Source organism: Candidatus Saganbacteria bacterium, from assembly GCA_016223245.1.
Lineage (GTDB): Bacteria > Margulisbacteria > WOR-1 > XYC2-FULL-46-14 > XYC2-FULL-37-10 > JACRPL01.
Window position 1 is genome coordinate 1 of the sequence record JACRPL010000012.1, and the last position, 57016, is coordinate 57016.

60 protein-coding genes, 6 tRNA genes and 2 rRNA genes (1 of these 68 cut by a window edge) are annotated in these 57016 nt (G+C 43.5%); 51 read left to right on the forward strand and 17 right to left on the reverse strand.

All coding sequences use genetic code 11. The annotated features are described in order from the left end of the window. A 23S ribosomal RNA gene (locus HZC34_04815) occupies positions 1 to 3314 on the reverse strand; the annotation flags it as partial. An 871-nt stretch (positions 3315 to 4185) separates the two neighbouring features. On the opposite strand from HZC34_04815, the gene HZC34_04820 reads away from it, so the two are divergent. Then, a complete protein-coding gene (locus HZC34_04820) occupies positions 4186 to 4905 on the forward strand; it encodes a hypothetical protein (GenBank protein MBI5701154.1) in 720 nt (239 codons plus the stop codon). Between the two features lie 136 nt (positions 4906 to 5041). On the opposite strand, the gene HZC34_04825 is transcribed toward HZC34_04820, so the two are convergent. The 3 genes from HZC34_04825 to HZC34_04835 form a co-directional block, all read right to left on the reverse strand. Further along, positions 5042 to 5114, reverse strand: a tRNA-Ala gene (locus tag HZC34_04825). 155 nt (positions 5115 to 5269) lie between these two features. Further along, positions 5270 to 5346: transfer RNA gene (locus HZC34_04830), tRNA-Ile, on the reverse strand. Between the two features lie 301 nt (positions 5347 to 5647). After that, a 16S ribosomal RNA gene (locus tag HZC34_04835) occupies positions 5648 to 6990 on the reverse strand. A 259-nt stretch (positions 6991 to 7249) separates the two neighbouring features. On the opposite strand from HZC34_04835, the gene HZC34_04840 reads away from it, so the two are divergent. The 6 genes from HZC34_04840 (at position 7250) to HZC34_04865 (ending at position 12826) form a co-directional block, all read left to right on the forward strand. Further along, on the forward strand, positions 7250 to 8008 hold the full coding sequence (locus HZC34_04840) for an AAA family ATPase (protein MBI5701155.1): 759 nt from the start codon (positions 7250 to 7252) through the stop codon (positions 8006 to 8008). 133 nt (positions 8009 to 8141) lie between these two features. Continuing rightward, the gene (locus HZC34_04845; protein ID MBI5701156.1) at positions 8142 to 8807 is read left to right on the forward strand and encodes a hypothetical protein; all 666 of its coding nucleotides are present in this window, start codon (positions 8142 to 8144) and stop codon (positions 8805 to 8807) included. Between the two features lies 1 nt (position 8808). Further along, complete coding sequence (locus tag HZC34_04850; protein ID MBI5701157.1) at positions 8809 to 9153, forward strand: histidine triad nucleotide-binding protein; 345 nt, start codon at positions 8809 to 8811, stop codon at positions 9151 to 9153. A 54-nt stretch (positions 9154 to 9207) separates the two neighbouring features. After that, a complete protein-coding gene (gene rpsU, locus HZC34_04855) occupies positions 9208 to 9402 on the forward strand; it encodes a 30S ribosomal protein S21 (protein MBI5701158.1) in 195 nt (64 codons plus the stop codon). Beyond that, complete coding sequence (locus HZC34_04860; protein ID MBI5701159.1) at positions 9399 to 10475, forward strand: LptF/LptG family permease; 1077 nt, start codon at positions 9399 to 9401, stop codon at positions 10473 to 10475. Before rpsU ends, HZC34_04860 begins: the two co-directional genes overlap by 4 nt. Continuing rightward, positions 10472 to 12826 carry a tetratricopeptide repeat protein gene (locus HZC34_04865; GenBank protein ID MBI5701160.1) on the forward strand — a complete coding sequence of 785 codons (2355 nt, stop codon included), beginning with the start codon at positions 10472 to 10474 and terminating at the stop codon, positions 12824 to 12826. Before HZC34_04860 ends, HZC34_04865 begins: the two co-directional genes overlap by 4 nt. 78 nt (positions 12827 to 12904) lie before the next feature. Here the strand turns inward: HZC34_04865 and HZC34_04870 are convergent, their stop codons facing one another. Beyond that, positions 12905 to 13966, reverse strand: a complete 1062-nt coding sequence (locus tag HZC34_04870) for a peptidoglycan bridge formation glycyltransferase FemA/FemB family protein (GenBank protein MBI5701161.1) — start codon at positions 13964 to 13966, stop codon at positions 12905 to 12907. Further along, positions 13956 to 14393 (reverse strand): endonuclease domain-containing protein, encoded by a 438-nt coding sequence (locus HZC34_04875; GenBank protein MBI5701162.1) that lies wholly within the window; start codon positions 14391 to 14393, stop codon positions 13956 to 13958. Before HZC34_04875 ends, HZC34_04870 begins: the two co-directional genes overlap by 11 nt. A 227-nt stretch (positions 14394 to 14620) precedes the next feature. On the opposite strand from HZC34_04875, the gene HZC34_04880 reads away from it, so the two are divergent. Next, positions 14621 to 15187 (forward strand): aminodeoxychorismate/anthranilate synthase component II, encoded by a 567-nt coding sequence (locus HZC34_04880; GenBank protein ID MBI5701163.1) that lies wholly within the window; start codon positions 14621 to 14623, stop codon positions 15185 to 15187. Between the two features lie 34 nt (positions 15188 to 15221). On the opposite strand, the gene HZC34_04885 is transcribed toward HZC34_04880, so the two are convergent. Beyond that, the gene (locus HZC34_04885) at positions 15222 to 15494 is read right to left on the reverse strand and encodes a zinc ribbon domain-containing protein (protein MBI5701164.1); all 273 of its coding nucleotides are present in this window, start codon (positions 15492 to 15494) and stop codon (positions 15222 to 15224) included. 36 nt (positions 15495 to 15530) lie between these two features. Next, a complete protein-coding gene (gene serS, locus HZC34_04890; protein MBI5701165.1) occupies positions 15531 to 16802 on the reverse strand; it encodes a serine--tRNA ligase in 1272 nt (423 codons plus the stop codon). Positions 16803 to 16960: 158 nt separating this feature from the next. On the opposite strand from serS, the gene HZC34_04895 reads away from it, so the two are divergent. Further along, positions 16961 to 17416: a hypothetical protein gene (locus HZC34_04895; GenBank protein ID MBI5701166.1), complete on the forward strand. Its 456-nt coding sequence runs from the start codon at positions 16961 to 16963 to the stop codon at positions 17414 to 17416. Positions 17417 to 17469: 53 nt separating this feature from the next. Here the strand turns inward: HZC34_04895 and HZC34_04900 are convergent, their stop codons facing one another. The 4 genes from HZC34_04900 to HZC34_04915 are packed head-to-tail and all read right to left on the reverse strand — an operon-like array spanning position 17470 to position 21170. After that, on the reverse strand, positions 17470 to 18948 hold the full coding sequence (locus HZC34_04900) for a cysteine--tRNA ligase (protein ID MBI5701167.1): 1479 nt from the start codon (positions 18946 to 18948) through the stop codon (positions 17470 to 17472). Continuing rightward, positions 18938 to 19534 (reverse strand): serine O-acetyltransferase, encoded by a 597-nt coding sequence (gene cysE, locus HZC34_04905; GenBank protein MBI5701168.1) that lies wholly within the window; start codon positions 19532 to 19534, stop codon positions 18938 to 18940. The genes HZC34_04900 and cysE overlap by 11 nt, the downstream gene beginning before the upstream one ends. Positions 19535 to 19545: 11 nt before the next feature. Next, positions 19546 to 20541 carry a potassium channel protein gene (locus HZC34_04910; protein ID MBI5701169.1) on the reverse strand — a complete coding sequence of 332 codons (996 nt, stop codon included), beginning with the start codon at positions 20539 to 20541 and terminating at the stop codon, positions 19546 to 19548. Continuing rightward, entirely contained in the window at positions 20538 to 21170 is a 633-nt protein-coding gene (locus HZC34_04915) for a class I SAM-dependent methyltransferase (protein ID MBI5701170.1), read from the reverse strand. The genes HZC34_04910 and HZC34_04915 overlap by 4 nt, the downstream gene beginning before the upstream one ends. A 169-nt stretch (positions 21171 to 21339) precedes the next feature. Between HZC34_04915 and HZC34_04920 the strand changes: the two genes are divergently transcribed. Next, the gene (locus tag HZC34_04920) at positions 21340 to 22434 is read left to right on the forward strand and encodes a hypothetical protein (GenBank protein ID MBI5701171.1); all 1095 of its coding nucleotides are present in this window, start codon (positions 21340 to 21342) and stop codon (positions 22432 to 22434) included. Positions 22435 to 22438: 4 nt separating this feature from the next. On the opposite strand, the gene HZC34_04925 is transcribed toward HZC34_04920, so the two are convergent. Continuing rightward, a complete protein-coding gene (locus HZC34_04925; protein ID MBI5701172.1) occupies positions 22439 to 23461 on the reverse strand; it encodes an aspartate-semialdehyde dehydrogenase in 1023 nt (340 codons plus the stop codon). A 135-nt stretch (positions 23462 to 23596) separates the two neighbouring features. On the opposite strand from HZC34_04925, the gene HZC34_04930 reads away from it, so the two are divergent. Continuing rightward, positions 23597 to 24040, forward strand: a complete 444-nt coding sequence (locus HZC34_04930; GenBank protein MBI5701173.1) for a Mov34/MPN/PAD-1 family protein — start codon at positions 23597 to 23599, stop codon at positions 24038 to 24040. Here HZC34_04930 and HZC34_04935 read toward each other — a convergent pair. Then, positions 24037 to 24324 carry a hypothetical protein gene (locus tag HZC34_04935; GenBank protein MBI5701174.1) on the reverse strand — a complete coding sequence of 96 codons (288 nt, stop codon included), beginning with the start codon at positions 24322 to 24324 and terminating at the stop codon, positions 24037 to 24039. The genes HZC34_04930 and HZC34_04935 overlap by 4 nt on opposite strands. 152 nt (positions 24325 to 24476) lie before the next feature. Between HZC34_04935 and lexA the strand changes: the two genes are divergently transcribed. From lexA to nadA, 16 genes are all read left to right on the forward strand, one after another. Beyond that, positions 24477 to 25055, forward strand: a complete 579-nt coding sequence (gene lexA, locus HZC34_04940) for a transcriptional repressor LexA (protein MBI5701175.1) — start codon at positions 24477 to 24479, stop codon at positions 25053 to 25055. 53 nt (positions 25056 to 25108) lie between these two features. Continuing rightward, positions 25109 to 25981 (forward strand): site-specific DNA-methyltransferase, encoded by an 873-nt coding sequence (locus HZC34_04945; GenBank protein MBI5701176.1) that lies wholly within the window; start codon positions 25109 to 25111, stop codon positions 25979 to 25981. Further along, positions 25981 to 26292 (forward strand): hypothetical protein, encoded by a 312-nt coding sequence (locus HZC34_04950; GenBank protein ID MBI5701177.1) that lies wholly within the window; start codon positions 25981 to 25983, stop codon positions 26290 to 26292. Before HZC34_04945 ends, HZC34_04950 begins: the two co-directional genes overlap by 1 nt. 10 nt (positions 26293 to 26302) lie before the next feature. Continuing rightward, on the forward strand, positions 26303 to 26587 hold the full coding sequence (locus HZC34_04955) for a hypothetical protein (protein ID MBI5701178.1): 285 nt from the start codon (positions 26303 to 26305) through the stop codon (positions 26585 to 26587). A gap of 89 nt (positions 26588 to 26676) precedes the next feature. Then, positions 26677 to 27246, forward strand: a complete 570-nt coding sequence (gene gmhA, locus HZC34_04960; protein MBI5701179.1) for a D-sedoheptulose 7-phosphate isomerase — start codon at positions 26677 to 26679, stop codon at positions 27244 to 27246. After that, on the forward strand, positions 27247 to 28710 hold the full coding sequence (gene rfaE1 / locus HZC34_04965; protein MBI5701180.1) for a D-glycero-beta-D-manno-heptose-7-phosphate kinase: 1464 nt from the start codon (positions 27247 to 27249) through the stop codon (positions 28708 to 28710). Beyond that, positions 28707 to 29423 carry a hypothetical protein gene (locus HZC34_04970; GenBank protein ID MBI5701181.1) on the forward strand — a complete coding sequence of 239 codons (717 nt, stop codon included), beginning with the start codon at positions 28707 to 28709 and terminating at the stop codon, positions 29421 to 29423. Before rfaE1 ends, HZC34_04970 begins: the two co-directional genes overlap by 4 nt. A 1-nt stretch (position 29424) precedes the next feature. Then, positions 29425 to 30444 carry a hypothetical protein gene (locus HZC34_04975; GenBank protein MBI5701182.1) on the forward strand — a complete coding sequence of 340 codons (1020 nt, stop codon included), beginning with the start codon at positions 29425 to 29427 and terminating at the stop codon, positions 30442 to 30444. A gap of 28 nt (positions 30445 to 30472) precedes the next feature. Then, positions 30473 to 31417, forward strand: a complete 945-nt coding sequence (gene trxB, locus HZC34_04980; protein ID MBI5701183.1) for a thioredoxin-disulfide reductase — start codon at positions 30473 to 30475, stop codon at positions 31415 to 31417. Further along, the gene (locus tag HZC34_04985) at positions 31417 to 32316 is read left to right on the forward strand and encodes an AEC family transporter (GenBank protein ID MBI5701184.1); all 900 of its coding nucleotides are present in this window, start codon (positions 31417 to 31419) and stop codon (positions 32314 to 32316) included. Before trxB ends, HZC34_04985 begins: the two co-directional genes overlap by 1 nt. Then, positions 32292 to 33107 carry an ATP-dependent sacrificial sulfur transferase LarE gene (larE, locus tag HZC34_04990; GenBank protein MBI5701185.1) on the forward strand — a complete coding sequence of 272 codons (816 nt, stop codon included), beginning with the start codon at positions 32292 to 32294 and terminating at the stop codon, positions 33105 to 33107. Before HZC34_04985 ends, larE begins: the two co-directional genes overlap by 25 nt. Before the next feature lie 38 nt (positions 33108 to 33145). Then, positions 33146 to 34312: a cysteine desulfurase NifS gene (gene nifS, locus HZC34_04995; protein ID MBI5701186.1), complete on the forward strand. Its 1167-nt coding sequence runs from the start codon at positions 33146 to 33148 to the stop codon at positions 34310 to 34312. A gap of 2 nt (positions 34313 to 34314) precedes the next feature. Then, the gene (gene nifU / locus HZC34_05000; protein MBI5701187.1) at positions 34315 to 34752 is read left to right on the forward strand and encodes a Fe-S cluster assembly scaffold protein NifU; all 438 of its coding nucleotides are present in this window, start codon (positions 34315 to 34317) and stop codon (positions 34750 to 34752) included. Next, positions 34721 to 35860 carry a tRNA 2-thiouridine(34) synthase MnmA gene (mnmA, locus tag HZC34_05005; protein ID MBI5701188.1) on the forward strand — a complete coding sequence of 380 codons (1140 nt, stop codon included), beginning with the start codon at positions 34721 to 34723 and terminating at the stop codon, positions 35858 to 35860. Before nifU ends, mnmA begins: the two co-directional genes overlap by 32 nt. A gap of 12 nt (positions 35861 to 35872) precedes the next feature. After that, positions 35873 to 36100 (forward strand): hypothetical protein, encoded by a 228-nt coding sequence (locus HZC34_05010; protein MBI5701189.1) that lies wholly within the window; start codon positions 35873 to 35875, stop codon positions 36098 to 36100. Continuing rightward, positions 36093 to 37007: a quinolinate synthase NadA gene (nadA, locus tag HZC34_05015; GenBank protein MBI5701190.1), complete on the forward strand. Its 915-nt coding sequence runs from the start codon at positions 36093 to 36095 to the stop codon at positions 37005 to 37007. The genes HZC34_05010 and nadA overlap by 8 nt, the downstream gene beginning before the upstream one ends. 1 nt (position 37008) lies before the next feature. On the opposite strand, the gene HZC34_05020 is transcribed toward nadA, so the two are convergent. After that, positions 37009 to 37434, reverse strand: coding sequence for a response regulator (locus HZC34_05020; protein ID MBI5701191.1), 426 nt, complete (start codon positions 37432 to 37434; stop codon positions 37009 to 37011). Between the two features lie 246 nt (positions 37435 to 37680). Here HZC34_05020 and HZC34_05025 point away from each other — a divergent pair. The 7 genes from HZC34_05025 (at position 37681) to tsaB (ending at position 42495) form a co-directional block, all read left to right on the forward strand. Continuing rightward, positions 37681 to 37754 (forward strand) — tRNA-Met (locus tag HZC34_05025). A 35-nt stretch (positions 37755 to 37789) separates the two neighbouring features. Further along, positions 37790 to 38134 carry a hypothetical protein gene (locus tag HZC34_05030; GenBank protein ID MBI5701192.1) on the forward strand — a complete coding sequence of 115 codons (345 nt, stop codon included), beginning with the start codon at positions 37790 to 37792 and terminating at the stop codon, positions 38132 to 38134. Further along, positions 38131 to 39516, forward strand: coding sequence for a tRNA lysidine(34) synthetase TilS (tilS, locus tag HZC34_05035; GenBank protein MBI5701193.1), 1386 nt, complete (start codon positions 38131 to 38133; stop codon positions 39514 to 39516). The genes HZC34_05030 and tilS overlap by 4 nt, the downstream gene beginning before the upstream one ends. Then, positions 39513 to 40727, forward strand: coding sequence for a dihydropteroate synthase (gene folP / locus HZC34_05040; protein MBI5701194.1), 1215 nt, complete (start codon positions 39513 to 39515; stop codon positions 40725 to 40727). Before tilS ends, folP begins: the two co-directional genes overlap by 4 nt. Further along, positions 40724 to 41374 carry a 2-amino-4-hydroxy-6-hydroxymethyldihydropteridine diphosphokinase gene (folK, locus tag HZC34_05045; protein ID MBI5701195.1) on the forward strand — a complete coding sequence of 217 codons (651 nt, stop codon included), beginning with the start codon at positions 40724 to 40726 and terminating at the stop codon, positions 41372 to 41374. The genes folP and folK overlap by 4 nt, the downstream gene beginning before the upstream one ends. 30 nt (positions 41375 to 41404) lie before the next feature. Beyond that, on the forward strand, positions 41405 to 41821 hold the full coding sequence (tsaE, locus tag HZC34_05050; GenBank protein MBI5701196.1) for a tRNA (adenosine(37)-N6)-threonylcarbamoyltransferase complex ATPase subunit type 1 TsaE: 417 nt from the start codon (positions 41405 to 41407) through the stop codon (positions 41819 to 41821). Then, positions 41809 to 42495, forward strand: a complete 687-nt coding sequence (gene tsaB / locus HZC34_05055; GenBank protein MBI5701197.1) for a tRNA (adenosine(37)-N6)-threonylcarbamoyltransferase complex dimerization subunit type 1 TsaB — start codon at positions 41809 to 41811, stop codon at positions 42493 to 42495. The genes tsaE and tsaB overlap by 13 nt, the downstream gene beginning before the upstream one ends. Before the next feature lie 75 nt (positions 42496 to 42570). Here tsaB and HZC34_05060 read toward each other — a convergent pair whose 3' ends face one another. Beyond that, positions 42571 to 43416: a 4-(cytidine 5'-diphospho)-2-C-methyl-D-erythritol kinase gene (locus HZC34_05060; GenBank protein ID MBI5701198.1), complete on the reverse strand. Its 846-nt coding sequence runs from the start codon at positions 43414 to 43416 to the stop codon at positions 42571 to 42573. Between the two features lie 5 nt (positions 43417 to 43421). Then, positions 43422 to 43661, reverse strand: coding sequence for a 30S ribosomal protein S20 (gene rpsT / locus HZC34_05065; GenBank protein MBI5701199.1), 240 nt, complete (start codon positions 43659 to 43661; stop codon positions 43422 to 43424). Between the two features lie 144 nt (positions 43662 to 43805). On the opposite strand from rpsT, the gene HZC34_05070 reads away from it, so the two are divergent. From HZC34_05070 to HZC34_05150, 17 genes are all read left to right on the forward strand, one after another. Further along, the gene (locus HZC34_05070; GenBank protein ID MBI5701200.1) at positions 43806 to 44678 is read left to right on the forward strand and encodes an acetyl-CoA carboxylase carboxyltransferase subunit beta; all 873 of its coding nucleotides are present in this window, start codon (positions 43806 to 43808) and stop codon (positions 44676 to 44678) included. A gap of 2 nt (positions 44679 to 44680) precedes the next feature. Further along, positions 44681 to 45655 carry an acetyl-CoA carboxylase carboxyltransferase subunit alpha gene (locus HZC34_05075; GenBank protein ID MBI5701201.1) on the forward strand — a complete coding sequence of 325 codons (975 nt, stop codon included), beginning with the start codon at positions 44681 to 44683 and terminating at the stop codon, positions 45653 to 45655. A 71-nt stretch (positions 45656 to 45726) separates the two neighbouring features. Beyond that, positions 45727 to 45811: transfer RNA gene (locus tag HZC34_05080), tRNA-Leu, on the forward strand. Between the two features lie 79 nt (positions 45812 to 45890). Next, positions 45891 to 45972, forward strand: a tRNA-Leu gene (locus HZC34_05085). Positions 45973 to 46003: 31 nt separating this feature from the next. After that, positions 46004 to 47251 carry a transcription termination factor Rho gene (gene rho / locus HZC34_05090; GenBank protein ID MBI5701202.1) on the forward strand — a complete coding sequence of 416 codons (1248 nt, stop codon included), beginning with the start codon at positions 46004 to 46006 and terminating at the stop codon, positions 47249 to 47251. Next, complete coding sequence (locus HZC34_05095; GenBank protein ID MBI5701203.1) at positions 47251 to 48480, forward strand: UDP-N-acetylmuramoyl-tripeptide--D-alanyl-D-alanine ligase; 1230 nt, start codon at positions 47251 to 47253, stop codon at positions 48478 to 48480. Before rho ends, HZC34_05095 begins: the two co-directional genes overlap by 1 nt. Positions 48481 to 48485: 5 nt before the next feature. Further along, positions 48486 to 48567, forward strand: a tRNA-Leu gene (locus HZC34_05100). A gap of 44 nt (positions 48568 to 48611) precedes the next feature. Next, entirely contained in the window at positions 48612 to 49343 is a 732-nt protein-coding gene (locus HZC34_05105) for a hypothetical protein (GenBank protein MBI5701204.1), read from the forward strand. Between the two features lie 52 nt (positions 49344 to 49395). Continuing rightward, the gene (locus HZC34_05110; GenBank protein ID MBI5701205.1) at positions 49396 to 50205 is read left to right on the forward strand and encodes a flagellar hook basal-body protein; all 810 of its coding nucleotides are present in this window, start codon (positions 49396 to 49398) and stop codon (positions 50203 to 50205) included. 10 nt (positions 50206 to 50215) lie between these two features. Next, positions 50216 to 51403: a FliM/FliN family flagellar motor switch protein gene (locus tag HZC34_05115; GenBank protein ID MBI5701206.1), complete on the forward strand. Its 1188-nt coding sequence runs from the start codon at positions 50216 to 50218 to the stop codon at positions 51401 to 51403. 18 nt (positions 51404 to 51421) lie between these two features. After that, positions 51422 to 51712: a flagellar motor switch protein FliN gene (gene fliN, locus HZC34_05120; protein MBI5701207.1), complete on the forward strand. Its 291-nt coding sequence runs from the start codon at positions 51422 to 51424 to the stop codon at positions 51710 to 51712. Beyond that, a complete protein-coding gene (locus HZC34_05125) occupies positions 51709 to 52005 on the forward strand; it encodes a hypothetical protein (GenBank protein MBI5701208.1) in 297 nt (98 codons plus the stop codon). Before fliN ends, HZC34_05125 begins: the two co-directional genes overlap by 4 nt. Next, positions 51981 to 52739, forward strand: coding sequence for a flagellar type III secretion system pore protein FliP (fliP, locus tag HZC34_05130; GenBank protein MBI5701209.1), 759 nt, complete (start codon positions 51981 to 51983; stop codon positions 52737 to 52739). Before HZC34_05125 ends, fliP begins: the two co-directional genes overlap by 25 nt. Before the next feature lie 8 nt (positions 52740 to 52747). After that, the gene (fliQ, locus tag HZC34_05135) at positions 52748 to 53017 is read left to right on the forward strand and encodes a flagellar biosynthesis protein FliQ (protein ID MBI5701210.1); all 270 of its coding nucleotides are present in this window, start codon (positions 52748 to 52750) and stop codon (positions 53015 to 53017) included. A gap of 3 nt (positions 53018 to 53020) precedes the next feature. Continuing rightward, positions 53021 to 53800 carry a flagellar biosynthetic protein FliR gene (gene fliR / locus HZC34_05140; protein MBI5701211.1) on the forward strand — a complete coding sequence of 260 codons (780 nt, stop codon included), beginning with the start codon at positions 53021 to 53023 and terminating at the stop codon, positions 53798 to 53800. A 14-nt stretch (positions 53801 to 53814) separates the two neighbouring features. Further along, positions 53815 to 54921 carry a flagellar biosynthesis protein FlhB gene (gene flhB / locus HZC34_05145; protein MBI5701212.1) on the forward strand — a complete coding sequence of 369 codons (1107 nt, stop codon included), beginning with the start codon at positions 53815 to 53817 and terminating at the stop codon, positions 54919 to 54921. A 12-nt stretch (positions 54922 to 54933) separates the two neighbouring features. Next, positions 54934 to 57016, forward strand: the 5' portion of a protein-coding gene (locus tag HZC34_05150) for an FHIPEP family type III secretion protein (GenBank protein ID MBI5701213.1). Its footprint extends 2 nt past the window's final position; 2083 of the gene's 2085 nt are visible here — the first part of the coding sequence; the start codon lies at positions 54934 to 54936; its stop codon straddles the right edge of the window (only 1 of its three bases is visible, at position 57016).

The following is a 57016-nucleotide window of genomic DNA, read 5'->3' on the forward strand; positions in this document are numbered from 1 at the left end:
CGGATATGGACCGAACTGTCTCACGACGTTCTGAACCCAGCTCACGTACCGCTTTAATGGGCGAACAGCCCAACCCTTGGAACCTGCTCCAGCTCCAGGATGCGACGAGCCGACATCGAGGTGCCAAACCGCATCGTCGATATGAACTCTTGGATGCGATCAGCCTGTTATCCCCGGGGTAACTTTTATCCGTTGAGCGATGGCCCTTCCATCCAGTAGCCACCGGATCACTAAATCCTACTTTCGTACCTGCTCGACATGTACGTCTCGCAGTCAAGCTCCCTTATGCTTTTACACTCTACGCACGATTTCCAACCGTGCTGAGGGAACCTTTGAACGCCTCCGTTATTCTTTAGGAGGCGACCGCCCCAGTCAAACTGCCCACCTAACTCTGTCCCCAAAAATACACTTTCCAGGTTAGAACTCCAACACAATCAGGGTGGTATTTCATATTTTGGCTCCGTCCCGCCCTAAAGCAAGACATCAAAGCCTCCCACCTATGCTACGCAGATAATATCGAAATCCAAAGCTAGGATACAGTAAAGCTCCACGGGGTCTTTCTGTCCTGATGCAGGTAGGCCGTGTCTTCACAGCCATACCAATTTCACCGAGTCTCTCTCCGAGACAGCGCTCCTATCGTTATGCCTTTCGTGCGGGTCGGAACTTCATTTTTGTCAATAAGTTAATTCCTTATTGAATCAGACTATACCTTCATCTTGCAGCTAATTTTAGGAGGAATTCTTTTGTATATTTTCTTTTTCCGGATTCATTCATCTGATAAGCTTCATTGATAAGCCCGATCAAATGTGTAGGGGAAAAATGCAGGTTCTTATAAACCATGGAACAAATCAATTTGAAATGTTCAAAATCTTTTTGCTTGGCCGTTTTCAAAGGATGATCTTCAAAAAAAGGTATTATTTTCAATACCAGATCTTTTATTGACCTAACTTCATACTTATAAGTCCTATCACAATTGCAAAATCTTATGGATCCGCATTTAAAATAAATACGGATATCGTTTAAGATATCAAAATTTCGCATATTTTGACTTATTGAGAAGCTAGGCCTGACTTCAATCCCAGTTTTTAACCTTTTCCGCAAGTTAAATGAAACTGAAAAACAGCCTTCGCCATCAACAAAACCTGTTATATACCAAGAACTCTCCATAACCAGCCTTTTTATCCCGCCAGACCTGCCTGCCGGTAGGCAGGGGCGGGCATGTGCAAGAGCTGACATATTATCCACCATAGGCGGATATCACCTTTCGGATCAGTCGTTACGGGGTTATTCTAACATAATAATTAGAAAACTTCCCACGGTATCTCCCCAATCACATCAGGGTTTCTACCGTTATGAGTCAGTTTGCTTATTCTAAATCACTTCAGAATTCGGACAAGTTTATTTCTGCCCGACAAGGAATTTCGCTACCTTAGGACCGTTATAGTTACGGCCGCCGTTCACTGGCGCTTCGGTTAGGTCCTTGATATAATCTCAAACCACCCCTTAACGTTCCAGCACTGGGCAGGCATCAGCCCCTATACATCCCCTTGCGGGTTTGCAGAGACCTGTGTTTTTGTTAAACAGTCGCAAGAGCCTAGTATCTGCGACCCCGACGTTACGTCGGGGCATCCCATCTTCCGAAGTTACGGGATCACTTTGCCTAGTTCCTTAGAGAGAGTTATCTCGCGCGTCTTGGCTTACTCAGCCTGTCCACCTGTGTCGGTTTGTAGTACGATCGTCTGCAGCAATAATCTAGGCTTTTCTCGTCAGCGTGGAGTCACTCAAAAACCCGGATAAATCCAGGCAACACAATCCAATAAGTGTATGAGCTATCCTTCTGCGTCCCCTAAACTATTAACGCTACAGGCGGTAACGGAATATTAACCGTTTTACCATCGCCTACGCCTCTCGGCCTCAGCTTAGAAATCGACTTACCCTGGGAGGACGAACCTTCCCCAGGAAACCTTGGACTTTCGACGGACGGGATTTACACCCGTCTTTTCGTTACTTATGCCGACATTCTCACTTCTGTTTCGTCCATCCAAGCTCGCGCTTGAACTTCACACTACAACAGAACGCTCCCCTACCACTTAAATGTGACGTATCACAAATAAATCCGTAGATTCGGTATTATGCTTGAGCCCCGGGTGTTTTCGGCGCAAGATTCCTCGACCAGTGAGCTGTTACGCACTCTTTAAAGGGTGGCTGCTTCTAAGCCAACCTCCTGGCTGTTTGTGGAACCTCACTTCCTGAACCACTTAGCATAAATTTAGGGACCTTATCTGACGGGCTGGGCTGTTTCCCTTTAGAGCACGAAGCTTATCCCTCGCACTCTCACTCCCAAGTAATTACTCCATGGTATTCGGAGTTAGCAAGAAGTTGGAACTTCTTTCGAAGCCCTAGTTCAAACTGTACTCTACCCCCACGAAGATACACTTAAGGCTGGCCCTAAAACCATTTCGGGGAGAACCAGCTATCTCCGAGCTCGTTTAGCTTTTCACTACAATCCTCAAGTCATCGAAAGACTTTTCAACGTCTACTCGTTCGGGCCTCCCCCCGATTTTACTCGGGGTTCACCCTGCTCAAGGATAGATCGCTTCGGTTTCGGGTCTACAACTGCAAACTAATCGCCCTATTCAGACTCGCTTTCGCTGCGCCTCGGGTTAAAACGCCCTAAGCTTGCTTGCAACTGTAAGTCGCCGGCTCATTCTTCAATAGGCATGCCATCATCCCGACTTTACGTCGGGACTCTGACTGCTTGTAGGCACACGGTTTCAAGTTCTATTTCACTCCCATTCCTGGGTTCTTTTCACCTTTCCCTCACGGTACTTGTACACTATCGGTCACTGATTAGTATTTAGCCTTGGATGATGGTCCACCCTGATTCCTACGGGATTACACGTGTCCCGTAGTACTTGGGATACCGCTAGGCCCTCCGAATTTTTCGCTTACAGGTCTGTCACCTTCTATGGAATTGCTTTCCAGCAAAATTCAGCTAAATTCTTTGGTACCATATCGCGGTCCCGCAACCCCGCCCGATAAATCGGACGGTTTAGGCTGTTTCGGTTTCGCTCGCCACTACTACCGAAATCTCAATTGATTTATTTTCCTCAAGATAATTAGATGTTTCAGTTCTCCTGGTTTGGCTTCCACAACATAACATCATGGAAATCTGGGCATTATCCCAGATAGGTTCTCCCATTCGGAAATCCCCGGATCAAAGCTATTTTGACAGCTCCCCGAGGCTTATCGCAGCCAATCACGTCCTTCATCGCCTTTCAGTGCCAAGGTATTCTCCATGCGCCCTTATAAATATTCAGGCGAGAATTAATTCTCGCAATTCTTAACTCTTTATATCCTAACAACAATATATATTTCGTCGTAATATATATCTATTCAATTTTCAAAGATCTTAGTTTATCAACAAAAAACGCACATCAAAGTGCGTCTCTCGTGAAACCTTTTTGATGTTACTCGATGTTTATTTATGTGAAAATATTTGTCATCAAGTCGGTATTGGTGATTATATGCAAAAACAATAAGCTTGTCAAGCGCTTTTTATGACCTGTTATTTAAAGTTCAAAAGTGGACTATTTAAAGTTGAAAAGTGGACTCTAGTTGGATGCTAAAATCCTCCTAAAAAGGAGGATTTCTATGCAATTGCACAAGCGTCTCGCACAGGAACAGGTTAGGGCTCTTTTTGATAACTATCTCAAGGGGCTCATCACCGTAAAGGAGGCATTAGAGTTTCTTGGAATCGGAAGAAGCCGTTTCTTTGTGCTTCTGCGGAAATACAAAAAGAACCGGGAATCTTTTTCTGTTGCTTATGCTAGGCAGCCCCACAAACATATTAGTAAGCAGAACGAGCAAAAGATCAAAAAAGAACTAGTCGCCGATCAAAAACTTGTCCAAGATCCCAAAATCCCCATCACAACCTACAATTATTCCGCCATACGCGATAACCTAAAGAAAGAAGGCGTCAGGGTTTCGGTCCCCACCATCATCCAACGTGCCAAGGAATATGGCTGCTATCAGCCAAAGAAGGAACGGCAAGTCCACGATCGGGAAGTCATAACTACTGCTATCGGAGCCTTGATTCAGCATGATGCTTCCTATCATTTGTGGAGCCCCTACGCTGAAAGGAAATGGATACTAATTACATCTTTGGACGACTACTCCCGTTTTCTGCTTTATGCCAATTTGATTGAGGCTGAATCAACCTGGGCGCACATTGAAGCGGCGCGGGAAGTTATGACGACAAATGGCATTCCTTTACAGTATTATGTTGACAGCCTGCGCGTTTTCCGATTTGTCTGTCATGGGGAAAGTATTTGGGTGCCGCAATATCACAAAACCGATGAAGTGAATCCCCAATGGAAACAATGCGTGGAAGCTGCTGGATCAAAAGCAATTTATGCGCTATCACCTCAGGCTAAGGGGAAGATTGAGAGGCCTTACCGCTGGCTGCAAGACCGGATTGTCCGCACCTGCGCCAGAGAGAAGATCACCGCGATTAAAGATGCCAGAGAAGTCCTGCGATATGAAGAGGAAAGATACAACAAACATCAGGTACATTCCACAACAGGGGAAATTCCCGTGATGCGGTTTACGCGGGCCAGAGAATCTGGCCAAACTTTTTTCCGACCCTTTGTTATTCCCCAACCATATACCAGCTTAGATGATGTGTTCTGCCTGCGAGAGGTTCGTCAGACAGATGGGTACCGCAAGATTTCGTTGTGGAACCAAGTTATACAGGTTCCCAAAGTAGATCCGTACGAAGAGGTCAACATTCATATTATCCCGGACAGAAAATCCCAAGCAATTGACATCCGAATCTGGCATGAAAACCGTCTTGTGCTTTCAACTTCGTATCCAAAATCAATGTTCCCTAAAGTCCACTTTTGAACCTTAAATCAGTCCACTTTTCAACTTTAGCTAACAGCGCTTTTTATGATAATTTGATTTGTTATTGTAATTGTCCTTGTTCTATTTTGCGAACCACAATAACAATCACAAGAATAAATTTTGCATGCAAAATTTATGGAGCCGACCGGGATTGAACCGGTGACCTCCTGCTTGCAAAGCAGGCGTTCTCCCAGCTGAACTACGGCCCCATTACCGACTTCGTCGGAATTGACCAATGACCAAATCCCAATAACCAAACAAATTCCAAATCACAATTTTCAAATACCAGAATGGAATATTCGAATTATACCATAATTGGTCATTGGTAATTGGACATTGGCCATTACCCGACGCAACGTCGGGTTGGTGGGCCAAGGAGGAATCGAACCTCCGACCTTACCCTTATCAGGGGTACGCTCTAGCCATCTGAGCTATTGGCCCACATATTCATCAAAAAGATTCCCGTCATTCACTAGCATCTGAGCCCTGCCTGCCGGCAGGCAGGTATTGGCCCAAAAAAACTTCAAACGAAAAACTTCCAACTCAAAACTTCAAAACAAATCGAAATAAAATATTTTATTATTTTATCAGAAATGATGCTCTTATACAATTATAAATTTGTTGAAATAAAAATTGGTCGAGAAAAAATAAGAAAGAAAGCTTTGGAGGATGATAACTAAATAGGTAAGTTTGGGCGAGGTTCTAACGACCTATGAAAAAAATAATTTTTTCAATTTCTCCTTAGAAAGGAGGTGATCCAGCCACACCTTCCGGTACGGCTACCTTGTTACGACTTCACCCCAGTCATCAGTACCACCTTAATCCAGATAAATCGGGACTTTGGGCGTTCCTGACTTCCATGGTGTGACGGGCGGTGTGTACAAGGCCCGAGAACGTATTCACCGCAGCGCGTCTGATCTGCAGTTACTAGCGATTCCAGCTTCATGAAGACGAGTTGCAGCCTTCAATCCGAATTGGGCTGCGCTTTTTGAGATTTGCTCCACCTTGCGGTCTTGCTTCCCTTTGTACGCAGCATTGTAGCACGTGTGTGGCCCTGGGCATAAGGGCCATGATGACTTGACCTCATCCCCACCTTCCTCCCCGTTATCCGAGGCAGTTTCGCTAGAGTGATCGACTTAACGTTATCGCATCGAATTAAACCACATGCTCCACCGCTTGTGCGGGCCCCCGTCAATTCTTTTGAGTTTTAACCTTGCGGTCGTAATCCCCAGGCGGTTCACTTAACGCGTTAGCTGCGGCACTCAAGGGGTCGATACCTCGAACACCTAGTGAACATAGTTTAGGGCTAGGACTACCGGGGTATCTAATCCCGTTTGCTCCCCTAGCTTTCGTGCCTCAGTGTCAGAAGAATCCTAGGAAGCCGCCTTCGCCACTGGTATTCCTTGCGATATCTACGCATTTCACCGCTACACCGCAAGTTCTGCTTCCCTCTGAATCTCTCAAGTTTTGCAGTATCAAGTGCGGGCTCCGGTTGAGCCGGAGGTTTTAACACCTGACTTACAAAACCACCTACGCACGCTTTACGCCCAATAATTCCGGACAACGCTCGCCACCTACGTATTACCGCGGCGTAGTTAGCCGTGGCTTCCTCTGTGGGTACCGTCATTATCGTCCCCACTGACAGTGCTTTACATCCCGAAAGACTTCATCGCACACACGGCGTCGCTCCATCAGGCTTTCGCCCATTGTGGAAAATTCCTCACTGCTGCCTCCCGTAGGAGTATGGACCGTATCTCAGTTCCATTGTGACTGGTCGTCCTCTCAGACCAGCTACCCGTCATAGCCTTGGTAAGCCGTTACCCTACCAACTAGCTGATAGGCCGCAAGCCCATCTCAAAGCCCCTTGCGGGATTTAGTTGAAAAAACATGCGTCTCTTCAACACTATCCGGAATTAGCCCGTCTTTCGACAGGTTATGCCGGTCTTTAAGGTAGGTTACTTACGTGTTACTCACCCGTTCGCCACTATTCTCCATCGCCCTTGCGGACTACGGAGAACCGTTTGACTTGCATGTGTTAGGCACGCCGCCAGCGTTCATCCTGAGCCAAGATCAAACTCTCAATAAGTTTGTCTAGCTCTAAAAAACTAATAAAATAAAAATTAACAAGAACACTCGCTCCAAACATTTACCTATTTAGTTATCAAAGATCTTTAAAGACAAAAAAAACATAAAAACCCGAAACTCTTGTTTTCTTGAGTCTCAAGGCTTTTACTCTTCAAGTTATCAGCGGGAAACTATCCCCTATGAGTGGATTAATTCTATAGGGAAAAGATAACCTTGTCAAGCGCTTTTATAATTTTCTTGGAAATGTTATCATTTTCCCATGGGATCAAGGTCTCAAGCAATTCTCAACGGGATAAAAACCACGAAAAAGATCGCAAACGCATACTTATTTACGAACAGCGACAATGCGTCAAAACTCAATGCGGCGATAGATTTCGCGAGATCGCTCAATTGCTCGTCAATTAAAATCGATGCTCCTTGCGGTGTTTGCACAAGCTGTAGAAAAGCAGTTAAAAATATCAATCCCGACATCATACTTATCGAAAAAGATAAAACAAGCATCAAGATCGATCAAGTCAGGAAATTAAAAGAAATAACAAGATACGGGCCATCCGAAAATCCTTGGCAAATTGTTATTATTAATGAAGTGGACACGATGACACAAGGCTCCGCAAATAGTTTCCTGAAGATACTCGAAGAACCACCGGCGAATGTTGTTTTTATTTTGATCGCCGAACGCGAAGGCACGCTTCCGATGACGATACTTTCAAGATGCCAAAAAATTATTTTTGAAGAACAACAGGTCGCTGAACCAAACGATGAAGCAAAAAAATCATTCTCGAAGATCACCGCGAAGCCTTTCGATTATATAGAAGTTTCCCAAATATTATCGGATTCAAAAGAACCAAAAGAATTATTAAAACAATTCTTTGCATTATTTGCGATCTCAAAAAAAGCGAAAGAAGCAAGAATAGTCCTTGAAACGATAAAAGGATTGGAAAGAAAAGTTAATCCAAAACTGGCACTAGACCTACTTTGTTTGAAATTATGGAAAAAAAATAACAACTTACCAAGTTAGGAACCACGAGGAAACCGCGACGCTTGTCCCGATTCCCACATCGGGATTTAGTCGCTGGTTTCCGAGGCTGAGATTTTCTCACTATTCTCCTTTTTGAAATACCCGCAATAAAATGATATAATCCATAAATAATATGGAAAACAAATTGGCGGTCAAATTAAGGAAATTTAACAGGATCTGCCCTATTACCGGCTACAAAGAAGAATCTATCAAAGTCGGATCGTCCCTTATAGTCCTGACCGACCGTGGAGAAGAGTTTGGAACAATAGTTTCTTATGTAAAAGAACCTCCTAAAACAAATTCGGACGTAAGGCTAAAAAAAGTCTTGAGATATGCGACTGAAAATGACCTTAGGACCGTCGACGGCCTCCCTGAAAAAGAAGACAAGGCCGTAGATATCGCGCAAGCCAAGGCTAAAGAATTCGAAATGCCGATAAAAATAATCGGCGTCGAATATTTGTTCGATACAAGCAAAATAAATGTCTATTACAAACAGGGAAAAGACAACAAGACACCTGACTTGAAGGCCTACAGGAAAGACCTCTCCTCAACACTTAAGGCGGAGATCACTATGAGAGCTGTTACACCAAGGGATGAAGCCCGCTTCGTTGGAGGGCTTGGGCCATGCGGGAGATCGCTTTGCTGCGTTTCATGGCTACAAAAGCCGAAGCACGTAACAGTTAAAATGGTCAAAGACCAAGGTTTGCAGATATCGCCTACAAAAACTTCCGGCGTTTGCGGAAGGCTTATGTGCTGTTTTAGCTATGAAAATGAAGGGCTAGCGAAGGAAGGGCGCTAATATGACTGATTGTCTTTTTTGTAAAATAATTAAAAAAGAGATCCCTTCGGAAATAGTTTTTGAGAGTGAAAATGCGGTAGCTTTTATGGATATTAATCCGCAAGCGCCTGTGCATTTCCTCGTTATCCCAAAGATCCATTTAAGCTCTATAACAAAAGTAGAAAAAGAGCATGGGAGCATAATGGCCGAGATGGCAAGGATAATAAATGAAGTCGCTAAACAAAAAAATATTGAAAAAAGCGGTTTTAGGGTTGTCGTAAACCACGGGAAAGATTCCGGGCAAGCTGTGCCGCATCTGCATTTCCATGTTCTCGGCGGACGAAAATTAAAATGGCCGCCGGGCTAAAAAGGATAAGCATTAAGGATAAGAATTAAGTGAGAAAAAAGGAGGTATGATTTTATGGCGAAAATTGAAATCCGTAAAGGAGAATCAATTGACAAAGCGTTGAGGAAATTTAAAACCCAGATCAGGCGCGAAGGCTTGATCGACGAGATCAAGGACCGCGAGCACTACGAAAAACCCAGCGAGAGAAGGCGCAAACAGCTTGCAAAAGCCGTAAGGCGCGAACAAAAAAGACAGCGCGAAGAAGATTGAGAATAATTGACCGTTATATTACAAAAGAGACTCTGTCGCCATTTTTTTTGGGGATAGTTGGTTTTGTCATGGTCATGACGGTCGACCTGCTTTTTACTTTTGTCGACCTTATCATAAACAAAGGAATACCTTTTTTTGCGGTAATGGAGCTTCTCCTGTATAAGCTCCCGTCAATTTTGATCTTGACCTTCCCGGTCGCCACCCTGTTTGGCGTTGCGATGGCTATCGGCCGATTAAGCAAAGACAACGAAATTTCGGCCCTTAGGACCTCGGGGGTTTCTTTTGGGAGGATAGCGGCTCCCATATTGATTATTTCGGTAATTATTTCTCTTGTCTCATTTTTCACTAACGAAAAGATCGTGCCTTACGCTAACCAGAAATCGCAAAAGATCATAAGGGAGATATTGCTGAAACAGCCCCTTCCCGCGATCCAGGAAAATATTTTTTTCAAAGACGCATATAACAGGCACTTTTATGTGCAAAAAATAAATAACAGGGAAAAAACCATGGAAAACGTCATGGTCTACGAACTGATAAGGGAAAACCTCCCTCGCATAGTAACCGCAAAGTCCGCGAAATTAGAAGGATTAAAGCTCACGCTTAATTCCGGGCTCATCCATAAGTTCGACAATAACGGCCAATTGGCTTATGAAGCATCTTTTGAGGCCATGGAATTTAATTTGAACGAAAATGCGTTCGCGGGCGAGGGCCAAAAAACTACTGAAGAAATGAATACCACTGAACTAGAAAAACAGATAGATTCGCTTAAAAAAAGCGGAGTTTCGGTCAATTCACTGCAGACTGACCTGTTCATGAAATATTCGATCCCGGCAACTTCGATCATCTTTGCGATAATCGGGCTCACGCTTTCGCTAAGCGGCATGAGAAGCTCGAGGACCTGGGGAATGGTATTTACGATCGTTATCATGTTCACATTTTATGTATTTGCGTCGGTCTTCCGGTCTCTCGGGCGCGGAGGGGCGATCGCGCCGTTTTTTGCCGCATTTACACCGCAAATATTTTTTGGTATATTAGGGCTGGTCCTCTTGATAAGAGAGATCAAGCTCAAATGATCACTGAACTTGAAGAATTAACAAAAACACTGCAAAGCAATCCGAGAAACAGTAAACTGCTCCGGCAGTTAGGATACTATTACCTCAAGAACGGTTATTATAAGCAAGCGCGCGACGAATACCATTTGGCCGGACTTTTTTCTCCGCGGATGGTTTCGGAGATCATGCTTGACCACGAAAAAGTAATAAGCGAAAACCCTTCAGACATCCAGGCAAGGTTGACGCTTATAAGTTTTTGCCTTGGCCATATGGACCTCGATTCGGCGACTCTTGAGCTCGAAGAATTGCTCGAGATTAACCCGCGAAACGTTCAAGCTTACAATGTGCTCGGCAAAATACTGATCAAGCTTGAACGTATAGACGAAGCAATGTCCCTTTTAGAAAAAGCGTTCGATCTTGGAGCAAAGGACCTTTCGATATCGGAAATGCTTGCTTCTGTTTATCTCGAAAAAGGCCGTTTTGAAGAAGCCATCCATTTTTTTGAAGCCCTGCCCGTCGACAAAAAAAACCTAAGGACGCTTGCGGAGCTTTATGCGCGCATCGGGAAATTTGAAAATTCGGCCGAAAAATATTTCAAGATGTACGAACTCGATTCGGAAGTGGCGCAGGAAGTCCAGATGAAGCTGGAAGAACTTCTCGTGCGCAACATCGAATCGCTGCGGATCCGGGAACTGCTGTCCGAAATATACGCAAAGACTCTTAAACCCGACCTTGCAGTGCAAAAATTCTCGGAGATTATAAAGATCTCGCCAAAAAAGAATACCGAGGTAATCACAAAATTAAAACAGCTCCTAAAAAGCTATCCGCTTAATCCCGAAGCAACACTAGCCCTTGCCGAAAACCTGTCGAAAACCGGAAGCTACAGCGAGGCCATCGAAGAATATTACAAGCTTGTAAAAGACAAGCCCGACCTGACTGACAAGGCTATCGCTGGCTGTAGATTAATAATCGAGCAATTTCCCGAACAATATCTCGCGCGGCAATTCTTGATTGAAACATATATTAACCAGGGAAGAATAAAAGACGCAGCGGGAGAGATAAAATCACAGCTCCGCTCATACCCTGATTCCGCCGATTGGATAATCGGAAAATTGCGGGACCATGCAAAAAAGCATCCGGAGCTTCGGGAAAGCTTGGGATATGCATACCTTGCAAAGTCCGACTTTACCCTTGCCTCGGCTGAAGCCGAAACCCTGCTCTCGCAAAACAAGCAAAATATCGGGGCTTTGCTGCTTTTGGGCGAAATACTTCTTAAGCAGAAGCAATGCCGCAAAGCCGTCGACACCCTGCATAAAGCCCTGGAACTTTCGCCGTACGACACGGATATCCACGAAAAATTTGAGGAAGCAAAAATGCGCGAATACGAGATCGAAGCGCTCACATTAAAAAAGCGGATATCCGAAGACGAGTGGAAAGTGTCGCTCCACATTGACCTTGGCAAGAACGCGATTTCCCGCGGCGACCGCGATTGCGCAATAAGGGAGCTTCAGGCGTCAAGCAAAGACACGCAAAAAGCGTCATATGTGTTCGGCCTGCTCGGCCAATTCTATAGGAACGAAGGGCTATATGACCAATCGCTCGATGCGTTCAGGAAAGCTTTGCAATTTGCAAACAATGAGTCGTCCGACCAGCTAAAAAAGGCGAAGTTCGGGATGGCGTTGACCTACGAAGCTCAAGGACAGATCAAATATGCGGTCAAGCTGTTGGAGGAGATCGAGCAGGAAGATATTGATTTTTCCGGGCTCCGGGAAAAAATAAGGTATCTAAAGAACACAAGCTTGTCTTCGATCCAAAACAAATCAATTATCCTCGCAATAAAGGATTTTAAGAGCGGCCTCTTGGTCGGCATGTGGGGAAGGGAATCGAAAAAAACAGGGAACCGACCACAACTTTCAGTGTCGTTCGGGCAAAACTACAACAACAGCGGGATCGAATTTTTCCTAAAGGGCATGAACCAGGCGGCGGAAGAAGAATTCAACCTGTCGTCCCAACTCGATCCGCATTACACGGCCGGAGTCAATAATTTGGCCGCCGCCCAGATGCTTGCGCACAAAGGCAATGAAGGATTGAATAATTTCAGGCGCGCTTACGAAGTTGATTCGGCGGCCGCCATTGTCTTGAACAATCTCGGGATCGCCCTGATGCTTAACGGGGATCTTCCGGACGCCAGAATAAAACTTGTAAGGGCGGCCGAACTTGACCCTGAACTATCCGCCGCAAAGTTGAGCCTGGGGGACGTTTATTATAGGACAAACAGGGTCAAAGACGCTCTTGAATTATACAAGCAGATTAATCGAGCAGACCTATTGTACGACATCGCGCAGAAAAGATTGGCTTACAAACTACCTTAGATCCCACTGCATCAGATCCCAATTAATGTTATTAATTATAACTTCATTGTTGGGGCCTGGGATCTGGGAAATTGGGATCTATTCTTCAAGCGAATCAGAAATCTTTCCTTTCAATAATAAGCTTCTTATGTTTTTGTATAGAGATATCCCGTTTTCAAGTAGGAAATACATAAATTTATTATATACAAGATCATAGACGCCGATATATTTCATGAGTTTCCCGTTAAAACCTTTCTTGAAACGATAAACTCCCCAAAGGGGATGGGAAGGGTTCGGCGTCGAGGGAATACCGAACAGATCATAACTGGCATAACCTTTCTCCTTTGCCCACTTGATGATGTGCCAGTGCAATGCATGGTTCGGCATAATATTTCTATATGAAGAAAGAGAGGCTCCGTACATATACCAAACGCGCGATCCGAAAATAAAAGTGAACACTCCGGCAACAGGAATGTCATTATGATATGCAATAAAAATGTTTGCCATTCTCTTATCGACTAAAATTTTTTTGATATTTTTATAATATTTTATCGGATGGATAAGAAAGTTGTCGCGTTTTGCCGTTTCTTTATAAATATTGTAAAAGATTTCGACACCTTGGTCATCGGACATTTCTTTGACAGTAACGCCTTTTTTCAAAGACAAACGGATGTTATAGCGGGTTTTTTCTTCAAAGGTCGACATTAATTGGTCTATCGGCCAATCCAAGCTAACAATAAAAGTTGTACGAGGTTGGACATTTTGTTTTTTGTATTGGAACCCTCGGCTCTTAAGCAGATTCGTAACATGTTGATCGTCTTCTAATATTTGGGGATCGATCTTTAAAGCTATGGCGCTATGTCGCTTTGTTTCTATGTCAATTGCCTTGAGTAGAAAATCAAAGGCTTCGATGTTTTTGTAATCGAGAACGGGACCGCGTGGCGCGTAAAATAAACAGTAAGGCAAGCGAGGGAGTTTGCGTTTCAAAATAGAGATCGCGGCAACTATATTGCCATTATCTTCAACAGCAATTCGGATCGGTGTCCAGCCGTGAAGAGACTTCAACTCGCTCCATTCGTAAGATTGGAGGATATCCGGCTCCGGAAAATCCTTGATAAAATCATTCCATTCGCTTGGAGAAATTTCTTTCTTAATTTGCAGCTAACTCACCCCCTTTTATTCCCCCTCTCTTAAAAATAGAGGAGGATAGGATTCGACTTAATCGACTATTGATCAAATTTATTACAGAGTCTATATTCTTCTCAACCTCAATGTTTTTGATCCTGATAACTTCTAAACCTAATGCGTTTAAGGCGAAATCTCTTACTTGATCATAATTTTTTTGCCTATCGTGAATTTTGCCATCTAATTCAATAATGAGTTTTGCTTCATAACAATAGAAATCGGCAATTAAAAAACGTTTTTGATTATTCCATTTGAAAATTATTGGGAATTGGCGAAGAAATTTACAGTTTAAAAGTTGCCTATTTCTAATATATTCCCAAAGAATGCTTTCACTTTCAGTCTGGTTAATCCTCAACTTCCTAACTGTTTCCTTGATTGTACTCTTAAAATCTTGATTTCTCATATTTTATTAATATTGAGACTAGTTAGGAACCTGCGAGTGAACCCTGCCTGCCGGTAGGCACGGCTCGCGGTTCCTAAAATCTACGAGGAAACCGCGACGCTTGTCCCGATTCCCACATCGGGATTTAGTCGCTGGTTTCCGAGTTGCTAACTGGTCTCATATTATTACATTTATACCCCTCTCTTTTTAAGAGAGGGGATAGGGATGAGTTATGTTATAATTATAACATGATATTAATGATCGATAACTACGACTCGTTCACCTACAATCTCGTCCAATATCTAATGGAATTAGGCGAGGAACTCAAAGTTTACCGCAATGACAAGATCACGATTTCCGAGATCGAAAAACTAAACCCCAAGCAGATAATAATATCACCCGGACCGGGAAGCCCTGAAAATGCGGGCATTTCACCTGAAACGATAAAGCATTTCGCGGGGAAGAAGCCGATCCTAGGCGTTTGTCTTGGCATGCAGGCGATCGGCTATGTTTTTGGCGGAAAGATCGTTAGGGCGAAATCATTGATGCACGGAAAGACCTCAAAAATATATCATGACGGAAAAACTATTTTCAAAGACATCCCCTCCCCTTTCACGGCAACCCGCTATCATTCGCTTGTTGTCGAAAGGGAATCGCTTCCTAAAACTTTGGAAATTTCGGCGTGGACAAAAGAAGACGATGAAATAATGGGATTGAGGCATAAGGAATTAAAAATTGAAGGAGTACAATTCCACCCAGAGTCAATATTAACCGAACATGGAAAACAATTGCTTAAGAACTTTCTTTATTTATAAATCCGAATTCCCTAAATCCTAAATCAAAACAATGTTAGGATTTCGATGTTTCTGATTTCGGATTTTCCGTTTTGGGGCTTTCGGTTTTTGGAGCTTCTACTTTTGGAGGATCAGAAGATTTAGGATCTTTCTTCGCGTAATCAGTCACATGGAACCCTGATCCCTTAAAAACTATCCCAGCGGCAGATATCAATCTCTTAATTATTCCCTTGCATTCCGGGCAGAATTTTAATGGTTCTTCCGTTATTCTTTGGACAATTTCAAATATATGTCCGCACTGTTCGCATTTATAATCGTAGGTAGGCATGTTAGCAATGACAAATGTCAAATGACAAATGTCAAATTATTTTATCGCCCCTTTCCCCATATATGGGATCAACGCTTCTGGGACAATAATTGATCCATCAACTTGCTGATAATTCTCAAGGATCGCCGCAGCAGTCCGTCCTACAGCTAGCCCGGATCCATTCAAAGTATGTACGAATTCAGTCTTTGATTTTGCATCGCGCTTGAATCTTATATTGGCCCGCCTTGCCTGAAAATCTTCGAAATTCGAACATGATGAAATTTCTCTGTAGCAATTTTCGGATGGAAACCAAACTTCAAGATCATAAGTCTTTGCTGACGAGAAGCCCAAGTCTCCGGTGCACAATAAAACCACCCTGTATGGAAGGCCTAGCTTTTGAAGTATCTTTTCGGCATCGGCTGTTAACGCTTCATGCTCTTCATATGACTTTTGAGGATCGACGAACTTCACAAGTTCAACTTTGTTAAATTGGTGCTGTCTCAAAATTCCTTTGACATCTTTCCCATAAGATCCGGCTTCGCGTCTAAAGCAAGGTGAATAACTGCAATATTTGATCGGGAGTTTTTCATAATTTATTATTTCTTCGCGATGAAGGTTTGTGACCGAAACTTCAGCGGTAGGTACTAAATAAAGTGAATCTTCGGGGCATTTGAATATTTCTTCCGAGAATTTCGGAAGCTGACCAGTACCCTCGAAACATTCAGGTTTAACAAGAACAGGCGCTAATACCTCTTCGTAGCCATTTTCTTTGGAATGAGTATCAAGCATTAGATTTATAAGCGCGCGCTCAAGGCTTGCCCCTGCGCCATGGTATACGACAAATCGCGCGCCGGATAGTTTCGCGGCTTCTTCAAAATTCAATAATCCCAGGGATTCGCCGATTTCGTCATGAGATTTAGGTTTAAAATTGAACTTTTTTGGCTCGCCCCATCTCCTTATTTCAACATTGCCGGATGAATCTTTCCCGCCCGGGACGCTATGGTGCGGTAGATTGGGAATTTTTAAGATTATTTGCCTGATTTTTGTTTCAGTTTTTCTTAAGCCTTCTTCGGACTCTTCAATCCCATCTCCAATAAGCTTTGCTTTGGCCAAAAGATCGGAAACATCGTCTCCCATTTTTTTAAATTTCCCAATCTCTTCCGAAATTTCATTGCGTTCTTTCTTGATCTTATCGATCTTAGAAACCATTTCGCGGCGATCTTTATCTATCTCTATGATTTCTTCGATCAATTCCTTATCTATGCCGCGCCGCTGCAGCTTTGTTATTACTTCCTGGGGATTATCTCTTAAAAGTTTTATATCAAGCATGAGTAAAGTATAGCTTATAAAAAAAATTGGGTCAAAGTGAAATTTTCGGTGGGGGCTGTCGATATATATGTGAGGCCAAAGAGAAAAAGACAACCCATGAAAAAATAGGTTGATTTTTCAGAGGTCTCATTAAGAAGTATTACAAGGAGGAATAAAAAATGAGTTTTTTTTACAGATTGTTAGGTGTAGGGACTTTTGATTCGAGCCGATTGGTAAGGTTTTGCGCTAGAACATCTTCCGCAATAGCCTCTTTTCATCGTACTGAGAATATCATCTCTAGGTTAAGCGTTAGTTTTGACCCGATAACCCTTCCAAACGGCAGGAAATTCATGCCGATCACAAGGGACAATATAACTAAATTAAAAAGCTTGATCGCGCGCGAGATAATGGCAAACGGCGCCATTGATCTCACATACGGCAAGCTGCAAGTCACAAATTTTGAAAATGTAATTTACCCTGAAGGTAAAACCATTAGGCCTTCCTTATTGGGAATATTAGGATACACCGATAAAATTACTAAAAGTTTTGCGGTTGGCATTGTCGGATGCACCGTTAACGAGGTACGTGTGAACTTCAACGAGCCGTTCATTGTAAGGGTCAAGACAACCGACTAGCGGGATCCGTTTTTCTCCCAACAGAAGACAAAAAAACAGGAAGTTTTGATCTCCTAACTCTTACTCCACTTCGTCCCATAAGCCGTGTCTTCGAGGATAATGCCTGATCCCAATAGCTGTTTTCGCATTTCATCCGCGCGTTTGAAGTTTTTGCTTGCGCGAGCTTCGTTTCTCTCGGAAATGAGTTTTTCAATGTCAGGATTATCGATACTTGATGCTTGATTCTTGATACTGGATTCTCGATCCTCGATTTTCAAGCCCAATATGCCGCATAATTCAAAAATAAGCTTCTTATATTCCTTAAGTGAGCCGGTATCGATCTTCTCTCGCTTAATATGCTTATTTACAAACCCGATGAATTCAAAAACAATTCCGATAGCTTTAGCTGTATTAAAGTCATCATCCATCGCAGATACGAATTCATTTTTGAATCTCGCAAGCTCATCATCGGTTTCAAGGACTTCGATCTCGGCTTCAGGCTCGCGGACTTTTGATATCAAGAAATCTATTTCGTAAACGATATTTACGATCTTTGAATAAGCGGTTTTTGCTTCATTTAACTGCTCATCTGAAAAGTTTATCGGGCTCCTGTAATGAGTCATCAATAAAAACAAACGAACAATCATTGGATCATATTTTATAAATATATCCGTAAGTGTGAAGAAATTCCCAAGTGATTTCGACATCTTTTGCGAATTAATATTCACAAAACCGTTGTGCATCCAATATTTGACCCATGGAACTTTATTGGTCAAAGCCTCTGTTTGTGCGATCTCGTTCTCATGATGAGGAAATTCAAGATCAAGTCCTCCGCCATGGATATCGAATTGCTCGCCAAGATATTTTGTAGACATTGCGGAACACTCTATATGCCAGCCCGGCCGCCCAGCGCCCCATGGCGACTCCCATGATGGCTCGCCTTCTTTAACTAGCTTCCACAGGGCGAAATCTAAAGGATTTCGTTTCTTTTGGTTAACATCTACTCGCGCACCCGATTCCATCTCGTCCAATTTTCTTCCCGAAAGTTTTCCATAATCTTTGAATTTCGAAACTTCAAAATATACCCCGTCATCCAATAGATAAGCAAATCCTCGATCGATCAAACCTTTTATCCACGAGACCATTTCAGGTATATGTTCAGTGGCTTTTGGGTAAATATTAGCTCTTTTAATATTTAGCTTATCCATCACTTCAAAATACGAAGCAATATATTTCTCTGAAACTTCCCTGCATTTTTGTTTTGGATTTTGTAATTCTGATTTTGAGTTTGTTTCGGATTTCGGATTTCGGATTTCGGATTTTTTAATGATCTTATCATCAACGTCCGTAAAGTTCTGAACATGTTTGACTTCATAATTTAGAAATTCGAAATAGCGCCTCACAATATCGAAAGTTATATATGCGCGCGCATGGCCCAAATGCGTTTCGTCATAAGGGGTTATTCCGCAGACATACATCGAAACTTTGTCAGGGTTCAATGGAGAAAACTCGTCGAACTTGCGGGTCAGGTCGTTGTAGATCTTAAGAGCCAATTTTTTCTTCCAGCTTCTTTATTCTTTTTTCGAGATCTTCGATAATATCGGGAAGGTCCGCATGCGCAAGGGTTTCTATCCTCTTCCCGTCGCGGACAACGAATCGAGCGGGATTTCCGACAACGGTCGAATTTTGCGGAACAGATTTTGTAACAATAGATGCCGCGCCAATTCTCGAGTTATCGCCGATCGTAATATTCCCAAGCACGATTGCTTCGGCGCCAATAACAACGTTATCGCCGATCGTTGGGTGGCGCTTGCCTCTTTCTTTTCCTGTACCGCCAAGAGTAACGCCTTGATAAATAGTCACATCGTCGCCTATTATTGCCGTTTCACCTATCACAACCCCGTTGCCATGGTCGATAAAAAATCTTCTTCCTATCTTAGCTCCAGGATGTATCTCTATCAGTGTAAGCAGCCTGGATATCTGTGATATCAAGCGCGGAATGACAGGTATGCCCATTAAATATAATATATGCGCGATCCTGTAAAAAAACATAGCCCACAATCCCTGGTACAGCAATACTTCAAAAATATTGGCCGCAGCCGGGTCTCTTTCAAATATCGTCCTAAATCCGTCAAACATTTTATTCCACCTTACTTTATTAATTTATCAAGAATATCCAACTGCTTCGGGGTCCCGATCGCGACCAATATATCATCTGTTTCGATTTTTGATTCCGCGACAGGCTGATAATTAAATGTGCCGCTGCTTCCTCTGATCGCGACAATATACGCCCCGGACTTCTGCCTGAGCTGCAATTCTCCCAAGGTTTTTCCGGTTAAATGGCTTTTACCGTCAACATCAAATTCCCGCATTTCCATTTCCAAATGCTCGCTATGCAAAACAGTATCCAAAAAGTCCATACCGATCGGTTTTGTGACCATAGCCGCCAGACGTTTTCCGGCAATGAAATAAGGGGAAATAACCCTGTTCGCTCCGGCTTTTTTTAATTTTTCTTCCACATCAATACTGCCGGCTCGGGCTAATATTGTCATGGAGGGATTTGCAACTCGAGCCGAAAGCGTGACATAAACATTTGCGGTATCGGAATCATTCGCCGCGATCATTCCTTTCGCCCTTTTGATCCCGGCATTTTCAAGAACAGCATCATTGGCTCCATCGCCGATTATATATGGTATGAATTTAGCATCCAATTCGGTGGCGGTTTCCGGCTTATTGTCGATTACCATGTACGGAATCTTTGCCGCGTCAAATTCTGCCGCGACTTGATGCCCAACGCGCCCAAATCCGCAAATAATATAATGATCCTTCATCCCGTTTATTTTTTTCTCCATTTTTTTTCTCCTTCTATACCCAATAATTTCCCCTTCAACTATCATTTCGACGATCTGGCTTAAAGTATAAACCGCCGCGCCAACGCCTGTCACGATAATACCCATGGTGAATATTTTTCCAAGGGTATTTAAAGGATGGACCTCGCGGAATCCAACAGTCGACAAGGTAATTACGACCATATAGATCGAGTCTATAAGCGGCCATTTTTCAATATATGAAAAGCCAAAAATCCCAATGCCAATTATCGAAAGAAGCATTAGAACAGGTATTATCAGTCGTCTTAAAGGATTCATTTTATTAAATACACCGTAAAATCTCCCGGATGATAGTCGTGCCTTATTACAAATCGATCGCAAAGCCCTTTTGCCATTGCAGTGATCTCTTCGGGTTTTGAATAAAAATACTGCTTTTGGTTTAGGTCTTCGTCCTTTACATAATATAAGGCTTTGGACGAAAGGAAATTCACTCCTACTGCTATCTTACACAATTCGAACATCCTAATCAACATTGATTTTATGTATTCCATATGGATATCGCGGTCGGTAAAACAGATATTCAGCGCACCGCATAGAAAGATAAAATCGCGCTTTTCAATATTTTTTGTTTGAAGTATATCGCAAACATCGAATTTTGCCTGGGGATATTTTTTGCGCGCCATGTCGATGATCTTGGGAGCAATATCGAAGCCCGTGTATGAATATTTATAATTTTGTTTGCGCAAAAAGTCATATAGATCGCCAAACCCGCAGCCCACATCCAAGACAGAAAAGCTATCCGGCACGAACATATTGATAAGATCGGCAAAGACGTTGAATCTTATACCTTGGCTTTCCGGGCTCTTCCAGTCCAGCGACAAGAAGTGGTCTCCATAGGTCGAAAGCAGGTTTTCGTAGTAGTCCGCTTGTTTTTTGATGTCGGCCATAAAGAGGATTATAACATTATGAAACAATTAATTTAAACGATGAAATTATTTATACGCTTCTAGGCTCGGGCCTTTTGTTATTGACCTTTATTCGTCCATATTGGAACGCGGAGATTCATCAAAATTCCCTCCAAATTTTTGGCGAGGCTGCCAAGGGCTCCAAAATTTATTGATAATAGGACATCATGTCCTTGAAACAGAATGCGAGCTGCAAATGGGAGAGAACGGATCACAGATCGATGCAAGGCTATTCCCGGAGAACCAGACTTCTTTCTTGGCGGGACTGGTAAAAGGCCAAGATGCTACTTGGACAAAACTCTTTGAAGAAAAAAGAATAGTAAGCGGAATAAGGACCCAAAAGATGTCTCAATTGGATTTTTTGAGATCGCTATGGCCAAAAGCTTTTGATACGGCAACTCCCGCCGGAGAACATTTGGACCCTTGGTGGTTCCGGGTGAGGAATGAATGGAACGGTACGCCGCAAAACGAGATCGATCATGCTATTTCACACACTTTGGAAGTCCACTTCGGCATGCATATGGACAGAGCGAAAAGATCGATCGATCCCCGATTATCAAGCGACGGCGCCAAAGATTATCTTGCGGCACAAGGCTGCAAAGACTGGAGCGATCTGGCGGAAAAAGCAAAATTATTCCCAATGGTCAATTGCGTTCCGGCATATAAAATGAGCTTGATACTTGCATTAAGATCAATTTATTCTTGGGCTTTTGATCTTACAACTTCGGAAGGAAAACATCTACACTTTTGGCAGTTATTTCCTCATGGCTCAACACTTTGGAGCGATAAAAAAGATGTGATCGCCGCAGTCAGGCATGAAACCCTTGTTCACGATAATATCGAGATAAAAGATATCCCGCATAAATGCGGCATTAATTGGTTAAGATCAAAAGGGCTGATCGCATTAATGCACCAATATACTCTATTGGAGCTGATCAATTTATGTTTTATTGATGAAATAGCTAAAGGACAAATAAAGATCGAAGACCTCGATTATATTACCGACAATTACAAAACAATGGACCCTAGAGAAAGAGTGATGATCGAAAATATCAGATACTGTTTTCCCAAAGAATTGAATAGCCTCCTCGCAAAACGCATCGATAAAGAAACGATTGGATTATTTGAGGCAAAGGATGATGGAGATTTGAGAGTCTTTGTCTTGAAATATAAGCTCGACCTGGCGAAACTTAATACCGAAAAGAAATGGCACAATCTAGAAATGTCCGATCTCGTCCCCGCTTAGTAATTTAGATCAAGCCGTCTTTTATCATTCGTTCGGCGATCGCAACAGCATTAAAAGCCGCGCCGCGCCTTAAATTATCGGATACGATCCACATCTCGATGCCGTTCTCTTGGGAGATATCTTCACGGATGCGGCCGACTAAAGTATCATTTGACCCCTCACAATCGACTGGCGTTGGATAAAGACTTTTTGACGGATCGTCGACGATCTTTACAGTCGGGAATGCAGCCATTAGTATTTTAGCGTCCGCGATAGATATCTTTTTCTTGGTTTTAATATTTACCGATTCGGAGTGTCCTATTGCGACAGGAACCCTTACGCAAGTTGCTGTCACTTTAATATTTTTGTCCTCGAATATCTTCTGGGTTTCGTTTACCATCTTCAATTCTTCTTTTGTATATCCGTTATCGGCAAATTGGTCGATCTGCGGAATGACATTGAATGCGATCTGTTTCGGCAAATATTTCACATCGACTTTCGCTTTCGGGTTAGCTAGCAAAGTTTTTGTCTGCTCGTACATTTCGGCAATAGCTTCCTTGCCCCACCCTGATGTCGATTGATAAGTGGATACAACTATTCTTTCGATCCCGACCGTGTCATGGATCGGTTTTAATGCCATGAGCATTTGAGCAGTTGAGCAATTTGGATTGGCAATTATTCCTTTGTGATCTTTGATCGCGTGGCCGTTAACTTCAGGAACGATCAGTGGGACATTCGGGTCCATGCGGAATTCGGATGTATTATCAATTACGATGCAGCCTCTTTTTGCGGCTTCGGGAGCGAGAACTTTGGATATTTTTGCCCCCGCGGAAAACAATCCGATATGCATGACTTCGAATGACTTTGGTTCGGCAACCTCTACGGTGTATTCTTTACCTTGAAATTTTACTTTTTGTCCGGCGGTCCGCTCGGAAGCCAAAGGAAGGAATTTGTCGACTGGGAAATTCTGTTCCTCTAGGACCTTTATCATTACTTGGCCGACCATTCCGGTAGCACCCAATACACAAACGTTGTACTTCTTAGACATGTTTTACTCCTATCTTCTTTATTATATCAAAAAAATAACATTACGTCGAAGGGTTGCGCGGCTCGAAACAGCAACCGTAATACGTCGTACGATTCCAGTCGCGCGGCCGCAACCGAATATGTTAAACTAAATCGAATGTACATAATAACAGTCAAGCATTTCCATACAATAGTCCAGCACTGCCTTGATTATCTTCCATATGAAGCGGGAGGATTTTTGGGCGGAAGAGACAATGTGATCCTAGGGATATTCCCTCTAAATAATTTCGCAGGATTCGAAGGCAAGGAAAAATTCGAGGTCGCGTCATTTATGACATCGGCAGTCTATGAATACTTCAAAAAAAATAAAATGAAAGTTATCGGATTCTACCACTCCCACCCTGACCGAAATCTTCCGATACCTTCAAAGCAAGACATGCTCGCATCGCAAACAACACATGGAATAAGATCAAATATGATAGTAAGCATTGATGATAAGCTTGATGTAAGATGCGCGCTTTTTGAAACGATCGGTGGAAAGCCATCAAAACAAGTGATCAAAGTAGTTCGCGACGGCTCGATCGACAAGTATCTGATTTAATCCTCGGGTGGCTTGATCCTTTTTATCTGGTAAGGGTTCGCCATAAGAGTTGAATCGGAGCCTATCAATTTCTTCATAGCATTAATGTCAACGCTACCCCGCTCCGGTTTTTCGTCGATATGTTCGGGGATCGCTTCGATCGTTGATCTTTTTATATTAGGATTTAGAAGCGTTATAAGTTCCCCGTAATACACGATATCCGGCGAATCGCTTTTAATTTCCGACGCAAAAGTAAAATATTCTTTAAACTTTTTTTGCGTCCAATCGGGCTTCATGTTTATCATGAAGAAATTATAGCATAAAGACCACAACTCACCTCCTTCCGCCTGCGGCGGCTTTCCCCCTCTCTTAATAAGAGAGGGGGAATAAAAGGGGGTGAGTTAATACTTGACAATATGTATACGCTTGTATACTATATATCCAAGAGGTGTTTTTTATGGACAAAAAAGAACAGATCCTCCAATTCGTCACAGATCACATATCGAATAAAGGCTTTGCTCCGTCGATAAGAGAAATTGCAAAAGCGTTCAAGTTCGCGTCCCCCCGCTCCGCCCAAAAATATTTGGAAGCGTTGGAAGACGAAGGACATCTGATCCGCGAAAAAGTATCACGCGGGATAAAAGTCGCGTCGCTTTCGATGCAAACAGTTGTGCTCCCTTTTCTGGGATACATCGCCGCAGGCGCGCCTATTGATGTTATAGAACAAAGAGAAATGATGGAAGTACCAAAAGCTCTTTTAGGACGAAAGCCGTGCTACATATTGCAGGTCAAAGGCGAAAGCATGATCGAAGACCATATCTTGAACGGAGATTTCATTGTAGTTGAAAAACGAGAAACTGCCGATGACGGAGAAGTTGTCGTCGCTTTAATAAACAACGAATCGGCAACACTAAAAAAGCTCTACAGAGAAAAGACAAGAGTCCGCCTTGAGCCGTCAAATTCAACAATGAAGCCTATTTATGTAAAAGATGTGGCGGTGCAAGGAGTGGTCAAGGGATTATTTAGAAAATTTTAAGACCAGATAAAAAAGTTGAATAAAATAGCGGATGGGGTATAATTATGGAAGAAATGCAACACAAAACTAATGGCAAAAAAATAGAAAGTGACAAAATTTATTGTGGTGATTGCTTAAAAGTTCTCCCCAAGATACCCGATAATTCCGTTAACTTGATTATAACCTCGCCTCCTTATGCAGATAATCGTAAAATTATTTACGGCGGTATACACCCAGATCAATATGTAGAATGGTTTTTGCCTATTTCCAACGAGCTTAAAAGAGTTTTAAGGCCCGATGGTTCTTTTGTCCTAAACATCAAAGAGAAGGTTGTCGATGGGGAAAGGCATACGTATGTGATAGAACTAATTCTGGCTTTGCGCAAACAGGGGTGGTTATGGACCGAAGAATATTGCTGGCATAAAAAAAATTGCTACCCTGGGAAATGGCCAAACCGTTTTCGAGATGCATGGGAGCGTTGCTTACACTTTACAAAGCAAAAGGATTTTAAAATGTTTCAAGACGCCGTCATGGTTCCAGTGGGAAGCTGGGCCAAAAGCCGTTTATCCAATCTATCTTCCGTTGATCTCGTTCGCGATGAATCGAAAACGCAAAGCGGATTCGGCAAAAAGATAGTGAATTGGATTGGTCGAGATAAGGCATATCCTTCAAATGTTTTGCACATGGCAACAGAATGTTCAAATAAAAATCATTGCGCTCCATTCCCCATTGAACTTCCATCTTGGTTCATCAATCTTTTTACGGAGGGAGATGATATTGTCCTCGATCCATTTCTTGGGTCAGGCACAACAGCCTTAGCGGCGAAGCAGCTAAATAGACATTTTATTGGCATAGAACTTCACAAAGAATATTGCGAACTAGTCAAACAATATCTTTCTCAAACCAATATATCAATTTTCGAAAACTTAGCAGGAGTTGGGAAATAGTGAAAACAACAAACGCAGGATTGCAAAAACTTATTGTTCAATGCCTTAATGACTTCTACAATCGAAGAATGAATAGGCTTAACACTTTAAAACTTAAGCATGTCCTTCGCCGTAAAAATCCTTATCTCTACAAAGCGCTAGGCAATCAAAATGCCACTGAAATCATCGAAGAAATACTATCTGCCTATTTAAGTTCTTCGGATGAAGGAATATTTGGAGACGCTTTTTTTGAACCAATAGCAAAAGCTGTTTCCGGCGGAATAGTTTCTCCCAGCGAAGGAGTAGACATCGCGATAGAAACAAAAAAATAAATATGTTGCCATCTCTGTTAAATCCGGCCCGAATCAATATAATAGCAGCCAAAAAAAGCGTCAAAATGATGAATTTCAAACATTACGCAGTCGTCTAATGAAAATCAAAAAACAATTTGACGCAATTCTTGGACATGGCTATGGCAGACTAAAAACAGAACCATCAAAAAATCGTATCTATAGGGATATTTCTGGCCAAAGATTAGAGAATTCACAAATGAATTCTGTGATTCAAAAGGAGCCATTGTTTGGGAAAAGCTTCTTAAATTTAATAGTGGCGTGGAACAATAATTAAACGCCTCTCCTCCCACGACCTAACCCACTTCTCACATCCCGTTACCTCACATCTACTTTTATGTTATAATTTCAATCTACGGAGGCAAAATGCAAGACACGATCAAGGCTGATCTCAAAGAATCAATTAGCGTTAAAAACGACGTATTAAACGCCCTCGTTCCAAAGATCGAAGAGGCCGTAAAAATGATCCTCGCCGCACTAAAAACCGGCAATAAGATATTGATCTGCGGGAACGGCGGCTCGGCTGCCGACGCCCAGCACTTTTCGGCGGAACTTATTAGTAGGTTCAAAAAAGAACGCCCTTCTATTCCAGCGATAGCACTAACTACCGACACTTCAATAATAACTGCGATCGGCAACGATTATAGTTTCGATGTTGTTTTCTCCCGCCAAGTTGAGGGATTGGGAAATAAGGGAGATATATTTTTTGGGATATCCACATCAGGCAATTCAAAAGATGTAATTGAAGCAATAAAGGCCGCAAAGAAAAAAGAGCTAAAAACCATCGGCTTGCTTGGCTGCGACGGTGGAAAAATAAAAAATGAAATTGATCTATCGATAACGATCCCTTCAAACAATACGCCAAGGGTCCAAGAAGCGCATATTTTGATCATCCATATTTTGTGCAATCTTATAGAACAGGAGCTGTTCGCTTAAATGATCGAAACCATCTTAAAAAAAATCCTCCCGAATTTTTCAGGCAAAAAGATATTGATCGTCGGCGACATCATGCTAGATGAACATATTTGGAGCAAAGTAAATAGGATAAGCCCGGAAGCTCCAGTCGTTATTGCGGATGTTACACGGATATCTCATGTACCAGGAGGCTGCGGGAACGTCGCGGCAAACATCAAGGCGCTTGGTGGGACCCCGCTGCTCGTGGGCCTTGTAGGAAACGATAGCTCCGGCGACAAGCTTCTAGTTTCCTTGAACAATTGCGGCATTCAGACAAATTTAATTATCAAGACCGGCGGACGGCCAACAATCCTAAAATCCAGAGTGATCGCGGGAAGCCAGCAAGTTGTGCGCGTTGACCGCGAAGACAAAGGCCCTCTTCCCGTAAATCTATCAGAGAAAGTATTAAAGGCGGCATTAAAACAAATTAAGAACGCAGATGCGGTAATAATTTCCGATTATGGCAAGGGTATAACATCGGAACATTTGTGCCAATCGATGATCAAGGCCGCAAAACAAAACAAGATCCCGGTTCTTGTTGATCCCAAAGGAACAAATTATTCTAAATATAAAGGGGCGACTATCATCACCCCAAATCTTTCGGAAGCATCCGTTGCAAGCAAAGTAAAAATTGACGACGAGAAAACACTTTCAAAAGCAGGGAACTTCCTTCTTAAAACACTAGACCTGCAATACGCATTGATCACAAAAAGCGAGAATGGGATGAGCCTTTTTGCAAAAAATGGACAAGTAATTAATATTCCTGGAATAAAAAGAGAAGTATTCGATATAACGGGTGCCGGCGATACCGTGATCGCAACGATCGCTCTTTCCCTGGCATCGGGCGCTAAAATCGAAGAAGCCTGCCACCTTTCGAATATCGCAGGCTCCGTCAAAGTCACGAAGATAGCCACACAGCCCGTACATGCAAACGAGCTTGAAGCGGCGCTTGAAGAAAAAGAGCCAACATCGCGCAAAATAAAAACCCGCAAAGAGATCTCCGAGATCGCCAAACGATTGAAATCCGAGGGCGCTCGCATTGCTTTTACGAACGGGTGTTTTGATATTCTGCATCTGGGACATGTCAGATATTTAAAAGAAGCTAAGAAATTGGGCGATGTTTTAATAGTCGGATTAAATAGCGATCGATCGGTAAAATCTTTAAAAGGCTCCACCCGCCCGTATGTCTCCGGATTGGAAAGAGCGGAAATATTGGCATCGCTTGAGAGTGTTGATTATGTCGTGATCTTCGACGAATCGAGACCAGATAATTTGATAAGATCGATCGGCCCAAATGTTCATGTTAAAGGCGGAGACTACAAGATCTCGCAACTACCCGAAAGAAAGCTAGTAGAACAACTAGGCGGAAAAGTAGTTGTAATCCCCCCTACAAAAGGCCGTTCAACTTCAAATATCATTGACAGAATCCTTGGGAGGCAGCAATGACCAATTCCCTCACTCATCTTTCCCAATTTTGGAAGTTTAAAGCTATTTCACCCTCTCCCATTGGGAGAGGGGTTAATTGTAATAAGATTTCAAAAATAAAAAATTGGGTGAGGGCTGATTCTTTTTTGGTCATTGGGATCTGTTTAATAATAATGCTATCTATTTCAGCAAACGCTTGGCAAACGACCAAAGAACTCGAGAAAGAAGTCTCTGTCAAGAGAGCCGCCCTAAAAGCAAGCCCAACGGCAGACAATTATTTTGATCTTGCAATATCTTACGCTTATACAAACCGCATACAGGAAGGATGGGCACTGCTAAAAAAAGCAGACGAAGCGGATAGTCAATTCAAGAACAGGTCATACAAGGAATATACGGAGAAAGTCATAGCTGATCCTCAAGATTGGAAATTAAGATTTAGATTGGCTTTTTCCCTGTATTTTGCCGGAAAGAAAACCGAGGCTATTAGGGAATTAAAGAACGTATTGATAATAGATCCATACAATGTTTGGGCATGGGGATATATTTCTTTGATATATGGTGAAATAGGCGAAACCGATAAGGCGATCGAAGCCGCAAGATCGGGACTAAAAATAGATACCCTTGTCGCAGCTCTCCACCTGCTCCTTTCCGCCGGTTACTACAAAAAAGGGGATTCTTGGGGCGGCCTATTGGAAGGCGGGACAGCTTTAAGGCTCAAAGCCCAAGGTTACTGATATGGAATTCTTGAAAAGATTTTCTTTATTTATATTTTGCGTATTTATTTTAATTCTTTTTGTTTGGGCCCTTTACGCGCCAAAGCAGGACGTCACAAAACAGCTGGCAAAAACAATTGAAGAGCAAAAAGATAGACTGGACCTTCTGTATAAGGGCGTAACCTTCCAAGAGACATTGAATGGGGTCAAATATTGGGAGATCAAAGCGAAGTCGAGCAGTATTAATCGTTCGACAAGCATTGCGTCGCTTGAAGGGACCGAAGGGACCTTTTTTGAAAAAGGGCTTCCAACATTAAAGTTTGTTTCCCCCGCCGCGTCCTGGTTCATGGATAAAAAAGAAATAAAGCTTAAAAAAGTCATAGGCTATGACGCCAAATCGGACCAGAAAGACATCGAAGAACTTAAAGCTCAAGACCATAATGTACCGAGCTATTTCGAACTGCCGGGATCGTACAAAGGACGGGGAAAAGGATTTTTCTTTAAGTCCGAAAATTTAAGCTGGAACATAAAAGACAAACAATTAGTGTGCGATAACGGCCTTTGGCTTAAGAAAGGTGAGATCGCAGGTCTTGCAAGAAAACTTACAAGCGATGTTGCCATGGAAAAAGTCAGGATATCGGGCGACCCCAAAATAAATATCTCGAATGGGGTGCCTGCAATGCTTCGCGCGAAAGAATTTGAAGTCGACAGCGTTAGGAATATTTTGACCGCAAAGGATGGCGTCTCATTGAACGCAAACGATATAAAGATCGCGGCCTCCCAAGCTGCATACGAACAGGACAGCGGGAATATTAAATTGGCCGGCGGAGTCGCGGTGAATTATAAGAATTATAAAGCAACATCTTCTACGGCATTATACAGCGTTAAGAATGAAAATATGGTCCTATCAAAGGACGCAAAACTATTCCGCGACGGGAGCACATTAAGCGGGCAAGAGATATTTGTAGATATTAAAACGAGAGCGTTCTCGGTCAGGGGAAAAAGCAAGATAGTTGTCCCCGAAAAGGAGTTGAATAAGTAACATGAAAACAGCAGAAGAAGTTAAAGCCATGCCAAAGCTTGAAGCTATTGTCCAAAACGCAGGCCCCCATTTTGATCTCATAATCATAGGCGGAGGTCCTGCGGGACTGACAGCCGCGATCTATGCAGGGCGCTCGCGCTTAAAAATGCTCGTCATCGAAAAAGCGCTCGTAGGCGGCATGGCAACAACAACATTCCACATAGACAATTATCCAGGCTTTCCGGAAGGCATAAGCGGGATCGAAATAAGCCAAAGGCTCGAACAGCAGGTGCAAAAACTTGATGTGCCGATATTTTACGGCGATGTAACAAACGTCCACAAAGACAGGTCGATCGAAATTGATGGAAAAAAACTTACCGCAAAAGCTTTGATCATTGCGACTGGGTCCGAAACCTTAAAATTAAATGTACCCGGTGAAAAAGAACTTCGAGGGCGAGGCGTATCATATTGCGCTACATGCGACGGCGCTTTTTATCGTGAAAAGAATATCGCTGTCGTGGGAGGCGGCAATTCCGCTGTTGAAGAAGCCATTTATTTGACCCGTTTCGGGAAAACCGTTAATATAATCCACAGGAGAGACAGGCTTCGCGCCGATAAAATATTAGCTGAGCAAGCGACGATCAACCCCAAGATTTTTATCCATTGGAATTCGGTTGTCCAAAAGATCGAAGGCGAAAAAAAGGTTGAAAAGATATTACTCGAGAACGTGAATACAAAGATCAAGTCAAAGATCCCGGTTGACGGCGTTTTTATTTATGTCGGCATGAAACCGAATACGGATATCGTGAAAAAAATAGTCAAATTATCGGAAAATGGATCGATCGTCGCCGACCACGATATGAAAACATCGGCTCCGGGAATATTTGCATGCGGGGATGTGATCGATAAATCCTTGCGGCAAATAGTTACCGCTTGCGGAGATGGGGCGATCGCCGCGGAATCGGCCAGGAAATTCATCGAAGAAGGGAAATAATGCCGATCTTTTTTAAAGTCTTGAATTTAATGCTTCCACTGATACTTATCTCTTTTGCGGGCTTTGTCTTGGCTAAGCTAAAGAAATTCAACACCCAAACATTTTCGGACATGATAATATATTTAACCGCCCCCGCCCTATTTATTGTTTCTTTAAGTACGAACAGCTTTGAGACAAAAGAACTTTTAACGATAATATTGACTTCATTCCTGACCATTTGCTTGTCGGCTCTTTTTGTTTGGATATTAAAGAAAAGAATGGATATCCCCCTTGGCTTTTATCTTCCGGTAATTTTTATGAACTCGGGTTTTATTGGCCTGCCATTGATTCTCATGATGTTCGGGGCAGAAGGGCTTGCGCGCGCGATAGTTTACGACGTTGTGAACGGGCTTCTTATTTTTTCGCTTGGCATATATATTATCTCGAACAAAAAAGACAGGTTTGAAATATTCAAGACCCCGATACTATATGCCGCGGTAATCGGGATCCTAATAAATTATTTAAAAATTACTATCCCCTATCCGATCCAAATATCGCTTAGCATGGTCGGAAGCATAACTATCCCCCTCGCTTTGATAACGCTTGGGTATCAGCTCGGAAAAATAAAGATCAGGACGATCAAACTCCCCATCTTTGGGGCGGCAATAAGATTGGCATTTGGATTATTTATCGCATTTTCAGTGATCAAACTTTTCAATGTTAGAGGTGAACTTGCGAACATATTGGTCATTATGTCGGCGCTTCCATCGGCGCTAAACGGCATAGTGCTATCGGAAAAATACAGGAAAGAGGATTCCGATGTTATTGCGTCAACGATCGCCATAAGCATTCTGGCATCCATTATTTATCTGCCGATAATAATATCTTTGATAAAATGCATACAAAGCAAGACGAGCTAAGAAAAATATTAACAAATATGGAAAGAGTATTGGTCGCGTACTCGGGCGGCGTCGACAGTACATATCTTTTAAAAATGGCGTTAAATGCTTTAGGGAAGCATAATGTTCTGGCGGTGATAGCCTCATCTGAAACTTATCCGGAATTTGAAAAGAAAGAAGCTATAGAGCTTGCGGAAGAATTCGACGCGAACTTCAAAGTGATCGAAACAAGCGAGTTTTTGGATGAAAATTTCAGAAAAAATCCCGACAACAGATGCTTCTACTGCAAGAGCGAATTGTTCTCCAAACTGCGAGATATCGCGAAAGAATTAAAATATAATTTTGTCGTCGACGGCTCGAATGCTGATGACCTTGCGGATTATAGGCCGGGAGCCAAAGCTAAGAAAGAAAATGGAGTCAGAAGCCCTCTTCAAGAAGCAGCTTTAACCAAAAAAGAAATACGCTCCTTTTCAAAAGAATTAGGGCTCAAAACTTGGAATAAGCCATCTTACGCGTGCCTTGCGTCGCGCATCCCCTATGGAACAGAGATCACGCTCGATTCTCTAAAGAAGATCGACCTTGGCGAGCAATTCCTAAGAGATCTAGGATTTTCGCAATTAAGGGTCCGCCATCATGGCAGCATTGTGAGGATCGAGATTAATAAAGATGAACTACCTCAAATAATTGAAAACGACCTGTTGGATGTAATAAGCCGAAAATTCGAAAGCCTCGGATATACATATGTCACCCTTGATCTTAAAGGCTATCGAACTGGATCTATGAATGAATCCATCTTGACAAAGAAGGCTTAAATAGGTATAATTTATACCTATTATAGAAAGGAGCGCATATGAAGAGAATATATTTGGATTACGCGGCCTCAACCCCGCTTTATCCTGAAGTTGTTGAAGCAATGAAACCATTCTATTCCGAAATCTACGGTAACCCGTCATCTATCCACCAATTCGGACAAGAAGCTAAAAAAGCGATCGAATCGGCTAGAGAAAAATTAGCGGAACTTCTTTCTTGCAGTCCCGAAGAGATCGTGTTTACTTCAAGCGGAACAGAAGCCGACAATTTGGCGCTTGAAGGCATCGCCTACGCGAAAAAGAACAAGGGAAACCATATCATAACGACAAAGATCGAACATCATGCCGTCCTCCACTGCTTGAAGTTTCTTGGAGGCCAAGGGTTTGAAGTAACACATCTTGATGTGAACAAAGACGGATTTGTAAACCCGGAAGACATAAGATCGGCGATCAAACCTTCAACAATTCTGGTATCGGCCATGCATGCAAATAACGAAATTGGAACGATTCAGCCGATAAAAGAAATCTCAAAGATAACAAAAGAAAAAGGAGTCGCTTTTCATACTGATGCGGTGCAAACTGTCGGCCATATCGAAACGAATGTAACAAAACTTGGCGTCGATATGCTTGCTCTTTCGGCTCATAAGCTATACGGCCCCAAAGGCATTGGCGCCCTATATATAAGGAAAGGGACAAAGATCATCCCGTTGATCCATGGCGGAGCACAGGAAAGAGGGAGAAGAGCTTCAACCGAAAATGTACCGGGGATTGTTGGCCTTGGCGTTGCGGCAAAGATCGCAAAGGATAAAATGCAGGAATTCGCCATAACCCAGACCGAATTAAAAAACATGCTTATTGATGGGATATTATCTAAGATAAAAGAAAGCTCCATTAACGGATCAAGGAACGATCGCCTGCCAAACAACGTCAATGTTTCAATAAAATACATCGAAGGTGAATCAATGCTCCTCAATTTGGATATGGAAGGGATCGCCGCGGGAACAGGCTCCGCTTGCTCTTCAGGATCGCTTGATCCGTCGCATGTACTGATGGCGATAGGCCTCAAGCACGAGCTCGCGCATGGAAGCCTAAGATTCTCACTTGGTAGACTGACGACAAAAAAAGATATAGAATATGTATTGGAAAAGCTTCCACAAATAGTTAATAAACTGCGGGCTATGTCGCCGCTGTATAAAGGAGAGAAATAATCATGGCTTCACCATATTCAACGAAGGTAATGGACCATTTTATGCACCCACGGAATGTTGGTGAAATGGAAAATCCCGATGGAACTGGGCATGTCGGAAATCCGACCTGCGGCGACATAATGGAAATGTATATAAAAGTTAAAGATAACGTCATAACCGACGCAAAGTTCAAGACCTTCGGCTGCGGCGCCGCAATTGCTACATCTTCAATGGCGACAGAAATGATCAAAGGCAAAACGATCGATGAAGCCTTGGCCGTTACAAATAAAGCTGTCGCGGAAGCGCTAGGCGGTCTTCCTGCCGTCAAGATGCACTGCTCGGTCCTTGCCGAAGAAGCTCTCCAATCGGCAATTGACGATTATTTAAAAAAAACTACGGGAAAAGGTCTTCCGGGATTTAAGCCTCACGATGATATCCACGAAGAAGTACACGGCAATTAATAACAAAAAAGTCCTGGCCGCAATGTCGGGCGGTGTCGATTCATCGGTTGCCGCAGTATTACTCAAACAACAAGGATACGATCTTGTCGGCATTACAATGAACCTCTCCTGCGTTGAAAATTCGTCCGACAGAAGCTGCTGCAGCGCGGAAGCCGCAAACGACGCAAAAAAAGTTGCCGATGCTTTAGGCTTCTCCCACTACACCCTGAATTACAAGGACGAATTCAAAAGATTCGTCATAAGTAATTTTATCGATGAATACAAGAACGGCCGCACGCCAAACCCGTGCGTCAGATGCAACCAGTTTTTAAAATTCGACTTATTAATAAAAAAAGCGAAAGAGCTTGGGTGTGATTATGTTGCGACTGGGCATTATGCACGAATTGAGCCCTCACCCCTATCCCCTGTCCCCTTCCCCCTTACTAAGGGGGAAGGGGAAAAAGGGGTTAGGGGTTATAAACTTCTAAAAGGAATTGACTCAAAGAAAGACCAATCATACTTTTTATACACAATGGGTCAAGAGGCTCTGGCGCATACGCTTTTTCCGCTCGGGGAATTAACCAAAGATGAAGTGAGAAAGATTGCAAGAAAAAATAGGCTTTCAGTTGCCGAGAAAAAAGAAAGCCAAGAGATCTGCTTTGTACCCGACGACGATTATTCAAAATACATTAAAGAAAACGCCCCAGAATTGGTCAAACCCGGAAATATAATTGATACAACAGGAAAAGTAGTTGGGCGCCATGACGGGATAGCATTTTATACGATCGGCCAAAGAAAAGGGATCGGAGCGCATAAAGGCAAGCCAAAATATGTTGTTGGGCTTGATACAAAGAGAAATGAGGTCATTATCGGCAATAACGATGATACGTTATTAGATAATTTTACAGCACATAGTGTGAGTTTTATAAATGGATCGATCCCGGAAAAAAGCATGGAAATAAATGCCAAAATTCGTTATAATTCAAAAGAAGCTCCTGCAGTATTATCGGATCTGGGAGAGAAGACCTTTAAAATTAAATTCAAAGAGCCGCAGAGAGCTCTCACGCCAGGCCAATCGGTCGTTTTCTATTTTGGGGACGAACTATTGGGCGGCGGGATCATTAATTAGGGGAAAACAAAAATGGCAGGAAAAAGGATCAAATTCTCGTTCAAACCGGAAAAAAGCTGCGAAAATGTACACCTCGCGGGTGATTTTACCGATTGGCAAACAAATAGCATTTTGATGAAAAAAAACAAGACAGGCGAATGGACATACACAAAATCGCTTACCTATGGCATGCATGAATATAAATTTATCGCGGATGGCGAGTGGCAGCCAGGGGAAAACTCGGTAATTCAAGTTGCCTGATAGTTTAATTTCAAAAATCAACGCCCTCAAAGCTAAACGCAATGCGGTGATCATTGCCCACAATTACCAAAATGAAGAAGTTCAGGATATTGCCGACTTCGTTGGCGATTCGCTGGAGCTGTCTATAAAAGCATCCCAAGTAACTTCAAGAGTGATCGTTTTCTGCGGCGTGCACTTTATGGCGGAGACCGCAAAGATATTGAATCCCGACAAGATAGTTCTTATGCCGGATGACAATGCCGGTTGCCCCATGGCTAATATGATAACCACAGCCGATGTGATTTCTCTAAAAAAAGCCCATCCAAACGCCGCAGTAGTAACATATGTGAATTCTTCGGCCGCCGTAAAAGCTAAATCGGATATTTGCTGTACGTCCGCAAATTCGGCAAAGATCGTAAATTCAATTACAGGCACGGACGAGATAATTTTTATTCCAGACAAATATTTAGGCGCGTACACGGGATCCCAAGTTAAAAATAAAAAGTTCTTCTTTTGGGACGGCTATTGCCCGACACACATGAGAATACTTCCCACAGAAATAGAAGACGCCAAAGCCGCACATCCTGGAGCATTAGTCCTTGTCCATCCCGAATGCAGGCCGGATGTGATAGCCATGGCGGATCATGCCCTATCCACCGGAGGGATGCTTAAATTCGCAAAAGGATCGAATACGAAAGAATTCATAATCGGGACCGAGGTTGGAATAATACATCGGTTGAAAAAAGAAAATCCGGATAAGAAATTCTACCCTGTAACAGATAAGGCGATCTGCCCTAATATGAAGCTTACAACTCTCGAAAAAATACTTTGGTCTTTGGAGGATATGAAAACACAAATTGAAGTTCCAGCTGATATTGCTTCAAAAGCTCGCCTTGCTATTGAAAAAATGCTATCGATCGGAAAGTGATCTAGTGGATCGATGGAGGAGGGATTACGGGCCCTTCCTTTTTGACACCTTTTGAACGCCTTCTGCGCAAGCCGCGGTCGCAAAGCTCATATATCTCTTCCATGAGGAAAGGCTTCCTCAAATATTCGAGGGCGCCTAAAGTGATGGCATTTGCATGCGAGGCTTCGGTGGCGTAAGCTGTGACAATTACAACTTCGATATCAGTATCGATCTCTTTTATCTTTTTTAATACTTCCAGCCCGTCCATGACTGGGAGTTTGTAATCGATGAAAGCCATATCGTAGACGCCTTTTTTGAGGGATGCAAACGCTGCCGGGCCGTCCGGATAGGTATCTACAAGATAATCTTTGATCTTAAGGATCATCTTGAATGATTCTAAAACTGAAGGCTCGTCATCTATGACCATTATTTTGATTTCTTGCGCCAACGACATTCTCCTCTTTGAAGTCAGTATCAACTTAGGAAACCAGCGACTAAATCCCGATGTGGGAATCGGGACAAGCGTCGCGGGTTCCTAACTTGTGTCATTTTACCTTATTAGCCCATCAGAGTGCAAGCCCCGATTTTCTATTTTACAAGAATAGATTATAGAGAATCGGGGCAAGTAGAATTTAACTTCTTAATATGATAAACTTATTAATAAAATTTGACATTTAAAATTTGTCATTTTTAAGGCTGGGTAGCTCAGTTGGCTAGAGCGAGGGACTCATAAGCCCTAGGCCGCCAGTTCAATCCTGGCCCCAGCCAGTTTATCCTTATCCTAATCCTAAAAAGGAAGCAATATGGAAAAGATCAAAACGCAAGAAAGGCTCCTATCGGCATGCGCATATTTATTCTTTGTGGTCGCGTTGTATATCATATTGACCGATAAGCGGAAAATCAAATATGATGCCTACAACGCCGCCCAAGCATTGCTCCTTTGGCTTTCTTATTTGCTGATTTTTATAGCTTTGCGGATCATTTATGCGCTCCTTTCGGGAATTCATTATTTTATCTTTTATGATATGCTTGTTAAACTAGCTTATATTTTGATGTTTGCTTATGTTTTCTACATTGCTTATTCAACTTATAATGAAAAGGAATTCTATATCCCGTACATTTCAAACTTATCGGAAAAAATATTATGATCGCAAAAAAAGCGCTGGAATCAATAAAAGAATATAAAATGATAGCTCCGGGCGATTCGATCCTTATCGCGGTTTCGGGCGGAGCCGATTCGACAGCCCTTCTTAATTTGCTTTATTCTAACAAGGAAGAATTGAAGATATCATCGCTTTATGTCGCCCACATGAACCATCTTTTGCGAAGGGAAGAAGCGGAGATGGACCAAAGATATGTCGAGAACCTTGCAAAGAACCTGGGATTGCTCTGCCTTTCCGAATCAGCTGATGTCGAGGCATATGCCGCCCGCGAAAAATTAAGCATCGAGGATGCCGGACGGCGCCTTCGATACGGGTTCTACGATGCCTGCGCAAAAAAAGTCGGGGCAAACAAAATAGCCCTGGGTCATACGGCCGACGATATGGTCGAGACTTTCCTGATGAGGCTATTGCGTGGAGCTGGACTAAAAGGGCTGACCGGCATCCCGCCTGTCCGCGGCAATATTTTCAGGCCATTAATTAAAATATGGCGAAAAGAGATCGACAACTATATTGCAACCCTAAAACTCGTACCCAGGATAGACCATACCAATTACGAATCAAAATACCTGCGCAACCGCGTCAGGCTAAAATTGATCCCCCAATTGAAAATTTACAATCTAAATATTAAAGAAATATTATTGCAGACAGTGCTGCTTTTGACGGAAGACTACCTTTACATGGAATCAAAAACGTCCGACGCCATAAAAGAAATGATCTCGCGCGAAAAAGAAGGCGAAATCGAGATCGAAGCGGACAAATTAAGGAAACTGCCCCTTCCTATTGCCGGCCATTTGATAAGGACATCGATCGAAAGGGTCAAAGGCAACCTTGCGGAGCTTGGCTTCTCGCATATCCAGAATATTATCAAGAATCTCGATTCGACCGAAAAATGGGAGCTCCACTTGCCGGACAGCACATTCGTCTTTGGCGCAAAGAATCTCCTGACAATAACAAAATCTGCCCCGAAAGCAGCCGAAAAGATATCTTTCCATTATAACCTTAAAGCCCCTGCAAGCATCGTGATCAAAGAAACCAATATTAAAATATCGGCTGAAATCCTCGAGAGCGCAAGCGGATGGAGCGAATCGCAAAATACCGCTGTCCTTGATTTCGACGAAACAGGGATAGACCTAATAATACGTTCCCGAAAAGACGGCGACAGGTTTTTCCCGCTCGGAATGCGGGGAGCAAAAAAAGTTCAGGATTTTTTTGTTGACTTAAAGATCCCCCAGGATATGCGCGATTGCGTCCCGATAGTTGAAGCCGCGGGCCGCATCGTCTGGGTTGCGCCGTACAGGATCGATGAGCGGAATAAAGTGACAAAAAAGACAAAAAAAGCTGTCAAGCTTAGTTTTGAAAAGATATGAGATACTTGCCTTACTTGGTGCAGGTCAATTCATTGGAAGAATCCGAATCGATCTTTTCTGGCATCGATGTTGATCCGATGGGAATCAAACTTATGGAAGACAAAGCATTATTCTACCCATTAATGCTTAAAGACCTGACGCCCCCCCAGGCAAACATCATTAAACAATATTTGTTATCATGCGGAGGAGAAGCTGTCTGCGGAAGAGGCGTCATTAATAATTCGATCAAGAATTCGGATGTCTTATTGCTTGCGACGCTTAACCAATACAGGAAGCTGATCAATAAGCTCAAGGCGAATAAATTCGCCCTTCCAGAAATTGCCCATATATTGGGCGAAACCCTAAAAAACATCGAGAGCGTTCCGCCGCCTATAAAAATCAAAAACCGTCCAACTTTGGATTTTGGCAAGAGAACCTACATTATGGGAATAATAAACGTGACACCGGATTCATTTTCCGATGGCGGCAAATTTTATGCTCCCCAAGCCGCGATCGCCCATGCAAAAAGCATGATCCATGCAGGCGCCGATATTATTGATATCGGCGGGGAATCGACCCGCCCTGGATCGCAGCCGATATCCGCCAAAGAAGAACTTAGACGGATAATGCCGGTCATTGAAACCTTAGCCAAAAACAGAAAATGCATCATTTCCGTCGATACGCAAAAATCAGAAGTAGCCGATATGGCGCTAAAATCCGGAGCCCATATTATTAATGACGTAAGTGCATTAAGATCTGACAAAAAGATGGCCAAGACAATAGCAAAATATAAAGCTTCGGTAATACTCATGCACATGCGAGGGACGCCGGATATAATGCAGGTAAAACCGGCATACAAAGACCTCTTTTTTGAAATATTAAGCTCATTAAAAGACAGCCTTGAAATTGCGAATAAAGCTGGTATACTATTTTCCCGTATAATAGTTGACCCGGGATTTGGTTTCGGCAAAAGCTTAAGTGATAATTTCATGATCCTTAGGAATTTGCGCACCTTCAAGGTGCTGGGGCGACCAATCCTTGTCGGGGCATCGCGTAAAAAAATGATAGGCAGTATTTTAGGCGTGCCGCCGGATAAGCGGCTTATTGGGACGGCCGCAACAATTCCGGTTGCAATTTTGAACGGGGCGAATATAATACGGGTGCATGATGTTTTTGAGATGAAACAATCCGCAAAAATAGCGGATGCGGTAATCGGAAGGAGATTGAGATGAAAAAGAAGAAAAAAACAAAAAAACCAACAGGCAAAAAACCGGCAAAAAAAACAAAGAAACACTCCAAAAATGCCGCAAAACACCAAAACAATAAGAAGGGCCCTAGGATTGCTTATTTAAGCCTTGGAAGCAACGTCGGTGACCGCGAAGAGTACATCGAACAGGCGGTGTTCCTTATTGGCAGGTTGAAAGGCGTTGAAATAATGAAGAGATCGGGCAATTACGAAACCGAACCGGAAGGCAATGCAGACCAGCCAAAATTCATAAACTGCGTACTAGAGATCAAGACAACGCTTGCTCCGCATAATTTGCTTGAAGAGCTCCAAACAATCGAGAATGCGCTCGGCCGCGAGCGTGAAATAGAATGGGGGCCAAGGACTATTGACATTGATATCTTGATCTTTGGTGATTTTGTCATAAGCGACGACAAGCTCCAAATACCTCATCCTCTTCTGCATGAAAGGCTGTTCGTTCTCCAGCCGTTAAAAGAAATAGCGCCAAGGCTTATCCACCCTATGCTTGAAAAGACCATCGTTGCACTCTACGACGAAAGAAAATCTGAACTTGGAGCCGATAAATACGATGATGAGCTCCCCGGCTTTAAAGAGATCAAAAAAGGCGGCGTTGACGACTACGAACGTTGGTAAGCGTTCGTAATGACAAATTACAAATGACAAATGTCAAATGAAATCCTAACCACTCATTCCGCCGAAGAGACCGTTGAACTCGGGAAGAAGATCGGACAGGAATTAAAGCCAAACGATATTGTTGCCCTTTATGGCGGGCTTGGGGCGGGAAAAACGACGCTTGTGCAAGGCATAGGATTAGGATTAGGCATAGGTGAAATGATCACCTCCCCCACTTTTATCTTGATCAACGAATATCCCGGCCGGATCCCGCTTTATCATATCGATCTCTATAGATTAGACGATATTTCACAAGTTGAAGATCTGGGCATCGAAGAATATTTTTCAAAAGGCGGCGTTTGCATAATTGAGTGGGCAGAAAAACTCGGGAACTTGCTTCCGAAAAATGCAAAGACCATTAAAATTGAAATTGTTTCAGAAAACGAAAGGAAAATATGGCGATCTTAGGCATAAGCAGTGCAACTAAAATAGTATCGGTAGGATTTTGCAGTGAAGGAGATATCTTGGCTGAAATGAATGTAGCCGGAAAACAATCATTCACGGAAGACCTGATGGCATATATCGATGAAACCGTAAAACAGGCGGATGTAAAACTTTCAGGCATAGCTGCAGCATCAGGGCCCGGATCATATAATGGCTTAAGAGGAGGCCTTTCAACAGCTAAAACCCTAGCGCAAACGCTGTCATTGCCATTGATAGAGGTTTCAACGCTGGAAGCCATAGCTTATAATTTGATAGATATCGAGGCGACAATTTGCGCCGTATCGGATGCCAGGCGCGACGAATACAATCTCGCTTTCTTCGCGTCATCTAATAATTCAGTTAGAAGATTAACAAAAGATTCCTTAATACATTTAGATAAAATAGTTGAACTATTATCAAAAGTCGCAGGCATTATCCGCTTAAGCGGCGTTACAGATGATATATACACCGCAATAAAAGCATTAAACCCTGATACTCAAATAAAACAAATGAGCCAAGAGCTTTCGATCGCAAAAGGTATAAACGTCGCTTTGATCGGAGAACAATTACTTAAAGATGGGAAGACTTCGGATGTATTGACGCTAACTCCCAAGTATTCGGTTGAACCAAACATCAGAGAGTTTAAGGGTAAGGGTTAGGAGGCCAGTTTGGTTATTTGGTTGGGTTATTAGGCCAAACGTCTAAACCCAATAACAATACCGGCATCATAACCTTCACCCGACTTCTATACCTTTCCCAACAGGCTCAACAATATAAGCTTGAGAATATTCTTGCTTCATTTTATTATATATCCTGGTCGCCGTTTGCTTATCGGGAGCTAATCCGAAGACAGAAGGGCCGGATCCAGACATGATTGCTTGAAGACAACCTAACTGAATAAGCTGTTTTTTGATCTCTTGGACTTTTGGAAATTTTGAAAGCACGACTTTTTCAAGGTCATTAAAAAGAGAAATAGATTCCATCTGATGATGCGTCCCCACTAATCTATTTTCAGCGATCCATACTAGATCAAAATTATCATAGACCCACTTGGTCGATACGGAAAAATCCGGTTTTACAATAATATACCATGTTGGGATCCGGGATTTGGGATCTGGGATCTTTTCCACCAGCTCTCCTCTTCCACGACATCTACAAATGCTGCCGACAAGACAAAACGGAACATCAGAACCAACTTCAGCGCCTAAAACCGAAAGGTTTGATTCGGATAATTTTGCCTGATAAAGCTGGTTCAATCCGATCAGCACCGCTGCTGCATCGGCCGAGCCTCCCGCCAAACCCGCAGCTATTGGAATAATTTTTTTGATATCGATTTTAACCGATGGAGCAACGCCCGTCTTATCAAAAAAAACTTCCGCGGCTTTGTAAGCGGTATTTTTGTTGTCTAATGGGACTTGAGGATTGTCGCTTGTAAGTTCGATCCCGTTATTTATTCGTGACACAGAGACATAGTCGCATAGCGACACGGATTGCATTATAGAGTCAATTTCGTGATAGCCGTCTTCGCGCTTGCCTATTACCTGCAAAGCAAGGTTTATCTTGGCGTGGGCCTTAAGCATTAACACTATTTTGCTGAAATAAGCCTCATTAATCTGGATTTTTTTCGCGAGGCCAAATTCTTGTGGACTACATTTTTGCTTGCGGCTTTATCAAGCCATTTGATCGCGGTCCTTATATCTTCTGCTTTTTTTGAGGCTATTGCGGCTTTGACTGCTTTTTTGATCTTGCCTTTGTAAGACAGGTTCTTTAGCCTGTCGCGCTTTGAAGTCCTTATTCTTTTAATAGCTGATTTAATATTTGCCATTGAACTCCCCTTTTATTGAACTCCCCTTTTAAAATTGAACCTTGACAACCATCCTGCAAACTTTTATAATTTTATCATATGTAAATGTTTCGCGCAACGGTTTTCCATCTTTCCTACTCATAAATCCCAGGAAAAAACAAATAAATGGCCAAATTATCGATCCACGAGTGGTTCAAACAAAAGAAAAAAGCAAGACAAAAAGAACCGGCCGCGCCGGCAGAAAGGTTGAACATCCCGGAAAACCTTTGGGTAAAATGTTATTCCTGCAACACCGCGATATTCTCGAAAGAGCTCAAAGAGAACCTGAAGGTCTGCCCAAAATGCAATTACCATTTCAGGCTTTCCGCAAATGAAAGGATCGAAATGCTTGCGGATGCCGGAAGCTTCAAAGAAATAGCGCGGGACCTCAAAGCCGCCGATTTCTTAGGCTTTGTCGATTCAAAGCCGTACAAATTAAGGATTGAGGAAGCAATGCTTAAGTCGTCATTGAACGAAGCGATGATCGTGGGCGAATCATTGATCGAATCGCTTCCGGCGGCATTAGGCGTTATGGACTTTTCTTTTATGGGCGGCAGCATGGGATCGGTTGTCGGCGAAAAGATCACCCGGCTGGTAGAGCTTGGGATTGAGCGCAAATGCCCGGTCATTGTTTCAACGTCTTCCGGAGGCGCACGCATGCAGGAAGGTATAATATCTCTCATGCAAATGGCAAAAGTTTCTGCCGCGCTCGGGCGTTTAAGGGAATTTGGCATACCTTATATAGTCCTGCTTACCGACCCGACGACCGGCGGCACAACCGCAAGCTTTGCGATGCTCGGGGATATCCAGATCGCGGAACCCGGCGCATTGATAGGTTTTGCCGGCCCCCGCGTCATCGAACAGACAATAAGGCAAAAACTGCCTCCGGGCTTCCAGCGGTCGGAGTTCCTTTTGAAGCACGGGATGGTTGACATGATATGCGCCCGAAAAAACCTTAAAGAAACTTTGGGTAAAATATTGAGGTTTTTCAAGGATTAACAATGCCTGATAAAACATCTTCGACAAAATACCTGCTTGAATTCGAAAAGCCCCTCCACGAGCTTTACCGCAAGATCGACGAATTAAAAAAAATGTCCGAAAGCGGAAAGTTCGATATGTCCGAAGAGATCCGTATGATAAATCGACGCATCGATTCGATGCGGCAGGATATTTTCTCGAATTTGTCAGCTTACCAAATAGTACAGATCGCACGGCATATCATGCGCCCGACCACATTAGATTATGCCGACCTGATCTTTAATGATTTTCTGGAGCTTCACGGCGACAGGAATTACGGCGACGACCTGGCAATGGTGTGTGGGATCGCAAAATTAGACGGCCAATCAGTAATTGTTGTCGGGCACCAAAAGGGCCATACTACAAAAGAACTTATTTCCCGCAATTTCGGCATGGCTCATCCTGAAGGGTACCGTAAAGCGTTAAGGGTTATGCGTCTGGCGAACCGCCTGCAAAAGCCCATAATAAGCTTTATCGACACACCCGGGGCATATCCCGGGATCGGCGCCGAAGAAAGAGGACAATCCGAAGCGATAGCAAAGAACTTAAGAGAAATGGCCGGACTGAATGTCCCGTTCATCAGTGTTATAACTGGCGAAGGCGGGAGCGGAGGCGCCCTCGGTATTGGAATGGGGAACCGCGTTTTGATGCTTGAGCACGCAGTATACTCTGTCATTTCGCCCGAAGGCTGCGCGTCGATACTTTTCCGCGACGCGGCGCGAGCGCCTATCGCCGCCGAAGCTTCAAAGATCACCGCGAAAAACCTGTTGGAATTTGATATAATAGATGAGATAATAAAAGAACCGATAGGCGGCGCGCACAACGACTATAAACGCGCAGCCGGCAATATAAAAGCCGCAATTCTTAAGAATTTACAAGAACTTCTCAGGCTTTCACCGCGTGAATTGATCGCGGATCGTTATAACAAATTCCGAAAAATGGGAATATTTGTCGAATAAAGGCTAACCCAAATCAAGAATGCCGCTGTGGTGGAATTGGCCCCGACGTAAAGTCGGGGCAAGCAGACTGCGCCGACGTGGTGGAATTGGTATACGCGTCCGCCTCAAAAGCGGATGAGATAACATCTCATGCCGGTTCGACTCCGGCCGTCGGCATGTCGGTTCGCTTGTCCCGATCGCGAAGCGCATCGGGAACCCCGACCAGCGGCATAAAATACAGGCCCATAAAATACAGGCCGCGGTGGTGGAATTGGCATACACGTACGATTCAGGTTCGTATGGGAAAACCCATGGGAGTTCAACTCTCCCCCGCGGCATGATTGAAAATGATCAATAAGGAGGAAAATAATGGACATCGTTGAATTGGAAGGGAAAACTCTGCAAGACCTTTACGAGGTGGCAAAAAAACTTGAGATCCAAGGTTTCAGGCAGCTTAAGAAACATGATCTGATATTCAAGATATTGGAATTCCAAACACAGAAGAACGGGAACGAATTCGTGCCAAAAGGCATTTTGGAGATCTTGCCTGAAGGCTACGGGTTTTTAAGGACCGGCGGATATTTGCCGTCGCGCGAAGATATCTATGTGTCGCAAACCCAGATCAGGCGTTTTGACATGCAGAACGGCGACCTGGTTTCAGGACAGGTCCGCCCGCCAAAAGACGGCGAAAAATATTACAGTTTGCTTAAGATCGAAGCGATAAACAGCCTGAACCCTGAACAGGCAAGGGACAGGATACCTTTTGAGAATTTAACGCCAATCTTTCCTGAAGAAAGATACACTTTGGAATATTTGGGCTGTCCTATTGCTTCCAGATTGATAGACCTCTTATCGCCTATCGGCAAAGGCCAGCGGGCAATGATCGTTTCTCCCCCTAAAGCCGGTAAAACAACAATTCTAAAGAATATCGCAAATAGTATAACTGCCAATCATCCTGACACGGTGATCAAAGTATTGCTTGTCGATGAAAGGCCTGAAGAAGTAACCGATATGGAAAGATCGATCAAAGGCGAAGTTATCGCGTCAACTTTCGATGAACCGCCAGAGGAACACATAAAAATAGCCGAATTATGCCTTGAATCCGCCAAGAGACAGGTTGAAGCCGGCAAGAATGTCCTCATCCTATTGGATTCAATAACCCGTTTAGGAAGGGCATATAACCTTGTAACCCCGCCATCAGGACGCACGCTTTCAGGCGGTCTCGACCCAACAAGCCTTCACCGCCCAAAAAGATTTTTCGGAGCCGCCAGAAATATTGAAAATGGCGGAAGCTTAACTATCGTTGCTACTGCTCTTGTTGAAACAGGAAGCCGCATGGACGATGTCATTTATGAAGAATTCAAGGGAACAGGGAATATGGAATTGCACCTAAACCGGAAGCTTGCAGAAAGAAGGATCTTTCCTGCGATCGATATCAAGCTTTCTGGGACAAGGCGCGAGGAATTGCTCCTATCCGAACAAGAGATCAAAAAAGTTTGGCTGTTAAGAAAGGTCATGTCAGACTATGAGCCCACAGAAGCCACGGAACAATTGATCGAGAGATTAAAAGAATTCAAATCGAACAAGGCATTCTTAGAATCCGCTGATAAGGGCTGATGCTTACCAGGGATGAAATCGAAAAAATCGCTTGCGGCAAAATATTGCCCGAGGACAAGCCCTTTAGATCAAACGACATATCGATCGATACCCGCACGATCGAGCCAAATGATCTTTTCATCCCTATTAAAGGAGAAAATTTCGACGGACGAACCTTCATTAAAGATGCGCTAAAAAAGGGAGCATTTGCCATGGACGTAAAAAATGGCCTGGAAGCTCTCCAAAATTTGGCGGCATACCACAGGGCCAAGTTCAAAATACCTGTTATTGGAGTCACAGGCAGCGTCGGAAAAACAACCACAAAAGATATGCTGGCATCGATACTATCGCAAAAAATGCCGACCCTAAAAAACGAAGAAAACTTCAACAATGAAGTTGGGGTTCCCCTCACCCTGCTTAAGCTTACAAAAAAACACAAAGCCGCAGTAATTGAAATGGGAATGCAAGGTTTGGGCGAAATAGATCTTCTTGCAAAAATTGCAAAGCCGACGATCGCGATAATTACGAACATTGGCGAAGCGCATATGAAATATTTAAAGACAAAGAAAAATATCGCCCGCGCAAAATCGGAAGTTTTTAATTATTTAAAGAAAAAAGATTTCGCAATCATAAACCAGGACGACGAATACTTCGAACACTTAATGTCAAATGTCAAATATCAAATGTCAAATGTTCGGACATTTGGGATCTTGGAAAAATCCGATGTGACTCCAAAAGATCTTGAGGGGATAAAACTTCCAGTTCCTGGCGAGCATAATATTTATAACGCTCTAGCCGCGATCGCAGTAGCCAAAATATTAAAAATAGACAAGAAAGCGATCAAACGCGGGCTTGAGATATTCACCCCTTCAAGCAAAAGGATGGAAGTTTTCAACTGCAGAAACAAAACAAAAATAATAAACGACACTTATAATGCAAATCCGCAATCAATGGCCGCAGCTTTGAGGGTTTTAGCATCGATCCCCGGCAGGAAAATAGCCATATTAGGCGATATGCTGGAGCTTGGCCGCAAATCTAGGAATTACCACAAAAAGGTCATAAAACTCGCGCAAAAACTTAAGATCGACAAGCTGTTCCTGCTGGGAAAAGAGTGGCCCCAAAAATCTTTCGGCAATAAGAAGGAATTGATAAAAAAATTAAAGACAATTCTTAAGCCTTCTGATATAATTCTCATCAAAGGTTCGCGCGGAATGCGCATGGAAGAAATTGTATCCCGGATCGTAAATTGAAGCATGCCGCGGTGGTGGAACTGGCATACACGTACGTTTAAGGTGCGTATGGGGAAACCCATGGGAGTTCAACTCTCCCCCGCGGCAAGATTTTAAGTTGCCGTTACGATAGGATAACCGGAGGATATAAAGTGCAGCTAGCGCTAAAAGTCAACAATGTCGACAATTCGGAGTTTAGAGAAAAATTCCGCACAGGCGACGGATCATTCGAGAATGACCTGAAAACTGCAGAAAACAAATTAAATAAAAAGAAAACTTTTGATTTCCCTTTCGATTCACTGCAAAATATTTTCGGATTTATTCCGCTCCATTTCGACTTTAGGCGGGACATTGAACCGATCGACCCCGAAAAGGACAAAACCGCAATTAAACAAAATGCCGTTTCAAAAATAAAAAAACAAGCGATATCCGAACATAAACATTCGGGGAGCGGACCAAACGGCGCAATAACGATCGCCGATACAAAGGCTATAAAAGACGCGTTAATCAAGAACATGCCGTCCCCTATCGTTCCGATCATTATGCCGAATAGCGGCACAGCATCAAACAATCCATCTTCATCCCCTGTTTCAAGATTAGATGTCCAAGTGATGATCGATAAAATCATCGAGCAGGCAAAACTCATTAAAACAGGCGAAAAGGTTTTGTTGACGCTTTTGCTTTCAGATCTTGAGCTTGGACAGATGTCCCTTTCATTGGAAAGCAGGAATGGAATGGTCGCAATCCAGATCGCAACCTCAAAGGATACAAAAGAAAGCCTGGACAGGCATGTGCATGACATAGAGTCGGCTCTTAAGGCCGCGCATATTAATTTTTTGAAGATAAACATCATTGAAGCGGCCGGCCAGGAAAAAAATTGTTAGTGGCAAATTTACTTAAGTTGCTGTAGAATCTGAAGCTAAGGAGTGATAGATAATGTTTGAAGCAATGAAAATGGCGAAGAACGCGATCCAGGTTTACAATTCGGCTCTCAATGTCAGCAATGCCAATATTGCGAATTTATCCGTAACCGGCTATAAAAGCCTTGATATATCATTCCAGACGGTCTTGGACAAGATGATGAGACCCGGCACGTCTGCATCAGTATTCTCAAACTTCGGCGGGACAAATCCGCAGCAATTCGGTCAAGGGGTCGGCGTCGCATCGATCGGGATTAATTTTTCGCAAGGGTCTCTTGTTTCTTCAAACCGGCCTATCGACCTTGCCATAAGCGGCCGCGGCTTGTTTATCGTATCAGACGACGGCGGGACAACTTACAAATATACGCGCGCTGGGGACTTTTCAATTAATGCCAATAACAGCCTTGTAACCTCTGCAGGAATGCAGGTCTACGGTTTGAACGCAAGCGGATCGATAGTTGCAATAACAGGCTTGACCGGGGACGTTTCCGAATACGCCTGGGATACAGGGACTGGAGCGCTAAATCATAACGGGTCGGCAACAGGATATAGGATCGCAATGACATATTTTAATAACCCGGCCGGCCTCGGACAGGCATCCGGCACAACGTTCACCGAAACACTCTCGTCAGGCTCCCCTGCCAGCCCAATTTCCGCCAGCGGCACAGCAGGAACTATTTCATCCGGCCGGCTTGAGCAATCAAATGTCTTTTTCCTTGGGGAAAGCATCAATTCATTAGAGATCCAGAGGGCAATAAGCGCTAATTTGAACACAGTCAAAGCGGCATCCGACCTGATATCTTCATTTATAAGCAAACTGGGATAATATAATATTAATGTCTGAAAGAGGCAAAACAGAAATATCTCCGCAGAAGCGGAGCTTGAAGCTTGCCCCGCTCCTCGGGGATTGGACCGCCTATAAGCCGCTAAGGCAGCCGGCAAAGAAAGTCAAATCCGGGCTTTACGGGTTTGACAGGCTTTCACAGGAAGAATTTGAAACCGCACACATGATACACTATGGCTTTGCGCAGAAGATGCTTCACGCAATTAAGACAAAGATCCGCGCTTCATGCGAGCTTTATTCGGTCGACGCACAGCAGAATTCTTATTCAAACTTTACAAAAAGCTTCACAATGCCTGTGTACCAGGCAAAATTCAAGTCTGACAACTTCCATGACGAAATATTTGTATCTTTCGACATGCAGCTTATAGACGCCTTGATCAATTCCGCCTTGGGCACAAAAGAATCAAGCAGGCTTATCGAGCCGCCGACCGATGCGGAAGAGCTTGTTCTCGACACCGTTTTTGAATACCATCTATTTAGTTTTTACGAAATGTTCGACGGAGTGCTTGACGGCCAAAGGTTTGAAAAATCAGGGTCGGGAGAATTAAATATCGACAAGAGCATCAACATGCAGGCAACTTTCGTGTACTTTACCGTCGAATTGCAAATAAACGAAAATCTTGGGCGGATAACTGTCGGCTACAGCGGGGAGTTCATTAAGACCTTGTTAAAGAAGCTCCGGGAAAAAGAAAAAGCCGGCCCTCTCCCCTTAAAAAGGCTTAATCCCCAAATATTTAACACCGTTGAGAACAAGATCAAGGTCACCCTCGGAAAGACTCTACTTTCTATGAACGAAATAAAAGGATTAGAAACCGGCGATGTGGTATCATTTGACGAAAGGATCGACGATGCCATTCAGATCTCGCTTTCAGACGGCCATGTGATCCTTGGCCAGCCGGGAAAAAGCGGCGGCAAGTTCGCGGTAAAAGTTATAGGCATTGAAAAAGAAAAAGCCGTGAAGATCGAGCCTCCAAGCATAGAAAAAGAGCTCGAAAATGATAATGCGCCTGTTTTAGAAGAACAAGAAGCCGCCGAAAATGCGGAAGATGTTTCAGAGGAAGAATATTCTGACGAAGACCTGGAAGGTTTGCTTAGCGAAGGCGAAGAAAATACTGAAGGTACGGAAGAAGAAAATCTTGAAGATGAAATCGAAGAAGAGGAAGAATCCGCTGAAACTTAATAAGGAGGCTATATAATAATGGAAGTCAATAAAGTTCAATTCCCCGACCTGGAAGAACAAGGCAAAGGGTCAAAGCTTTCTGAAGGCACGCTTTCCGAGATCCCGATCGAAGTTACGGCCGAACTTGGCCGGGCAAAACTCTCTTTGAGGGAAATCCTAGAGATCGCCGAAGGTTCTATAATTGAATTAGACAGGCTTGCAGGAGAACCGCTAGACCTTAAAGTGGGCGGATCGGTCGTCGCACAAGGCGAAGTGGTCGCAATTGACGATTACTACGGCTTGAGGATAACAAACGTACTGCTCAAATGACATACGAAGCGCTGGTCCTCCAAAAAACGCCAATAGTCACGTTCGGATACATTATGCAGGTAATACTCTCGCTCCTTATAGTCGTTGGCCTTATCTATCTTACTGCAAAATATATCCTTCCCAAACTGCAGGTATCAACGCAGGGAAAAACGATCCAGATATTGGACAGAACAGGGCTTGAACCGCAGGTTACAGCATATACAATTAAAGTCGGGAGTTTTAATTATCTTATTGTTGTCAGCAGCAAAAGCGCCACATTGATCGACAAATTCCGGGAAGGAGAACTTGGTTGAAAAGACTCCTAGCCTTCCTTTTTGTCCTGCTGCCAAGCGCAAGTTTTGCGGCAGTGAAATCGCCTGTTGCAGGGCAGATCAATGTGAACGCGATCATGAATTCGCCGCAATTTTCTTCAAGCATCCAAATGGTGCTTGGGATAGCCTTGATCTCGCTTGTCCCGTTCTTTTTGATCTCGGTTACAAGCTTCCTGCGGATAATAATTGTCTTTTCGCTTATTAAAACTGCGATCGGAACGCAGCAAGTGCCGCCGACTTCAGTCCTTGTCGGCCTCGCTTTTTTCATGACAATTTTCATCATGAACCCAGTTTTCCAGGAAGTGAACAACAAAGCCATCGTCCCCTACAACCAGGGTAAAATTACGCAGTTCAAGGCGTTTGAAACAGGCATGGAGCCTCTCCGGAAATTCATGTTGAGGCAGGTCCGCGAAAAAGACCTTGCTCTTTTTGTCCAGTTCTCCGGGATCAAGCCCCCGACCAAGCCGGAGGACGTCCCGACATATGTCATAATACCGTCATTCATGATCTCGGAGCTTAAGACCTCGTTCCAAATAGGATTCCTGCTTTTCATACCATTCATCATAGTAGATCTTGTCGTATCAAATGTTTTGCTTTCTCTAGGCATGTTCATGCTGTCGCCTGTCATGGTTTCCCTGCCGTTCAAAATACTATTGTTCGTCCTGGTCGACGGATGGAACCTTATCACGCGCGGCTTGCTCATGAGCTTCAGGTAAAATAATATATGAACCAAGATTTTGCAGTTCAAGTCATGTATCAGGGAATAACGCTGACGCTTTTGCTTTCCATGCCGTCGGTCGGCATCGGATTGCTGGTCGGGTTTGCCATAAGCTTGTTCCAGGCAGTAACGCAGATACAGGAACAGACCTTGACTTTTGTGCCGAAAGTCATCGCCGTGCTTATGATGATCGCATTCACATCGCCCTGGATGATCTCGCTTTTAATCGACTTCACGACCACCCTTTGGTCCAGCATCCCTGCAATGGCCCGATAGAAAATGATCCTGACACTTCCGCAGATCGAAGTTTTCATGTTTATTTTGGCGCGTATCGCGGGGATCTTTATTGAAGCGCCGATACTCTCAAGCAAGTCTATCCCCGCGCTCGGAAAAACAGCGCTCGCGATCTGGATCACTTCGGTCCTATGGTTTGTAACTCCTGTCAATACGACCCTTCTCCCAAAAACATTAGTCGAGTTTATTGTTTTCATCGCGATCGAAGTTACGATCGGATTTTTGATCGGATTTGTCTGCAATACGATCTTTTTGGTGCTCCAGAGCGCGGGTGAATTCATCGACCTGCAAATGGGGTTATCAGTCGCACAATCTTTTGATCCGATCTTTGGCGCATCGATCTCAATCATCGGGCGAATGATATTTTTTATCGCATTGATGGTGTTTTTGTTGTTTAACGGGCATCACCTGCTCCTTTCAATGCTCCACCAAAGTTTTACGGTCCTTCCTGTCCCAACATATATTAATTTAACCTCGGCGAACTTTATTTACAATCTGTTAAATCTGGGACAGATATTGCTTGCAACTTCTGTCCAGCTTGCGGGACCGGTCATATTGGTGATCTTTCTTTCGGACTTTGCATTCGGCATTGTTTCGCGCGTAGCCCCGCAGGTCAATGTCTTCATGCTCGGTTTTCAAGTAAAGCCCGCCCTTGGGCTTTTGGCGATGCTTTTTACTATACCTATCCTCATTAAGCATATCTCCCGCCTTCTTGGATTAATGGGCGAAGAAGTGCTAAAATTACTTAGTGCATTTCGTCTTTAGGAGGTTTGATCTGATTGGCTGAAGAAGGCGGAGATAAATCCGAAGAACCTACTCCCCATAGGCTGCGTGAAGCTCGCGAAAAGGGGCAAGTGGCAAAAAGCAAGGAAATTACAACCGCTGTCCTCCTATTGCTTAGTTATTATGTTTTAAGGTACACAGGTGATTTTACTTGGAGGGAACTTGTCGGAATGGCGCAGGGCCTTTTTTTGCAGGTCCCCGCATCCGCAAATGAATTCTCTTTCTCTTTTGTAGGATACGCCCTTCTTATAGGACTAAAAGGGCTCGCGGTCGCACTACTCCCTATCTTCAGCATAGTATTCCTTGCGGCGCTTATAGCCGAAGGGCTTCAAACTGGCCTTGTTTTTTCTTTTGACCCCATAAACCCAAAATTCGAAAGGTTAAATCCCATGGAAGGTTTCAAGAAAATATTTTCACTGCAAGGGCTCGTAGAAACTGTCAAATCAATATTAAAAATCATCATCGTTTTTTACATCACATGGGCCGCGATCCAAGACGACCTCCAAAAAATCGTAGTCTTGATGGATGGACTGCCATGGGATGCTTTGGTCCTCGGCGGATCGATCGCATATAAAGTGGCGATCAGGGTCGGGTTATTCTATATATTGATCGCAATACTAGACTACTTGTACAAGCGGTGGGAATTTACCAAAGGGTTAAAAATGACAAAACAGGAGATCAAAGAAGAATACAAAAGGCTCGAGGGCGACCCGCAAATAAAACAAAGAATGAGAGACCTGCAGAGGCAAGTTGCCTACCAGCGCATGATGACATCGGTCCCCAAAGCAGATGTCGTCGTCACAAACCCGACGCATATTGCCGTTGCCCTGCAATACGACCAATCTAAGATGAAATCACCTCTTGTCCTTGCTAAAGGCGAGCGCAAACATGCCGAGAAAATAAAACAAATAGCAGAAGAGAATGAAATCCCAATAGTTGAAAATGAGCCTTTGGCGCGATCGATCTATAGGACGACGGGTGTCGGGCGCGAGATACCGCGCGAACTTTACCAAGCGGTCGCTGAAGTATTGGCCCACATCTATAAGCTCAAAAGAGATCGCGAAGCCAAAAGGTCGAGGCTTGCTCCGATTCTTGCTAAGTGATAAAATCAAAACATGGCATTACCCGGTCTTGATGTAAAAGGTTTGCGAAATCTTTTCACAGGTTCAGACCTAGCTGTGGGCATAATTTTGGTCGGCATAATTGCCCTGATCATCGTTCCTCTCCCGACTTTCTTCCTTGATATATTAATGACCTTGAATATCGGTTTTTGCCTGATAATACTTCTAGTCGCCATGTATCTAAAAGAGCCTCTTGAATTCGCGGCATTCCCATCCATATTGCTTGTTGTAACATTATTCAGGCTGTCGCTCAATATTTCCGCATCACGGCTGATTTTATTAAATGCGAACGCCGGCCAAGTCGTGGCAGCGTTCGGAAACTTTGTCGTCGGCGGAAATTATATTGTCGGTATTATTGTTTTCGCGATCATAACTATCGTGCAATTCGTTGTAATCACAAAAGGTTCCGAGCGCGTGGCTGAAGTCGCGGCGCGTTTTACCTTGGACGCCATGCCCGGAAAACAAATGTCGATCGACGCCGACCTTAATGCCGGCCTTATAGATGCAACAGAAGCGCGCGCGAGGCGCCGCAAGATTGAAGCGGAAGCGACATTTTTTGGAAGTATGGACGGCGCCAATAAATTCGTACGCGGCGATTCTATCGCAGGCATAATAATAGTTTTGATAAATATTTTGGGCGGGATACTTATCGGATGGCTCCAGCTTGGCATGCAGCCTTTTGAAGCTATGACAACATTCGCCCTTCTGACGGTTGGCGCGGGACTTCTTGGAACTATGACCGCCCTATTAGTTTCAGTTGCAACAGGTCTTGTCATTACAAAATCCGCATCGGAAATGAGCCTGGGCACGGATGTCGCGGCGCAGCTTTTTGCGCAACCAAGGGCATTTGCTTTTGTATCTCTTATCCTAGCATTTTTCTCAATAATCCCGGGGCTCCCGATCATTCCTTTTTTATCTCTATCTGCAGTGTCGGGGGTCGTATCGATCGCTTTACTGCAAGCAAAGACGCAAAAAGAAGAAGCGACAATGGTCAAAGAAGATATATCAGGCAAAGAAGTCTTAAAAAAACCCGAAAGCATTTTGGGGACCCTCGGCCTTGACCCGTTATCGCTTAAAACCGGGAGGAACCTTATCCCTTTGATCGATCCTGCCCAAAAAGGCGCATTGCTTGAAAGGATAACTCTTATCAGATACCAGATCGGACAAGAATTGGGTTTCGTCATCCCAGGCGTCAGGGTCATGGACGACCTGTCCCTTCCCCCGAACCAATATGTGATAGAAATACGCGGGACCAGGGTTTCATTAAGCGAAGCTTATTTGGGCCACCATAGGGTAACAATGAAGCTGGCCGATGTAAAAGTGAAAAAACTGACCGGCATCGAAGCCAAAGATCCGATGACAGGAGATACTGCAACCTGGGTGCCCGACGACCTTCTGCCCGAACTGCAAAAGCTTGAGATCCAATCAATTGATACGGTGGAAGCGATCGCAATCCATTTTACCGAAATAATCAAGCGATATGCAGACGAGATCATGACGCGCCAAAATGTGCAATCATTGATCGAGCTTGTAAAGAATACGAATGCGGCTATCGTCCGCGAGCTGATCCCAGATATGCTCTCCCTTGGGCAAGTGCACAAGGTCCTCCAGCTTCTCGCAAGAGAGAGGGTTTCGATACGGGACCTGTCGACTATCCTCGAAAGGCTTGCGGATTACGCGCATCTATCCCGCGATGTAAATGTATTGGTTGAATACGTAAGGCAATCTCTTGCAAGACAAATTTGCGAACAATATACCGACAAAGACAACGTGATAACAGTTGTTACGATCGATCCCGCCCTGGAAGAAACGCTTATAGGCGCGATACACCAGTCCGAATACGGATCATTTTTGGCGGTCGACCCGAACGTCGGAGAGAGGATACTCCTGCAGATCCAGCGCCATATTAATAATTTTAAGAAGATGAAATTATCATCTGTGATATTATGTTCTCCCCGCCTGCGCCCCCACTTCAAGCGGTTCATCGAGCGCAGCTTCCCCGATTCGGCCGTACTTTCATACAACGAGATAGTCCCGCAGGTAAAGGTTCAGTCGATCGGCATGATCTCTATTGAAT

What these genes read in the sequence shown, in the direction of transcription:
- HZC34_04840 (MBI5701155.1), top strand. Translation starts at nt 7,250, where the DNA reads ATGGGATCAAGGTCTCAAGCAATTCTCAACGGGATAAAAACCACGAAA.
- HZC34_04845 (MBI5701156.1), top strand. Translation starts at nt 8,142, where the DNA reads ATGGAAAACAAATTGGCGGTCAAATTAAGGAAATTTAACAGGATCTGC.
- HZC34_04850 (MBI5701157.1), top strand. Translation starts at nt 8,809, where the DNA reads ATGACTGATTGTCTTTTTTGTAAAATAATTAAAAAAGAGATCCCTTCG.
- rpsU (MBI5701158.1), top strand. Translation starts at nt 9,208, where the DNA reads ATGGCGAAAATTGAAATCCGTAAAGGAGAATCAATTGACAAAGCGTTG.
- HZC34_04865 (MBI5701160.1), top strand. Translation starts at nt 10,472, where the DNA reads ATGATCACTGAACTTGAAGAATTAACAAAAACACTGCAAAGCAATCCG.
- HZC34_04875 (MBI5701162.1), bottom strand. Translation starts at nt 14,393, where the DNA reads ATGAGAAATCAAGATTTTAAGAGTACAATCAAGGAAACAGTTAGGAAG.
- HZC34_04880 (MBI5701163.1), top strand. Translation starts at nt 14,621, where the DNA reads ATGATATTAATGATCGATAACTACGACTCGTTCACCTACAATCTCGTC.
- HZC34_04885 (MBI5701164.1), bottom strand. Translation starts at nt 15,494, where the DNA reads ATGCCTACCTACGATTATAAATGCGAACAGTGCGGACATATATTTGAA.
- serS (MBI5701165.1), bottom strand. Translation starts at nt 16,802, where the DNA reads ATGCTTGATATAAAACTTTTAAGAGATAATCCCCAGGAAGTAATAACA.
- HZC34_04895 (MBI5701166.1), top strand. Translation starts at nt 16,961, where the DNA reads ATGAGTTTTTTTTACAGATTGTTAGGTGTAGGGACTTTTGATTCGAGC.
- cysE (MBI5701168.1), bottom strand. Translation starts at nt 19,534, where the DNA reads ATGTTTGACGGATTTAGGACGATATTTGAAAGAGACCCGGCTGCGGCC.
- HZC34_04910 (MBI5701169.1), bottom strand. Translation starts at nt 20,541, where the DNA reads ATGAATCCTTTAAGACGACTGATAATACCTGTTCTAATGCTTCTTTCG.
- HZC34_04915 (MBI5701170.1), bottom strand. Translation starts at nt 21,170, where the DNA reads ATGGCCGACATCAAAAAACAAGCGGACTACTACGAAAACCTGCTTTCG.
- HZC34_04925 (MBI5701172.1), bottom strand. Translation starts at nt 23,461, where the DNA reads ATGTCTAAGAAGTACAACGTTTGTGTATTGGGTGCTACCGGAATGGTC.
- HZC34_04930 (MBI5701173.1), top strand. Translation starts at nt 23,597, where the DNA reads ATGTACATAATAACAGTCAAGCATTTCCATACAATAGTCCAGCACTGC.
- HZC34_04935 (MBI5701174.1), bottom strand. Translation starts at nt 24,324, where the DNA reads ATGATAAACATGAAGCCCGATTGGACGCAAAAAAAGTTTAAAGAATAT.
- lexA (MBI5701175.1), top strand. Translation starts at nt 24,477, where the DNA reads ATGGACAAAAAAGAACAGATCCTCCAATTCGTCACAGATCACATATCG.
- HZC34_04945 (MBI5701176.1), top strand. Translation starts at nt 25,109, where the DNA reads ATGCAACACAAAACTAATGGCAAAAAAATAGAAAGTGACAAAATTTAT.
- gmhA (MBI5701179.1), top strand. Translation starts at nt 26,677, where the DNA reads ATGCAAGACACGATCAAGGCTGATCTCAAAGAATCAATTAGCGTTAAA.
- rfaE1 (MBI5701180.1), top strand. Translation starts at nt 27,247, where the DNA reads ATGATCGAAACCATCTTAAAAAAAATCCTCCCGAATTTTTCAGGCAAA.
- HZC34_04970 (MBI5701181.1), top strand. Translation starts at nt 28,707, where the DNA reads ATGACCAATTCCCTCACTCATCTTTCCCAATTTTGGAAGTTTAAAGCT.
- HZC34_04975 (MBI5701182.1), top strand. Translation starts at nt 29,425, where the DNA reads ATGGAATTCTTGAAAAGATTTTCTTTATTTATATTTTGCGTATTTATT.
- trxB (MBI5701183.1), top strand. Translation starts at nt 30,473, where the DNA reads ATGCCAAAGCTTGAAGCTATTGTCCAAAACGCAGGCCCCCATTTTGAT.
- HZC34_04985 (MBI5701184.1), top strand. Translation starts at nt 31,417, where the DNA reads ATGCCGATCTTTTTTAAAGTCTTGAATTTAATGCTTCCACTGATACTT.
- larE (MBI5701185.1), top strand. Translation starts at nt 32,292, where the DNA reads ATGCATACAAAGCAAGACGAGCTAAGAAAAATATTAACAAATATGGAA.
- nifS (MBI5701186.1), top strand. Translation starts at nt 33,146, where the DNA reads ATGAAGAGAATATATTTGGATTACGCGGCCTCAACCCCGCTTTATCCT.
- nifU (MBI5701187.1), top strand. Translation starts at nt 34,315, where the DNA reads ATGGCTTCACCATATTCAACGAAGGTAATGGACCATTTTATGCACCCA.
- mnmA (MBI5701188.1), top strand. Translation starts at nt 34,721, where the DNA reads ATGATATCCACGAAGAAGTACACGGCAATTAATAACAAAAAAGTCCTG.
- HZC34_05010 (MBI5701189.1), top strand. Translation starts at nt 35,873, where the DNA reads ATGGCAGGAAAAAGGATCAAATTCTCGTTCAAACCGGAAAAAAGCTGC.
- HZC34_05030 (MBI5701192.1), top strand. Translation starts at nt 37,790, where the DNA reads ATGGAAAAGATCAAAACGCAAGAAAGGCTCCTATCGGCATGCGCATAT.
- tilS (MBI5701193.1), top strand. Translation starts at nt 38,131, where the DNA reads ATGATCGCAAAAAAAGCGCTGGAATCAATAAAAGAATATAAAATGATA.
- folP (MBI5701194.1), top strand. Translation starts at nt 39,513, where the DNA reads ATGAGATACTTGCCTTACTTGGTGCAGGTCAATTCATTGGAAGAATCC.
- folK (MBI5701195.1), top strand. Translation starts at nt 40,724, where the DNA reads ATGAAAAAGAAGAAAAAAACAAAAAAACCAACAGGCAAAAAACCGGCA.
- tsaE (MBI5701196.1), top strand. Translation starts at nt 41,405, where the DNA reads ATGTCAAATGAAATCCTAACCACTCATTCCGCCGAAGAGACCGTTGAA.
- tsaB (MBI5701197.1), top strand. Translation starts at nt 41,809, where the DNA reads ATGGCGATCTTAGGCATAAGCAGTGCAACTAAAATAGTATCGGTAGGA.
- HZC34_05060 (MBI5701198.1), bottom strand. Translation starts at nt 43,416, where the DNA reads ATGCTTAAGGCCCACGCCAAGATAAACCTTGCTTTGCAGGTAATAGGC.
- rpsT (MBI5701199.1), bottom strand. Translation starts at nt 43,661, where the DNA reads ATGGCAAATATTAAATCAGCTATTAAAAGAATAAGGACTTCAAAGCGC.
- HZC34_05070 (MBI5701200.1), top strand. Translation starts at nt 43,806, where the DNA reads ATGGCCAAATTATCGATCCACGAGTGGTTCAAACAAAAGAAAAAAGCA.
- HZC34_05075 (MBI5701201.1), top strand. Translation starts at nt 44,681, where the DNA reads ATGCCTGATAAAACATCTTCGACAAAATACCTGCTTGAATTCGAAAAG.
- rho (MBI5701202.1), top strand. Translation starts at nt 46,004, where the DNA reads ATGGACATCGTTGAATTGGAAGGGAAAACTCTGCAAGACCTTTACGAG.
- HZC34_05095 (MBI5701203.1), top strand. Translation starts at nt 47,251, where the DNA reads ATGCTTACCAGGGATGAAATCGAAAAAATCGCTTGCGGCAAAATATTG.
- HZC34_05110 (MBI5701205.1), top strand. Translation starts at nt 49,396, where the DNA reads ATGTTTGAAGCAATGAAAATGGCGAAGAACGCGATCCAGGTTTACAAT.
- HZC34_05115 (MBI5701206.1), top strand. Translation starts at nt 50,216, where the DNA reads ATGTCTGAAAGAGGCAAAACAGAAATATCTCCGCAGAAGCGGAGCTTG.
- fliN (MBI5701207.1), top strand. Translation starts at nt 51,422, where the DNA reads ATGGAAGTCAATAAAGTTCAATTCCCCGACCTGGAAGAACAAGGCAAA.
- HZC34_05125 (MBI5701208.1), top strand. Translation starts at nt 51,709, where the DNA reads ATGACATACGAAGCGCTGGTCCTCCAAAAAACGCCAATAGTCACGTTC.
- fliQ (MBI5701210.1), top strand. Translation starts at nt 52,748, where the DNA reads ATGAACCAAGATTTTGCAGTTCAAGTCATGTATCAGGGAATAACGCTG.
- fliR (MBI5701211.1), top strand. Translation starts at nt 53,021, where the DNA reads ATGATCCTGACACTTCCGCAGATCGAAGTTTTCATGTTTATTTTGGCG.